Raw genomic sequence first — 57,487 nt, 5'->3', positions numbered from 1 at the left:
TGTTCGGCCGCCAGGCGTTTATCGGCCTTTCGAGCGAGCAGGCCGGCGCGGTCACGCTGGGTCGTCAGTACGACAGCGTGGTCGACAACCTGGGCGGACTGTCGCTGAACGGCACGCAGTACGGCGGCACGCTCGCCGCGCACCCGTACGACAACGACAACCTCAACAACTCGTTCCGCGTGAGCAATTCGCTCAAGTACCAGAGCGTGAACTACGGCGGCCTCAAGTTCAATGCGCTGTACGGCTTCTCGAACGCCGCGGGCGGCTTCGCGAACAACCGCGCATACAGCGTCGGCGCCACATACTCGTTCGGCGGCCTCAAGGCGGGTGCGGGCTATCTTCAGCTGAACAACTCGGGTTCGACGATCAATAGCAGCGGCGCGGTCAGCGACGACGCCACCTTCACCGCATCGCGTCAGCGCACGTATGGCGCCGGCCTGAACTACGCTTTCGGCGCAGCCAACGTGGGCTTCGTGTTCACGCAAACGCAGCTGAGCAACCTCACGGCCATCAACTCTTCGAACGCGGGTGCGACGACGTCGTTCGCCGGCAACAGCGCGCGCTTCAGCAACTTTGAACTCAATGGCCGCTATGCGTTCACGCCCGCAATCACGGTGTCTGGCGCTTATACGTACACGAACGCGAGCCTGGACGGTGTGAATCCGAAGTTCCATCAGTTCACGCTGCAAGGCGACTACGCGCTGTCGAAGCGCACCGACCTGTACGCCGAAGCCGCGTATCAGCGTGTCGTGGATGGCGAGGGCAAGATTCACGCGGACATCATGGGTGTTTCCGCTTCGGATTCGAACTCGCAAGCCGTGGCGACCGTGGGTATCCGCCATCGCTTCTAACGCGACGATCGCTCGCAACGTGAACGCCGCGCCAGCGGCGATCTGAGTACGGGCAGGCAGACGCCTCGGTGTCCGCCTGCCCGTGTGCTTTGACGATACCCTTTAAAACCTCAATCTATCGAGGCATCGAGCTGACTCGCAAGCTCGTTTAAATCGTTCACCACGAAATCCCAGGCCTGCTCCGCTTTCAGGTCTGTTTTCTGATCGGGACCGTGCTCGGTCCGCCGCACGACGAAGGCGGTCGAAAGGCCAAGCCGGCGCGCCGCGGCCAGGTCGCCGTTATGCGCCGCGACGAGGCATACTTCGGCGGGCGCGAGACCCAGAATGTCCGCCGTTTCCGTGTACACCTGCGGCGACGGCTTGTAAGCGCGCACCACTTCGGCGCCGAGAATGGCATCCCATGGCAGGCCGGCGCGCCTCGCAATGTCCACCATGAGCCGGATGTTGCCGTTCGACAAGGGAGCGATGATGAAGCGGCGTTTCAGACGATTCAGCGCCTCGACCGAATCGGGCCATGGATCGAGGCGATGCCAGGCCAGGTTGAGTTCGTCGATCTCGGCGTCCGTCGCTGCGGCAATACCGCTGCGCGCCAGCACCTTCATGAGATTCTCGCGATGCAGCACGTCGAGGCGCACGTAGGGCCGGCGGCCGCTGCGGATTTCCTCCATGGCAGGCGAATACTCGCGGCGCCAGGCGTCGGCGAACTCGAAAGCGTCGAGATGAGGCGCGTGGCGTTGCAGAAAAGCGGCGGCTTCCCTCGCGACGCCGCGTCGCCAGTCCACGACGGTGCCGAAGACGTCGAATACGAGGGCCTTGATTTCGGTACGGTTCGTCATAGGGGCCAGCATCGGTAGTGGATCGGAGCGCGCATCGTGAATCGCCTCGGTCAACCGGCAAAGGCGGTGCAATACACATTGAAGCACCCAAACCGGAATCGCAGCTGATCGCTGCCCCACTACCCCGCGCTTCAGGCCGCTTCGGCCTCCAGCTCGCGCCCTGGAATCGCAGCGAGCAGCGCACGCGTATACGGATGGCACGGTGCGCGCCAAATGTCCTGATGGTCGCCGCTCTCGACGATCTTGCCCTGTTGCATCACGTGCACACGGTCGGCGATGTAGCGCACGACCGAAAGATCGTGCGAAATGAAGAGCATGGAAAGCCCCAGCTCGCGCTTGAGTTCGACGAGCAGATTGAGAATTTGCGCCTGGATCGAGACATCCAGCGCCGACACCGGCTCGTCGCAGATCAGCAATGCGGGTTCGAGCACGAGCGCGCGCGCAATACCGATGCGCTGACGCTGGCCGCCCGAGAATTCATGCGGAAAGCGCGCGAGCGCCGCCGCGGGAAGGCCCACGCGTTCGAGCACCGAGCGCACACGCACGCGGCGCGCCGCCGCTTCGCCAACCCCATTCACAGCCAGCACGGTTTCGAGAATGTCGCCCACGGTGCGACGCGGATTCAGCGACGCATAGGGATCCTGAAAGACCATCTGCACCTTGCGCCGTAACGGCCGCAACGCGCGCTCGCGGAGCGGGACGAGTTCCGTGCCGTCAAGCGCGATCGATCCGCCCGCAACCGGCACGAGGCGCATGATCGCACGCGAAAGCGTGGACTTGCCGCAGCCCGACTCGCCCACGAGCCCGACCGACTCGCCCCGGCCAATCTCGAACGAGACACCGTCGACGGCGCGAAGTGCCGGCGCGCCATGGCGCTGCGGGTACGCCACGCGCAGGTCGCGCACGGCGAGCAGCGGCGCGGCGTCCGTCGTCTGAAGGCCCGATGCCGTACACTCGGGCACCTTGCGCGGCACCACCTCGAAGCCCGCCTCCTCGTCGTTGCGATCCACGCGACCGGCCGGTGCCGAGTGGCGGATTTCCGGCAAGGTCCACGAGCGGTAGTGCAGATCGTCGGCGAGATTGAGCGAAGCGCCGAGGAGCCCTCGCGTGTAGGCGTGGCGCGGGCGCGCGAAGAGATCCGCCGTCGGCGCTTCTTCTACCTTGCGCCCGGCCAGCATTACCGCCACGCGGTCCGCATGATCGGCCACGACGCCCAGGTCGTGCGTGATCAGCAGGAGCGACATCGACAGTTCCCGGCGCAGCGCGTCGAGCAGTTCGAGGATGCGCGCCTGGATCGTCACGTCGAGTGCGGTCGTGGGTTCGTCGGCGATCAGCAGACGCGGGCGGCACGCCACGGCCATCGCAATCATCACGCGCTGCCGCTGGCCGCCCGATAGCTCGTGCGGATAGTCGTCGAAGCGGCGCTGCGGCTCGGCAATGCGCACGAGATCGAGCAGCTCGACGGCACGCGCGCGAGCGGCCCGGCGCGACAGCGCCTCGTGCTGACGCAGCGTCTCCACGATCTGCGCGCCCACGCTGAGCACGGGGTTCAGCGAGGTCATCGGCTCCTGAAAGATCATCGAGATCTGTTTGCCGCGCAGATCGCGCACCGCCCCGCGCGGCAAGCCCAGCAGCTCGCGTCCTTCGAAGCGCACGCTACCCGTGACGCGTCCTGGCTCGGGAACGAGCTGCATGAGCGAAAGCGCCGTGGCGGACTTGCCGCTGCCCGACTCGCCCACCAACGCGAGTATCTCTCCCGCCGCGATGTCGAAGCTCACGCCGCGCACCGCATCGTGCGCCCCAAAACTCACGCGCAAATCGCGTACTTCCAGCAGTTGGCTCACGTGGCACCTTTACGGTCGTTGCCGCTGCCGCGGATTGAGGGCTTCGGTCAGGCCGTCGCCGAGCAGATTGAGGGCGAGCACCGCGAGGACGATGGCCGCGCCGGGAATCGCCGTGAGATACCACGCCGTGCGCAGCGAATCGCGACCGGCGCCGATCATCGCCCCCCAGCTCATCACATTGGGGTCGCCCATGCCGAGGAACGACAGCGACGATTCGATCAGGATCGCGCTTGCCACCATCACCGAAGCCGTGACGATCACGGGCGGCAGCGCGTTGGGCAGGATTTCGCCGAAGATGATGCGCGTGTTGCTGAATCCCTGGCTGCGCGCCGCAAGCACGAAGTCAGAGCGCCGCAGCGTGCGGAATTCCGCGCGCACGATCCGCGCGACCGTGGGCCACGAGGCAACGCCAATGGCGAGCGCGATCACCACCACGTTGGGCCGCCCGATCGCTACGAGCACGATCACCAGCAGAAAGGACGGCACGGTCTGGAACAGCTCGGTGAGACGGACCAGCGCGTCGTCGATCAGGCCTCCGAAATAGCCGCCGGTGGCGCCCACGAGCGTGCCGATCACGAGTCCGATGCCTGCCGAGGCCGCGCCGATCAGCAGCGAAACGCGCGCGCCATGCGCGATGCCGGCTGCGACGTCGCGCCCGAGCGAATCGGTGCCCAGCCAGAATTGCGGGTCGCTGCCCGGCCATTCGAACGGGCCGCCCACCATGTCGAGCGGATCGCCCGGGTAGAGCCGCGGCGCGAGCACGGCGAGCACGACGAATGCCCCGAGCAGCACAAGGCCAGCGCAGGCCGAAGGGTTGCGCAGCAACGCGCGCCAGAAAGCGTGCCCGGCGCGGCGCGCGGGCGCGCTGTCGCGCTCGGCGCCGCGGCGGCCAAGCAGCGCGAACGCCAACTGTCGCCGCCACGGCGAACCCTGGCGCGCGGCCGCACGTCGTGCGTCAACCGGCAGATCCGGCGATTCGAAACTCATTGCGGTTCCTCCGTTAGCCTATGCGCGGATCGAGCCATGCTTGCAGCAGATCGACCACGACGTTCGCGACGATGACGAGCAGCGACGACAGCAGCAGCACGCCCAGCAGCACGCTGAAGTCGCGCGCCAGCACCGCGTCGAGTGCAAGGCGGCCCAGCCCCGGCCAGCTGAATACCGTCTCCGTTACCGCCGCGCCGCCAAGCAGCGTGCCGAAATGCAGCCCGACGAGCGTGGTGAGCGGCATCAGCGCGTTACGCAGCACGTGCCGCAAGGTCACGCGCCACGGATGCAGACCTTTCGCGTGCGCCGTGCGCACGAAGTCCTGGCGCTGCACTTCGATCATCGCGGCACGCGTAATGCGCGCGTAGATCGCGACGAAGAAGGTGGCGAGCGTCGCCGCGGGCAGCAACACGTGCCTCGCGACATCGGCGACGTAGGCGAAGCCGTGCAGGTCCGCCCCGATCGTGATGTTGCCGCCGCTCGGCAGCCACCCTAGCCGGACCGCGAACAGAATGATGGCGAGCAGGCCGATCCAGAATCCAGGCGTCGAATAGAACAGCAGCGCGAACACCGACAGTACGCGGTCGGGCCACTTGCCGGCCCAGTGCGCCATCACGGCGCCGAGCGCCACGCCGACGACGAGCGCGAGCGACAGCGCCACGCCCATCAGCAGCAAAGTGTTGGGCAAGCGCGAAAGAATCAGCTGCATCACGGGCATGTCGTAACGCGGCGAGTAGCCAAGGCTGAAATGCGCGAGATGCTTCAGGTACGTCCCGAGCTGCACGAGCAAGGGCTGGTCGAGCCCGAACTTCGCGCGCAGCATCGTCATCGTTTCCGTCGTTGCGGAGCCGGCTTCGCCGGCGATCACGTCGGCGGCGTCGCCCGGCATCAGCTTGAGCAGGAAGAAGTTGAGGATCACGATGCCCAGCACCGTGGGCACCGCCTGCCAGGCGGTGCGGCGCAGGATCGTTTGCCAGCGGGCGCTTCGGCTCATCGTTGGGCTCCGTCGAGGGTGCGATGCGCGTTTGGCACGCGCTCAGGCACTCAGCCACACATCGGCGAAGTTGCCTTCCAGGCCCTGCGCGCTCACCGTGTGATCGTGCACGCGCCGGTTGGCGAGCGTGACCATGCGCGGCGCGACGAGATTGAGGATCGGCAGATCGCGGTAAACGGTTTGCTGGAACTGCTTGTAGAGGCTCACGCGGCGGCTTTCGTCGATTTCGACCGACGCCGATTCGAGCAGACGGTCCGCTTCCGCGCTGCTGTAATGCGGCGCATTCGAGAACGGCACGCCGGGGCGGATATTCTTCGACCAGTACAGGCGCTGCACGCCCACGGCCGGATCGAACAGCGTGTTGACGCCGATGCTCGTGAAATCGAACTGGCGGTCGGCGTAGACACGCTTGAGAAAAGACGGCAGATCCTGCGAGCGCACCGTGACGTCGATCCCCACGCGCGCGAGCGCCGATTTCACGTAGCCGGCCTGGCGCTGGTACATGTCGCCATACGGCAGGTAATCGTGTGTCAGCCTGAAGCGCACGCCATCCGCGCCGCGCGGCTTGCCCGCCGCATCGAGCAACGCCTCGGCCGCATGCGGGTCGAACGCGTAGGGCGTGATCTGCGCATCGTGATACGGCGAGGCGGGCGTGATGGGCGTGGGCGAGACGTCCGCATAACCGTAGGCCACGGTCTTCTGCACGACCTGCGCATTGATGGCGTGCGCGATGGCCTGGCGCACGCGTGGGTCCTTCAACACCGGATGATCGAGATTGAAATCGATCTCGGCCAAAGGCTCGAGGAAGCGGTAGCCACGCGTTTCCGTCACGAGCTGCGGTAATTGGGTGAGGCGCGGCAAGTCGGTGAGCGGCACGGGGTTCTCGCCGCCCAGATCGAGCGCGCCGGTTTCGAACGCCGCCGAGCGCGCGGCCGGATCGGGAATGACCTTGTAGACGAGCGCATCGATATACGGCTTGCCCGTGTCCCAGTAGTCGGGATTGCGCTCGTAGACAATGCTCGCGCCGCGCGTCCACGACTTGAAGCGGAACGGCCCGGTGCCAATCGGCGCGTTGTTGTGCGAGTTCGTGAGCGGGTCACCCGTGGCATACAGATGCTTCGGCACGATCGGCGACTCGCCCGCCGAGAGCGCCTTGAGCAGAAACGGCGCGGGCTTCGACAATTCGATGATGGCCGTGCTCGCGTCGGGCGTCTGCACTTGCGTCACGTTAGCAAAGGTACTGCGTCCGCGCGGATGTATCGCTTTGAGCAAATCGACCGAAAACGCCACGTCCGCGGAAGTGAACGGCTGGCCATCGTGCCAGCGCACGTTCTGACGCAGCCTGAAGGTGTAGCGCAGACCGTCGGGGCTCACGCTCCAGGCGGTGGCCAGTTGCGGTTGTGGCTTCAAGTCGAAGTCATAAGCAAGGAGTCCTTCCAGCACCTTCGAGCTTGCGGCGAGCGCCGGTCCCGTGGTCTGGAAGATCGATACCAGCACGGGCGGCTCGGGATTGATCAGCACGTTCAACGTGCCACCGCGCTTGCGCGCGATGGCGTCCTGGGCGCGCGCAAGCACGGGCAACCCCGCGGCGGCGGCGGCCGCGCCGCTTGCAATGAGAAACTCACGACGGGTCAAACGTGACATGCTGATGCGTTCCGATATCAGTGAAGCTACGAGAGGCTAAACGTTGCGATCTGCGCGAGCCGGGAAATTCGCGCCGTGGCGACAGTGCTGCAATCGTAGCAACGGCCTCTTCGCGCGCTAACCAAGCGATGCTGCTATCCATATGACCCGCCGCGCCGAAGCAGCAGCGCGACAACGCAATTGGAAAGCAGAAAAGCTTCTTTGTTATTCGCGAGCGGCACGTGTTTAATCAATGGATCGACCAATCGACTAGCACGGCGCCCCGCGCCGCAACGACCTCCAAGGTGTCTGTCTTGAGCGAAATTCCCGTGGCCGAGCCGCGCACTTCCTCCGTGGCGTCGACGCCCTTCGTGCCTGTAGCCTCCCCCGCCGCCTTCTCCGATAGTCCCGTGGCGCGTGCATTCGCGCAGCCGCTCATGCTGGGGCTGTTCCTGCCGATCCAGGCTGGCGGCTGGAGCGCATCGACGCTGCCGCGCGGTACGGACTGGTCGTTCGACTACAACGCCGCGCTCGTGCAGAAGTGCGAAGCGCTCGGATTCGATCTCGTTTTCGCCCTGTCGCAATGGCTGCCGAAAGGCGGCTATGGCGGCGTTTTCGACGGCCAAGCGCTCGACTCGTTCATGACGCTGGCGGCGCTGACCGCGCGCACCGAACGCATCATCCTGGCCGCCACGACCCATGTGCTCTACGGGCCGTGGCACCCGCTGCATTTCGCGAAGTTCACGGCTACACTCGACCACATCTCGCGCGGACGCTGGGGCGTCAACGTGGTGACGGGGCACCGCGCCGTCGAGCACGAAATGTTTGGCTGGAACCGCATCGAGCACGACCGGCGCTATGAGATGGCGGCCGAATTTCTCGACGCCGTGCAGCAGTTGTGGGCGCAACCGGACAACTTCAGTTTCGAGCCTGAAATTTCGAGCTGGCGCCTGCAAGGCGCGTACGTCACGCCCAAGCCGCGCTATGGGCGCCCGCTGCTCATCAACGCGACGGGCTCCGACGCGGGGATCGACTTCGCCGCGCGCTACTCCGACGTGGTGTTCATCACGAGCCCGGCGGGACCGCAGATCGATCGCGCGCTGGAAGCGCTGCCCGCGCACACCGCGCGCGTGAAGGCCGCGGCGCGCGCGTATGGGCGCGAGGTGCGCACGCTCATCAACCCGATGGTGATCTGCCGCGAGACGTCCGCCGAGGCACGCGCCTATCACGATGCCATCGTCGCACATGCCGACGAGGGAAGTTTTCACCGTTTCGACAGCGACGCACATGCCTGGCGCGGCGGTTTCGAAGATCGTGCGAAGGCCGCCTCACGCGCGGTGGGCGGCAACATCGCGATCGTGGGCTCGCCTGAAGAGGTGGCCGACAAGATCATCGAGCTTCACGCGGCAGGCGTCGACGGCGTGCAACTGAGCTTTTACGATTTTCAGCCCGACCTCGACTTTTTTGGCGAACGCGTGCTGCCTTTGCTGCGCGAGGCCGGCCTGCGCCGCTGAGTGGCATACTCGCGGCGCCCGAAGCGCGCCGCGCGAGCCCCACGTCAGACGCGCTGAAGCTCCTCGCCAATCGCCGCCACGCCCACGGCAGGCCGCTCGAGCCCGAGATGCGAGCGCAAGGTATTGCCTTCGTATTCGGTTCGAAAGAGCCCACGCCGTTGCAGGATCGGCACTACGCCGTCAACGAACGCCTCCAGCCCGTCCGGCAGCGCGTCCGGCATGAGGTTGAAGCCGTCGGCGGCCTCGCCTTTGAACCAGTGCTCGATATCGTTGGCGATCTGCTCAGGTGTGCCGACGATCACGCGATGACCGCCGCCGCCCGCGAGCGCGCGGATCAACTCGCGCACCGTGTGGCCGCCTCGCCGCGCCTCGGCGATCGTGGCATGGAAGAACGTGTGATTGCCATTGCCGCCGTTGGGTAGCGCGAGGTTATCCGGCAGGCGCGCGTCGAGGTCGAGCTGATCGGGTGAAAGGCCCAGTGTGCCGGCCAGACGCGTGAGGCTGTAGCGCCAGGGAATCTGCTCGACGAGTTCGTCGCGCCGCCGCAGCGCCTCGGCTTCGGTTGCGCCGATGATCGTCGTGAGGCCCGCGAGCACCTTCACACCCTGCGGGCGCCCGTATGCTGCGGCGCGCGCATTGAGGTCGCGCCGGTACGCCACCGATTCCTCGAACGACTGCGAAGCGGAGAATACGGCCTCGGCATGACGCGCCGCGAGATCGCGGCCATCCCCCGATCCGCCCGCCTGCACGAGCACAGGATGACCTTGTGGCGCACGCGGAAGATTCAGCGGCCCCTGCACCCTGAAAAAGCGGCCATCATGTTCGACAGGCCGCACCTTCGTCGCGTCGATGAAACGGCCGCCCGCCTTGTCGCCGATGAAGGCGTCGTCGTCCCAGCTGTCCCAGAGGGCCTTGACGAGTTCCGTGAACTCCGCAGCCCGCGCATAGCGCTGCGCGTGATCGGGCACCGTGTCGTAGCCGAAATTGCGCGCCGACGGCAAATCGGCCGTCGTCACGACGTTCCAGCCCGCCCGGCCACGGCTGACATGATCGAGCGTGGCGAAGCGACGCGCGATGTTGTACGGCTCGTTGTAGCTCGTGGAAGCCGTGCCAATCACGCCGATGAGCGTGGTCGCCGCCGCAATGCTGGCGAGCAGTACCGTGGGCTCGAGCGCCGTGATCGGACGGAAGTCGATCTGGTCGATGATCGCCGCGTTGTCGGCAAGAAAGACCGCATCGAATTTCGCGCGTTCAGCGAGTTGCGCGACCCGCACATAGTGCGCCACGTCCACGAATGCGCGGGGATCGGCATCGGCGAGACGCCACGCCGATGGCACGAAGCCCGAATGCAGGATATTGACGTTCAAATGCAGGCGGCGCGACGAAATTCGGCTCATTCTTTGGACACTCCCTCGATCGTGGGTTTCAAAAAACGCGGCCTTCGGTGAGGTGGGTCGTCACGCCGTTCAGGGCATAGTCGCCCACGACGCGCGCTTTGTGCAGCAGCGGGTTGTGACTAAAGATCGTGCGCAGGTTGCGCCAGTGCCGGTCGAAATTGTGCGCGCGCGAAGTGGCCGAAGCTCCCCCGGCTTCGAACAGGCGCTCGGCGGCTTCGAGCGCCAGCTTGCTCACCACGAGTTGCGTGCGCGCCGTCGCCAGTGCGCCTTCCAGCACGAGCTGATCGGCGTCCGGCGCACCCGCGCGGATCGCCTGCGCCGATCGATCGAGCGTGCGGGCGTTCTCGCGCACCAGCGCGTCGATCGCATGGCTGTGCGCGGAGAGCGTGCCAACGACCTGCTGAATGAAGGCATCCTCGCGTGCGGAGGGCGCCGTGCTGTGCAGTACGGGGCGCCCATGCTCCACCACGTAGCGCTTCGCATCCGCGACCACGTTGCGAACGATGCCGGCGGCCACCGCCACCAGGTGGAGTTGCCGCAGCGCGCCGCCATGACGGCCGGCGAGCGTGGCCAAGCCGCGTTCGGTGATTTCGTCCGCACGCACCAGCAGGTTCTCGAACACGAGACTGCCGCTCGCCGTCATGCGCTGCCCCATGCCGTCCCAGTCGTCGAGGACCGTGAGTCCTTCGCGCCGCACCGGCACGATCGCCACCACCGGTTGCCCCTCGTCGTTCAGCACGCTCAGGCGCGCGTAGTCGGAAAAGGCCGTGCCGGTCGAATAGTACTTGCGGCCGTCGAGCCGGTAATGCTCGCCGTCGCGCCGGAGCGCCGTGGTGTATTCGCCCGGACGCGACGTCCCCAGTTCGGTCGAGGCGCCGCCGAAAATCGCGCCGTCGATCACGCGCTGGATCTGCAGATCGTTGAACGGCGTGCGAGCCGACAGCAGCAGCGCTTCGGTCTGGTCGTAGTGAATCCGCAGCGCGTGGGCGAGATTGCTGTCGGCCGCGGCCAGCGTGGCGATCACGTCGAATTCGTCCACGAGCGAGCCACCCAGGCCGCCCCATTCGACCGGCAGCCGGAGGCGTCCCAGCCCCGAGCGCCGGAATGCGTCGAAGCCTTCGAAAGGCAATTCGCGACGTCCTTCGCGCGCAGCCGCCTCTTTGCCGATTTCATTCGCGAGCGCAGGCAAGTCGGCGAGCGCATCCTGCAACGACAGACTGGCCGCGCGAGCGCGCACCGGAAGTTGAGTGGGAAGAGCGGACATTGAGTTTTCCTTTTTGTCAGGCCCGCGAATTGTTTGATTCCCGGGCGGCCACGGGGCGTCTTGCCAAAAGGAAAAGTATAGGGAGCGCATTGCCCGCGACTAACCACGGAATTCGCATTTTGTTATTCGCATCTCTGCGTTGGCCGGCGGTTCGCGCAATCGGGCAGCACGGGGTTGCGGCCAAAGTAAATCACTTCCGCGCACGAACCTATTTCACGATTCGTTCTTTGACCTCGCCGCAAACGCTTGCCGATAATCGATTGTTCCATGCCGCCCGCGCACAGATCGTGCGCAATGCGCCTTGTTCGCCACCGAGGAATCTTGATGACGCTGCTCTGGTACACCCGTTGCCCTGCGCCGACGCCATTCGGCATTGCCGCCCAGCAAGGATTGCTGCAGGAAGAATTCGCTGCCGACGGCATCGAAGTGAAGGCATTGCAGGACGCCGACGACCCGGCCATTCGCCGCTCGCACTTCACGCATACGCAGCCGTGGTCGTTTCGCCAGGGCGGCAACATACCGGCGCTATGGGCGCGGGCGCAAGGCAGCGATACGCGGCTCATCGGTTTGAGCTGGGTCGATGAGTTCCAGGCGCTCATCACGCTCGATTCGCACCTCACGCCCACGCGCGCTTCGCTCGCGGGGCGCCGCTTCGGATTACCGATCAATGCCGCCGCTGGCGTCGTCGATTTCCATCGTGCCACGGCTTTGCGTGGCTTTCATACGCTGCTCGAAGCCATCGGCGTCTCGTCAGCCGAGGTCGAACTCGTGGATCTGCCGCATGCACCCCGTGGCCTCGCCCACGCAAAACCGGACGACTCGGCACCGCTCGGCGAATGGCTCGATGCGCAGCGCGCTCACGAGTTTTCCCGCGAGGCAGCGGCGCTGCTGCGCGGCGAGGCCGACGTAGTGTTCGTCAAGGGTGCGACGGGCCTCGATATCGCCAACTTGCTCGGCGCGCGCGTGCTGGTCGACATCAGCGCGCATCCCGACCGGCGGGCGCACGCCAACAACGGTACGCCGCGCCCGCTCACGGTCGATGCGCAACTGCTGCGCGAACGCCCCGATCTCGTCGAACGCGTGCTGGTTCGCACGCTCGACGCGGCCGCGTGGGCTGGCGCGCATCCCGGCGAAGTCACGCGCTATGTCGCCCGCGAAGTGCGCAGCGCCGAGCACTGGGTGACACGCGCGTATGGCGCGGGCCTGCACCGGCAACTCGCGATCGGACTCGATGCCGCAGCGCTCGACGCGCTCGCGCACTTCAAGCGCTTTCTCTTTGAGCAGGGCTTTATCGCGGACGATTTCGACTTCGCGCAATGGGTCGATCCGGCGCCGCTCGAGGCGGCGCTGGCCCGCCGCGCGGAGCGTGCCGGCGTGCTCGCAGGATAACCAAAGCGGCGCTGCCTGCCAGCGTCCATTTCCTCTTATCGCCTGTTGCCGAACCGATGATCGCTCACCTCCTGCGCACGGCGCCACGCCGTGTCGTTCTCATGCTCCTCGTCATGGCGAGCGTGGCCGCTCACGTTGCCGCGCACGCGCAAACGCGCGGCGGCACGCTCAATTTCGTGGTGACGCCGGAGCCTACTGCGCTCGTGGATGTCGCAACGACGGCAGTGAATGTCCTCAAGGTCAGCCCGAAAGTGATTGAAGGCTTGCTCGACTACGACTTCGATCTGAAGCCCAAGCCGCTGCTCGCCACCTCATGGGAGATCGAGGACGGCGGCCGCCGCTATGTGTTTCATCTGCGGCACGGCGTGAAATGGCACGACGGCGCGCCGTTTACCTCGGCCGACGTTGCATGGTCGATCGAAACGCTGCGCCGCGTGCATCCGCGAGCGCGCACCACCTTCGCGAACGTCACCGCGATCGCCACGCCGGACCCCTATACGGTCGTGCTGACGCTCAGCGAGCCGACGCCATGGCTGATACGTGCGTTCTCGGCTTCGGAAACGCCGATCCTGCCGAAGCACCTCTATGAAGGCAAGGACGTGCTCGCGAATCCGGCCAACAACGCGCCGATCGGCACCGGACCGTTTCGCTTCGTCAAGTGGGTGCGCGGCAGCTACATCGAATATGCGCGCAATGACGACTACTGGACCGCCGGCAAGCCGTATCTGGACCGCATCATCGTGAAGATCATCGCCGACCCCGCCGCGCGCGCGGTGGCGTTCGAGGACGGCTCGGTCGATCTCGGCGGCGATACGCCCGTGCCGCTCGCCGACCTCGACCGCCTCAAGGCCAATCCGAAGCTCGGCATCGAGACACGCGGCTACGAGTTTCAGGCGGGCGTGGCGCGCATCGAGTTCAATCTCGACAATCCGGTGCTCAAGTCCTTGAAGGTGCGTCAGGCGATTGCCTCGGCGATCGATCGCGAAGTGATCCGCAGGGTCATCTACTACGGCTACGCGACGCCCACCGCGAGCCCGCTGATGCCGTCGAACCCCTACTATGACGCGGCACCCGCGCCCTACCCGTTCGACATCGCGCGCGCCAACCGTCTGCTCGACGAGGCCGGTTATCCGCGCAAGGCGGACGGCACACGCTTTGCGCTCACGCTCGACCCGCTGCCCATCGGCGACCTGCCCGCCCGCACGGGCGAATACATCAAGTCGGCGCTCGCCCGCGTGGGGATAGCTGTGACGATCCGCAATCAGGATCTCGCAGCGTATTTGAAGCGCGTCTATACCGACCGGCAATTCGATTTCACCGTGAATGGCATGAGCAATCTGTTCGATCCGGTGGTGGGCGTAGCGCGTTTGTACACGACCGACAACTTTCGCCGCGGCGTGCCCTTCACCAACGGCTCGCACTACAGCAACCCGCAAGTCGACGGCCTGTTTGCGCAGGCTGCGCGGGAAAGCGATGAAACGAAGCGCAAGCAGCAGTTCGTGCAGATCCAGCGCATTCTGGAGCACGATCTGCCGGACCTGAATCTCGTGTCGCCGCAGTGGGTGACGCTCGCCTCGAAGCGTGTGCGCGACCACGCCATTTCACCCGACGGCACGGCCGCGAGTTTCGCCGATGTCTGGCTGTCGCGGTGAGCGCGCTCACGTCGCACTGTTTGAATGACTCAAGGAAAATCCATGGACTACCGGCAACTGGGCCATAGCGGCCTGAAAATCTCCACGCTGACGCTCGGCACGATGATGTTCGGCGGACCAACCGACGACGTCACGGCCGAACGCATCATCGAAGCCGCGCAGGAGCAAGGCGTGAATTCGATCGATACCGCCGACGTCTACCACCAGGGCGAGTCGGAGCGCGTGGTGGGCCGGCATATCGCGCGACAACGCGACCGCTGGGTGCTCGCCACGAAGTTCGGCAACCCCGTTGGCAACCCGCGCGAGATCAACGCGGCCGGCGCGTCGCGCAAGCACGTGATCCGCGCGGTCGAAGCGAGTCTCGGGCGGCTCGATACCGATTATCTGGACCTCGTGTATCTGCATCGCGAGGACCACCACACACCAGTCGAGGAAACCGTGCGTGCGCTGGGCGATCTGATCGCGGCAGGCAAGCTGAGACACTACGGGCTGTCGAATCATCGCGCCTGGCGCATTGCCGAGTTCAGCCGCGTGGCCGATCTGTTGGGCGTGCCGCGGCCCGTTGCGAGCCAGCCGCTCTACAACCTGGCCAATCGCCAGGTCGAGGCGGAGCAGTTGAGCGCCGCCTGGCACTATGGACTTGGCGTGATCTCATACAGCCCGCTCGCGCGTGGCGTGCTGACCGGCAAGTACGAGCCCGGTGCCCAGCCCGGAGCCGACACGCGCGCGGGACGGCAAGACCGCCGCCTGAGCGAGACCGAATGGCGCGCCGAAACGATCGAGCTTGCGCGGCGCGTAGAGGCGCATGCAAAGGAGCGCAGCCTCACCGCCGCGCAATTCGCGCTGGCCTGGGTGCTCAATAGCCGCTATATCACTTCGGCGATCGCTGGACCGCGCACCGAAGCGCAATGGCGCGACTATCTGCCCGCGCTACAGTATCGTCTCGATGAGGATGACGAAGCATTTGTCGATTCGCTCGTGGCAAGCGGCCATCCCTCGACGCCGGGGTTCAACGACCCCGGTCACCCGTTCTTCGGACGCCTCGTACGCCATGGCACCACGCAAGACCCGCGTGCGCCGGGCGGCGAACGCTAATTGCCCAGGGAGAGCACCGTGAACGCATTCACTCCGGACGCCGCGCTCGCGCGCGACGAGGACCAGGCCGCCGCGCTGATCGAGCGCGCGGCGCTGCTCGGCCGCGCGTTTGCCGCCCTGGCCGACGAGCATGACCGCAATGCCACTGCGCCGCTCGAGCAGTTCCGCGCATTGCGCGAAGCGGGCCTGCTGCGCGCGAATATTGCCCGCAGCGACGGTGGCTTCGGCGCGGGGCTCGCGGTGGCGCGTGCGATCGTCGCCGAAATCGCCTATGGCGATCCATCGGTCGCGCTCATTCTCTCGATGCACTACAGCCAGCACGCCATGATCGTGCACGACGCGCGCGAGCAAACGGGAAACTGGCCCGCAGCGCTCGCGCAGCGCCTCACGCGGGCGAGCGTGGAAGGCCGCGCGCTCGTCAACGCGGCCCAGGTCGAGCCCGCGCTCGGTTCGCCCTCGCACGGCGGCCTGCCAGACACGCTCGCGCGCCGCGAAGGCGCCTCGTGGCGCATCACGGGACACAAACTCTATGTGACGGGCGCACCCCTGCTCACGTGGATCAACGTGCTTGCACGCACCGACGAACCCGAGCCGCGTCTAGGCCATTTTCTCGTCCCCCGCGAGGCGGCGGGCGTGCGCATCGTAGAGACCTGGGACCCGCTCGGCATGCGGGCGAGCGCAAGCCACGACGTGGTGTTCACGGACGTGGCGATTGCCGTCGACGATGTCGTCGGCTTGAGACCGGCCCATCTCGGCGTGCAGCGCGATCCGCACGCCACGGCGTGGTACTTCAGTCTGGTCGGAACGGTCTACGACGGCGCGGCGCGTGCCGCGCGCGACTGGCTGCTTGCTTTCCTCACCGGGCGCAAGCCTGCCGCGCTAGGCGGGGCGGCGCTCGCCACCGTTCCCATCGTGCAGGAAAGCATGGGACGCATCGAGATGCTGCTGGCGAGCAACGACTGGCTGCTGCGCACCCATGCCGACGCGATCGACGCAGGTACGGCGCCCGCAGAGTTGTCCGCCGTCGTCAAACATAACGTGGTGGACAATGCGATTCAGGCCGTGGAAATGGCGCTCGAACTCGCGGGCAATCATGGGATCGCGCGGCACAATCCGCTCGAGCGCCATCACCGCAACGTGCAGTGCGCGCGCATTCACGCGCCGTCCAACAGCTTGTTGCGTACCATGGCGGCGCGCCGCGCGCTGGGCTTGTGAGCTGTGAGAAAGCCCCGGCGCGCGGGAGCGGCCGGGGCTGATGAAAAATCGTCACGCTAAACGATGCCTGGCGCTGCCGCTTCGAGCACGTTCACGCGCTTCGGAATCAGCTTGAGGTCGAAGAAGGTATTGGCGATCTGCTGCTGCTCGGCGAGGATGGCTTTCGTGATCGGCCCCGTGCCGAACTGCGCGCGCCCGATCGCCTCGCTGACCACGTCGTTCGGCAAGCCCCATACTTGCGCAAGCTGCGTGGCGAGCGCGGCGCGGTTGGCCTGCCCCCACTGATCGATCTGGCTCAATTCGTCGATTAGGATCTTGATGACATCCGGGTTCTGTTTTGCGTAGCTGAGCGACGAAAAATAGTAGGCGCGGTTGCCGACCACGCCGCTCGCATCGGCGAGAATGCGCGCATCGAGGGTCTTTTGCGCGGCGGCGAGAAACGGATCCCAGATTACCCACGCATCGATGGCGCCGCGCTCGAACGCCGCGCGCGCGTCCGCGGGCGCCAGGAACACGACTTTCACGTCGCCATACTGAATGTTGTGCGCCTGCAGCAGCTTGACGAGGAAATAATGGACGTTGCTGCCGCGATTGAGCGCGATGGTCTTGCCCTTGAGATCAGTCACGCTGCGAATGGCCGAGGCGTGCGGCACGAGCACCGCTTCCGCCTGCGGCCGCGGCACCGTGGCCGCGACATAAGCGAGCGGCGCACCGGCCGCCTGCGCGAAGATGGGCGGCGCCTCGCCCACGTCGCCGAAGTCGATCGAGCCTACGTTCAGGGCTTCGAGTTGCACCGGGCCTGCATCGAACTCTGTCCATGTGACCGCGACGCCGAGGGGCGCAAGCCGTTTCTCCAGCGTTCCGCGTCCTTTCAGCAGACTCAGATAACCTTTCTGATTGCCTACGCGCAACGTACGCGATGCGCTGGCCGCGCGCGCGGGAAGCGCGCCGAGCACTGGCAACGCGGCGAGCGCAGCGGCTCCGGCTGAGATTCGAATGAAGTTGCGGCGTGCGTTCATGCGTGGCTGCCTCGGCAATAGATAGAAAGAAGCCAATGTTATAAGCCGCGCGGCAGCGTGAAAACCATCGAATCCTGCGCTTCTAATTCCCGCTAAAGATAACCGCGGCGCCTCGTAATCCCTGCGCGTGGCCGATATGTAAATCTCGATTAAATATTGGCCGTCCGCAAAGGGCCCAACCATAATCGGCCTTTCCAAACCATCAAGTCACACATCATGCGACATCGATTAGTTATCCAAACGTTATTCTCCACTATCACGCTGTTTGCGCTGCCATCGCCGGCTACCCACGCCGCCGAAAATGCCGCGCACGTGTTGCGAGTCGGCTTTGTTCCCGGACCGTATGCCGACGAATTCCGGGAAGGCGTCGAGCCACAACTCAAGCGCAAGGGTTACACCATCCAGTACGTGAACTTCAGCACTGGGCTTGAAGCGAACCAGGCTGTGTGGCACGGCGAAATCGCCGCCGACGTGATGCAGCACAGCGTCTATCTGAAGGCATACAACGACCGGAACGGCACCGACCTTGTCAGCGTCGTGCAAGTGCCGACGCCCCCCATGGGCCTCTACTCGACCCGCCACCATTCGCTCTCCGAGGTGAAGGCCGGCGCAACGATCGCTGTGCCAAACGACCCCGTCAACCTCGAACGCGCGCTCAAGATTCTTCAAGAGATTGGCTGGATCCGCATTCGCGAGAATCCCAATCCCGTGGATGTTTCGGAGCGTGACGTGGTCGCCAATCCCGCCGGCATTCGCATCGTCCCGCTCGAAACCGCACAGGCGCCGCGTGCGCTCGAAGACGTCGATTTCGCAGCCATCCAGGGCAACTTCGCCATTTCCAGCGGGCACCGCCTGACCGACGCACTGGCACTCGAGCAAATGCGCTCACCTTACGTGAATCAAGTGGTCGTCAAATCGGCGAACCGTAATTCGCAGGAAACGGCCGATATCGTCGCGGCCTATCGTTCAGATGAATTCCGCGCGGCAATCCTGCGCAACCCGACCTACCGGGGCTATCGCCTGCCCGACTACTTCCCGCATTAACTCTTTCGATGTTTCCGATGCCTTAGCCTCGACCACGGCTTGACAAGCCCACAACCATGAAAAAAACACTTCTCGCGCTCACTACCATCGCACTGTCGCCCGTCGCCGCCTATGCCCAAAGCAGCGTGACGCTCTACGGTATCGTCACGGGCAACGTGACGTACACGAACAACGTTCAGACGGCGGCAACGCCTGCCGGTGGCAAGCCCACAGGCGGCGGGCAGGTCGCCCAGTTCGACAGCGGCAGCTCGGGCCCGAGTTCGAGCCGCTGGGGCCTGAAAGGCATCGAAGATCTGGGCGGCAGCGTGAAGACGCTGTTCGTGCTCGAAAGCGGCTTCAGCGTCAGCAATGGCACGCTCGGCCAGGGCGGCACCCTGTTCGGCCGTCAGGCCTGGATCGGGGTCACCGCGCCCAACTACGGTACCGCATCGCTCGGGCGTCAGTCGGACGCCGCGGTGGATTATGTGTCGCCGCTGCTCTATGCCTGGTACTTCGGCAACCTCGCGATCCATCCGGCCGACTATGACAATCTGAATTTCACGCACCGCATCAACAACGCGGTCAAGTACAGTTCGGACTCCTTTGGAGGATTCCGGTTCGGCGCGCTGTACAGCCTGGGCGGAGTAGCCGGCAACTTCACGCAGAATCAGTATTGGTCCGCGGGCTTCAGCTATACCGGGCCGAGCGTTGCCGTCGCGGCATCGATCATCAACGCGCGCAATCCGAACACTTCGCTCTATGGCACCAATGCGAATGCGAGTGCCACCGGCAACAATCTCGGCTCCGCCGGGTCCGCCACGACGCCGGCATCGAACCCGTCCATCTCGGGATTCGCGTCCGCCCGCACGCAACAGACGGTCGCCGTGGCCTCGACCTGGACGATCGGCTCCGCCATCCTGGGCCTCGCCTGGTCGAACACGCAATACCGCGATCTCGGCGCCACTGCCGCGCTGAACACGCAGAACTACCATGGCACGGCCTCGTTCAATACGGTGGGGGCGAGCGTGCGCTACCAGGTCACGCCCTTCCTGCGCGTCGGCACCTCGTTCGATTACACGAACGGCGGCAACCTGAACGGTACGGGCGGCGCGCGCTACGAGCAGTGGAATCTGGGCACCGGCTACTCGCTCTCGAAAGCCACCGAGCTGTATGTGACGGCTGCCTACCAGCATGCGAGCGGGGTAGATTCGTGGGGCCGCCAGGCAGTCGCGGACATCGGCTATCTCTCGCCCTCGACAACCTCGAACCAGGTTGCGGTGTCGGCCGGCATCAAGCACCTGTTCTAACCCGCATTACGGGCCGCCGCCCGGTCATTCTTCCGCGGCGGGCGATCGTCCAGCCAGTTGGACAAAGAGGCGTTCCTTTGGACGCGCACGCGCATCCGCCCTACGATGCGTGTCGCCACGCTCAATCCGGAACGCCCGCCATGTCCTCAACATCCGCTTATCTCCCGCACGATCTCGATAGCGCGCTGCTCGTCGGCCGTGTCTGGCGGCCCACGCCGGAGGGTGACGGGCCGTGCGTCGTCGTGGTGCGCGGCGGCATGGTCTTCGATATTTCGCAGGTGGCCCCCACCACGGCCGACCTGTTCGAATACGACGATCTGCTCGATGTCGTGCGGCATACGCCAGGCGAGCCGCTGGGCACGGCCGAGGCCCTGCTCGAACACAGCTTCGCGGGCGATCGCCCCGCGGATCGCCCCTGGCTGCTCGCGCCCTGTGATCTGCAGGCCATCAAGGCGTGTGGCGTGACGTTCGCCGTGAGTCTTCTGGAACGCGTGATCGAAGAACAGGCCGGTGGCGATCCCGCCAAAGCCCAGGACGTGCGCACCGAAATCACGAAGTTGATCGGCGCCGATCTTTCGAAAATCAAGCCGGGGTCCGAGGCCGCGATCAAGCTGAAGGAAGAACTTCAGCGCCGTGGTGCGTGGTCGCAATACATGGAAGTCGGTATTGGGCCGGACGCCGAGGTGTTCTCGAAGTCCCAGCCGATGTCCTCCGTGGGCTTCGGCGCCGATATCGGCCTGCATCCCGCCTCGGCGTGGAATAACCCCGAGCCCGAGGTCGTGCTCGCGGTCAACAGCCGCGGCGAGGTGGTCGGGGCGACGCTCGGCAACGACGTCAATCTGCGCGACATCGAAGGCCGCTCGGCCCTGCTGCTCGGCAAATGCAAGGACAACAACGGCTCGTGCGCGATCGGTCCGTTCATTCGTCTGTTCGATGAAGGCTTCACGCTCGACACGGTTCGTACCACCAGCGTCTCTCTGCGCGTGGAAGGCGTCGACGACAACTTCCTGCTCGAAGGCGTGAGCCACATGCAGGAAATCAGCCGCGATCCGCTCGACCTCGTTTCGCAGGCATGGGGCCGCCACCATCAGTATCCGGACGGTTTCATGCTGTTCCTCGGCACGATGTTCTCGCCGATCAAGGACCGCGACGCGCCCGGCGGCGGCTTCACGCATCACCTCGGCGACCGGGTCACGATCAGCGCGCCGCCGCTTGGCGCCATCGTCAACACTGTGCGCCTTTGCACCGAAATCGAACCGTGGACGTTCGGCGTGCGCGCCCTTTATACCAATCTCGCCGAGCGCGGTCTTTTTTAATCTGGAGTGAATTCGTAATGCAGACAGAAAACAACGCGTCTTTCGCGCGTATCGACGAAGCCGCCGCGCTCGCGCGTGAAGCACAGGCCCTTTACGGCGCGGCTTCGCGTGCCGTGCGCAGCGCCCTGCTGCGCGGCCTCGCCGACGCGCTCGAACGCGACGCCGCGCAGCTCGTCGCCATTGCGGACGAAGAAACGTCGCTTGGCGCCGCGCGCTTGAATGGCGAACTCGCGCGCACCGCGTTTCAGCTGCGCGGCTTCGCCGAGCGCGTGGACGCGGGCGTCGCCAATCGCCACGTCGACGACGCGGCCGTCCCCGGCGCGCCGCCCGCGGGCCGCCCGCACCTCACGCGCGTGCAACTGCCGCTCGGGCCGGTGGCGATGTTCTCGGCGAGTAATTTCCCGTTCGCGTTCTCGGTGCTCGGCGGCGATACGGCCTCGGCACTCGCTGCGGGTTGCACGGTAATCGTCAAGCCGCATTCGGGCCATCCCGAACTGTCGCGCCGCGTGCATGCGCTCGCCGCGCGGGTGCTGCGCGAACAGGGCCTGCCCGAAGGCGTGATTGCGTTCGTCGATCAGGCGTCGCGCGAAGCGGCTGTGCATCTGGTCGGTCACGCCGATGTCGCGGCGGTGGCGTTCACGGGTTCGTATCAGGGCGGCGTGGCCCTGTGGCGCGCGGCCAATGCGCGTCGCCGGCCGATTCCGTTTTATGGGGAACTCGGCTCGATCAATCCGCTCGTCGTGCTGCCGCAAGCCCTTGCGGAAGGCGTCGATACGCCCGCCGCCACCCTCGCCGCTTCGATCACGATGGGCTGCGGCCAGTTCTGCACGAGCCCCGGGTTGATCGTCGTGCGCGACGACGCCGACGGCGAGCGCTTCGCACAGGCGCTGGCGCAAGCGTTGTCCGCGCAAAAGCCGCATGCCATGCTCACGTCCGCCATGCGCCGCGGCTTCGAAAGCGCCGCTGCGCATATCGCGAGCCAGGCGGGCGTGCGCGTGCGTCTCGCTGCACCGGCAGACGACGAGCAATCCGCAGCGCCCGCGCCGCGTCTGTTCGAAACCGACGCGCAGACGTTCATCGCCAACGTAGCGCTGCACGAAGAGATGTTCGGTCCGGCCGCGCTGATCGTGAAGGTGCGTGACGAAGGGCAGACGCTCGAGGTGCTCGCCGCGGTCGAGGGTTCGCTCACGGTCACGCTGTGGGGCGCGCAAGCCGATACGCCGGAAAATCGTGCGCTCGCAGTCGCTGCGCAACGTATCGCAGGTCGCGTGCTGTTCGGCGGCGTGCCGACGGGCGTTGCCGTGTGCGATGCGCAGCAGCATGGCGGCCCGTGGCCCGCTTCGACGCAGCCGCAAACCACCTCGGTCGGTTATGCGGCCATCGAGCGCTTCCTGCGCCCCGTTGCGTTGCAGGATGCGCCGCAATGGGCGATTGCCGCGACGAGCGGAACGGCGTCGGCATAAGGCAAGTCGTAACACGCACGATTGAAGCGGTAGAAAAGCGGAGACCGGATATTGAATCCGGTCTCCGCTTTTCACTTTCAGCATTGAGTTACTCGCTATCTGCAACCTGCCTGGGAACGGCAAGCACGGCAAGCGCCGCTGCGAGGCCCGCGCCCGCAAATGCGTAGAAGTTCCACGGCAGCGGCGCGCCAGCTTGTGCCAGCGCACCACCGATCAACGGTCCGGCGATGGCGCCGAAACGCCCTATTCCCAGCGCCCAGCCAATGCCCGTCGCCCGGTTGCGGGGCGGGTAGTAGCGTGTGATATACGCGCCAAGCAGCATCGTGTTGCCGATCGTGCCCGCGCCGGCAATGCCCACGAGCACATAGGTTTGCAGCGTGCCATGGGCGAACGGCAGCGCGCACAGGCTGGCTGCGGCGAGCAGGTAGAGCACGCTGACCACGCACTTCGAACCCAGGCGGTCGGCCAGCGCGCCACCAAGCAGCGAGCCCAAAGCCGCGGTTGAATTGAGCGTCACCAGCAATGCAAGACTCGATCCGAGCGGGAAGCCGGCCTTGCGCATGAGTTGCGGCAGCCAGGTGCTCAGGCCGTAGAGCAAAAGCAAGCCCATGAACATCGCGATCCAGAACGCCAGGGTGGCGCGCACGGTGGACGCGTCGAAGAGCGCGCGAATCGGCGCGGCTTTTTCAGCATTCTTAGCGTGCACGGCCCGCGCCCCGGTTTCGTTCTCTAGCGCCGAATGTCGAATGCCGAGCGCTTGTGCAACGCCGCGTGCCTCTGCGATGCGGTTTCTCGCCAGCAGGAACTCCAGCGACTCCGGCAAATGGCGCGCCGTGAGCGCCACGAGAATGAGCGGCGCGGCGCCCACGCCGAACAGCAACCGCCAGCCGTGCGTCGGCAACCAGTTCATCGCGAGCAGCGCGACCAGAATGCCGCCCAGCGAATATCCCGTGTAAATCAAGGCATAGTTGAAAGAACGGCGCCCAGGCGGCGAGTATTCGACGGTGAGCGCCGCCGCGGTCGGCACGACGCCGCCAAGCCCGAGTCCGCCCACGATCCGCGCGACGACGAACCAGGCTGGCGTGGGCGCGAGCGCGGCGGCCGCCATCATCGCGGAGAAAAGCGCCGCACTGCCGAGCAGCATGCGGCGCCGGCCGATCATGTCGCTGAGCGTGCCCGCACCCATGGCGCCGATCATCATGCCCGCCAGCGAGCAGCTTGCGATCGCGCCCAGTTGCAGCGCCGACAAGGACCAGTCGGTGCCATGCGTGAGCATGGGCAGCACCGCCCCGTAAATCGCGACGTCATAGCCTTCGGCAAGGATCATCGCAAGGCAGATCGCGACGACTCGCACCGTCACGCGAGTGGGTATCGCAACGGAAGCGGGATCGAAGCGGTAGTCCGCTTCGCTTTGCGCGCGTTCCAGCGTGACCTCGGCGCTGCTTGATGACGACGTATTCATGGCGGCGTGTCCCCATTCTTTTTTGTGTGAATCCGGCGATCAAACCGCCATGCACAGGTACTTGATGACGAGATAGTCATCGATGCCGTAGTGCGACCCCTCCCGGCCCAGACCCGATTGCTTGACGCCGCCGAACGGCGCGACCTCGTTCGAGATCAATCCGGTATTGATGCCCACCATGCCGTATTCGAGTTGCTCGGCCACGCGCCAGATACGGCCGATATCGCGGCTGTAGAAGTAGGCGGCGAGGCCGAACTCCGTGTCGTTGGCGAGCTTCACCACTTCTTCGTCGCTCGAGAAACGGAACAGCGGCGCGAGCGGGCCGAACGTCTCTTCTCTTGCTACATCCATTTGCGCGGTGACGCCGGTCAGCACCGTGGGCTCGAAGAAGCCTTGGCCGAGCGTGTGGCGCTTTCCGCCCGTGGCGAGCGTCGCGCCTTTGCCCACTGCATCGGCGATATGCGCTTCGACCTTTCTGACCGCTGCCTCGTTGATGAGCGGTCCGAGCGCGACGCCGCCCTCCGTACCGTGCCCGACCTTCAGCCCCTTAACGGCTGTCGCGAGCTTCGCGGCGAACGCGTCGTACACGCGCTCATGCACGTAGATGCGATTCGTACAGACGCACGTTTGCCCGTTGTTGCGGTACTTCGAGGCGATGGCGCCTTCCACCGCGGCATCGAGATCCGCGTCGTCGAACACGATGAACGGCGCGTTGCCGCCGAGTTCGAGCGTCACCTTCTTCACTGTGGGCGCGCTTTGCGCCATCAGCAATCTCCCGACGCCCGTCGAACCGGTAAACGACAGCTTGCGAACCACGGGACTGCTGGTCATCGCGCCGCCAATCGCCTTGGGATCGCCAGTGACGACGTTGAGCACGCCTCTGGGCACGCCGGCCCGCTCCGCCAGCACCGCCAATGCGAGCGCGGAGAACGGCGTGGCTTCCGCAGGTTTCACGACGATCGGGCAGCCTGCCGCGAGCGCCGGGCCCACCTTGCGGGTAATCATGGCCGTGGGGAAATTCCACGGCGTGATGGCGGCGCAAACGCCGATCGGCTCCTTGATGACAACGAGCCGCTTGTCCGAAGCGGGCGTCGCTAGCGTGTCGCCCGCCACGCGTTTGCCTTCCTCGGCGAACCACTCGATGAACGACGCGCCGTAGGCGATCTCGCCTTTCGCTTCCGCGAGCGGCTTGCCCTGTTCCGCGGTCAGGATCAGCGCGAGATCGTCGGCGTGCTCGATCATCAGGTCGTACCAGCGGCGCATGACTGCCGCACGCTCCTTGGCCGTGCGCACGCGCCACGCCGGCCACGCGGCATTGGCCGCCTCGATGGCTCGCGTCGTTTCGGCTTCTCCCATCAAAGGCACGCTGCCGAGCGACGCGCCCGTCGCCGGGTCGAACACGTCGAAGCTCGCGCCCGAGTCGGCCTTGCACCATTGCCCATCGATATAGGCTTGATGGCGCAACAGCGCCGCGTCTTTCAACAGGGTCTTCAATTCCACGTGACTTTCCTTCGATGCATAAAAAGTTGATGGCCCACTCAGGCAGAGCACGCCAATAGTCAGTACAGCCAGGCTGCGTTATCCTGCCTGGCGCCACGACGCGTGCTCGTGCCCCTCCGCCAGCAGCTTGCGCGCAATCTCGGCCACTCTGTCCACGTGCGCGATCGCGGCCTCGCGTGCGCCGGTCGCGTTGCCGGCTTGAATGGCGCTCAGGATGCGGTGCATTTCATCGACAGCCTGGCGGCCGCGGTCATCGGAAGCGATTGTCAGGGCTCGCAAGCGGTTGATGCGCGCCGTCAACGACTGCACGATCTCCCAGGCCACGCGCTTTTGCCCGGCAATGAACATGCGCTCGTAGAAGGCCGTGGTGAGTGCTCGCACGGCATGATGGTCCTGCGCTTCGAAGGCCGCCTGAATCCGGTCGACGAAGCCGGCGAGATCAGCGACGGTGCCCTCGTCAGCATGCTGCGCGCACGCCATGGCGGCTTCGCCTTCAAGGAGGGCGCGTATTTCGTAGATCTCCGCCGCCGTCTCGAAGTCGAGCACGGCGACGATCGGCCCCTGGTTCGGAATCGAGTCGACGAGACCCTCCGTTTCCAGATGCCGCAAAACTTCCCGCACCACGGTGCGGCTCACGCCGAGAATTTCGCATAGCGAGCGCTCGACCAGCCGCTCGCCTGAATGAAAGTGCGCCTCCAGAATGGCCGTGCGCATTTTTTCGAGGGCGAGCTCCCGCAAGGTGGCCGTGGGACGCTCGACCCGCAGCGATGGCAGTGCGTCACTCATGACAGCCGCCATCACGCTTGCGCGAACAGGCGCACGTCGCGCGCGTCCCAGTCGACGAGCGCCTGCGTGCCGATCATGATCCCGCCGTCGTGGCGATGCGCCGCCGGCATGCGAATCGAGATCTCCTGCTGCCAGGGCGTGGCTACCGCGTAGTGCATGGCGTCGCCGAGATAGGTGACGTCGCGCACCGTTACGGGCAAGCCTGTCGTGCCGTTTGCGCCTTGCAGCGAGCTGAGGCGCATCTGCTCCGGGCGGATCATCAGCGTGCCGTCGTCGCCGGCGGCGAGTGACGGATTGAACGCGTCCGATGCGATTTCATGGCCATTCGGGAACACGCCGTTCATGCGGCCTTCGCTGGTCTTCGTCACCTTCACGGGCAGGAAATTCGAATTGCCGATGAAGCTCGCAACAAAGCGCGAAGCCGGGTTCGCGTAAAGCTCCTCGCCCGTGCCGACCTGCTCGATGCGGCCTTTGTTGAACACGGCGATGCGGTCGGAGAGGCGCAGCGCTTCCTCCTGGTCGTGCGTGACGTAGAGAATCGTCACGCCCGTCTCCTGGTGAATGCGGCGCAATTCGAGCTGGATTTCCTCGCGCAGCTTCTTGTCGAGCGCCGAGAGCGGTTCGTCCATCAGCAGCACGGGCGGATCGTAGGCCAGTGCGCGCGCAATCGCCACGCGTTGCTGTTGCCCGCCCGAGAGCTGTGCGGGCATGCGGTCGCGGCACTCGGAAAGATGCACGAGCTTGAGCATCTTTTCCACTTTCGCCTTGACTTCCGCTTCGGGGCGGCGGCGCACGCGCAGCGGAAACGCCACGTTCTCGCCCACCGTGAGATGCGGAAAGAGCGTATAGCGCTGAAACACCATGCCGATGTTGCGCTTGTTGGGCGCCACCGCCAGCAGCGGCTTGCCGTCGAGCAGCACGCGCCCTTCCGTGGGCTCCTGAAAGCCCGCGACGATATAGAGTGTCGTGCTCTTGCCCGACCCCGACGGTCCGAGGAAGGTCATGAATTCGCCCTTGCGCACATCGAGCGACACCTGGTCGATGGCGACGACGTCGTCGTAGGTCTTGCGCAGGCGCTGGATTTGCAGGAAAGCAGTCATGGCTTGTTTACCTCGATTAGCGGCCGCGGCGCACGAGAGCGCCCGCCAGCATCAATAACGTTGTCAACGCGACGAGCAGCGAAGACGCCGCTGCAACGACGGGCGTCAGGTCCTGGCGCAGCGTGGACCAGATCCGCACGGGCAGCGTCTGCAGCGTCGGGCTCGACATGAAGATGGACACGACCACCTCGTCCCACGATGCGAGGAACGAAAAGATCGCCGCGGCGTAGAGCCCGAGCCGGATGGCCGGCAGCGTGACCTTCAGCTTCACCATCAGCGGTGAGGCGCCGCAAATGAGCGCAGCGTCTTCCAGTGACGTGTCGAAACTCGCGAGCGAATTGCTGATCGAGATGATCGAGAACGGCAAGGCGATGATCAGGTGGCCGATCACGAAACCCGTCATCGTGCCGTTCATGCCGATGCGCAGGAAGAACGCATAGAGCGCGACGGCAAGCACCACGACCGGCAGCACCATCGGCGTGATGAAGAAGGCCTGCACCGCGCCGCGCCCGCGAAACTTGCCGCGTACGAGCGCAAGCGAAGCGAGAAAACCGATGGCGACGGAGAGCACCGTGACGATCACGGCGAGCTTCGCGCTCGTGAGCAGCGAGTCGATCCAGCCCGCATCGGTGAAGAGCTGCCGGTACCATTCGAGCGTCCAGCCCGGCGCTGGAAAGATGAGCCACTGCGAGTCGCCGAACGAGAGCGCGACGATAAAGACGATCGGCAGCAGGAGAAACAGCGCGACGGCCCCGCCCACGGCCAGCAACATCCAGCGCAACGCGCCCAGGCGATCGAAATCGAGCAACATGTCAGCGCCCTCCGAGACTTGCGCGCGCGTTGCGCGTAAAGCGCAGTTGCAGCGCATAGAGCGAGAGCGTCACGGCGAGCAGCACGAATGCGGCGGCGCCGGCGAGGCCCCAGTTCAAGAGTTCCTGCACGAGCTGCGCGATGAGTTCCGCGAGCATCATGTACGAGGGTCCGCCCAGCAGCGCGGGCGTGACGAAGTAGCCCAGCGCCATCACGAACACCATGAGCGCGCCCGAGGCGACGCCCGGCATGGCGAGCGGCACGAGAATGCGCCAGAACGCCTGCCAGCGGCTCGCACCGCACACGGCGGCGGCGCGCAGCGTCGAAGGGTCGATGCTGCGCAGCGTGGCGTGCAGCGGCATCACGAGAAACGGCAGCATGATGTAGGTCATGCCGATCGTGACTCCCGTCAAGTTGTTGACGAGCGAGAGCGGCTCATGGATCACGCCGATCGCCATCAGCATGCGGTTGATCGGCCCCGTTTCCTGCAACAGCACCATCCACGCGAAGGTCCGTGCGAGCAGGTTGGTCCACATCGACAGCAGCAGGATCGCGAAGAACACGGCGCTGACCTTGCGCGGCGCGATGGCGAGCAGCCACGCCATCGGAAAGCCGACGAGCAGCGTGACGAGCGTCACGACCGTCGCCACGAGGAACGTATTGCCGAACACGCGCAAATACGTGGTCGAGCCGAGCAACTGCTGGTAGTTGTGCAGACCCGGCGTCGGCTCCAGCACGCTGCGCAGCAGCAGCGAGAGCACCGGCAGCAGGAAGAAGATCACGAGCAGCAGCATGGCGGGCGCCAGCAGCCGCATGCTGCGCCAGTCGCGCCGTTTGCGCGTGGCCGCCGCGGCTGGTTGCGCGACGGTACTCAATACGTTAGGCATGGTGTTTCCTTTTGAACCGGTTCGCGACGACGGGACTCGCTTACTTCGATTGCCACGCGTACCAGCGCTTCGCAATCGCATCGCGGTTCTCGGCCCAGTACTTCATGTCGAGATTGATCTGCGATGCCTTGTATTGATCGGGCAGCGTCTTCGCCATGGCCGGCGACATCAGCGCGGCCGACTTCACGTTGATCGGCGCGTAACCGGTATCGGCCGCGAATTTGGCCTGGGCCTGCGGGCTCGTCGCTGCGGCGAGATACTTCATCGCCGCGTCGCGGTGCTTCGCGCCCTTCGGGATCACGAGCATGTCGGCGGCGGTGAGATTCTGGTTCCACGAAATGCCGACGGGCACGCCGGTTTGCGCGAGCGCGTGCAGGCGGCCGTTCCAGAACATGCCGATCGGCGCCTCGCCCGATGCGAGCAGCTGCTGCGACTGCGCGCCGCCGCTCCACCACACGATGTCGCTCTTGATCGTGTCGAGCTTCTTGAACGCGCGGTCGAGGTCGAGCGGATAGAGCTTGTTGGGCGGCACGCCGTCGGCGAGCAGCGCGATTTCGAGCACGCCCGGCGCCGACCACTTGTAGAACGTGCGCTTGCCCGGGAAGCGCTTGGTGTCGAACAGGTCAGCCCAGGCTTGCGGCTGCGCGCCCGTGTATTTCGCCTTGTTGTAGCCGAGCACGAACGAGTAATAGAAGCTGCCCACAGCGGCCTGCGACGCGAAGCGGGGGTCCAGTTCGTCCTTCTTCACCACCGAATAGTCGATCGGCTCGATCAGTCCGGCCTTCTGCGCGGCATAGGCGAAGTCGCCCTCCACGTCCACGACGTCCCAGCTCACGTTGCCGCTGTCGACCATCGCCTTGAGCTTGCCGTAGTCGGTCGGGCCGTCCATCAGCACGGTGATGCCGCTCGCCTGCGTGAACGGCTGCGCCCAATCCTTCTGTTGCGACGATTGCGTGGTGCCGCCCCAACTCGTGAAGACGATGGGGTCCGCGGCCAGTGCCGGTGCTGCGGCGAGTGTCGCTGCGCACGCAATGAACATCGGCGCGATAAACGAGGTGCTTCTGCTGCTCATGGCTATCTCCGGGGATACGGTTGGTTGTCGCTTCGTCAGGCCGGCTGCGGGAAGACCCGTCGGCTTCTTCATGGTTGTGTTCGGTGCCGTGCCGTCAATGCGCGAGGGCGAGCGGCTGCACGGTGCCGGCTTCGCTGTCGCCCACGTAAATGCCGAATGCGTCCTGCTTGCGTTCGCGCACATACCGTTCGAGCATCGAGCGCACGGCGTCGTCGCTCAATTCGTCCCAAGGAATCTGCGAGAGCGGCACGATGCGGATGCTGCTGTCGAGCCAGGGCGAGCCGTTGTGAATCACGCGGCCGCGGTAGTAGATATGCTCGCTCGGCCCTTTGCCGCTGCCGTCTTCGAACACGGCGAACAGAAAGTCGAGATGGGCGCGCAGGCCGAGCTTCGCGAGCACGCCGCGCAGGCTCGCCGCGTCGCTGGCCGGTTCGAGCTTGACGCCCGTCGGCAACGCCACGCCTTCGGGCGTGTCGATGAGCACGAGGCCGTCGCGATGCTCGAGAATCGCGCCCACTTTCGCGCGCACGCCGGCTGCAGCCAGCGCATCCTGCGAGAGACTGAAGTTCACGTACGCGCCGCGGCAGTAGCCAAGCGGCGTCGAACTCGTTTGCACGACGTCCACCACGCGGCCGATCAGGATGATGTGGTCGCCTGCGTCGACGACTTCATGCGTCGTGCAGTCGAAGCTCGCCGCCGCGCCGTCCATCACGGGCGCACCCGTTTTGCGCGCGCTCCAGGGCACTTGCGCGAACTTGTCGGCGGCCTTCGAGGCGAACACGCCCGAAACCTGCTGCTGGTCTTCGGCGAGCACGCTCACCGCGAAGCGGCCCGTTTGCGAGAACACCGCATAGCTCGACGCCGTCTTGGCGATGCACACCAGAATGAGCGGCGGGTCGAGCGACACCGAGGTGAACGAGTTGGCCGTGAAGCCGCGCGGCGATCCGTCGGGCTGGATCGTCGTGACGACGGTCACGCCCGTCACGAACGCGCCCAGCGCGCGGCGAAATTCGGCGATATCGAAAGCCGGTTGCGCGGGTTGGGCAGTCATCGGCTCAGCCATGGCGTTCTCCTGTGTTTGCTGCGGTATTGGCTGCCTGCGTCGCCGACGCAACGGCCAGGAACGCGAGCAGGCTTGCGTTGACGCGTTCCGGGTCGGTCACGTTCATCATGTGGCGCGCGTTCGCAATGACTTCCGCGCGGGCGCGCGGCGCGACGGACGCCATCGCGTGCGACATCTGCGCGCTCGAATTCGGATCGCACTCGCCGGTGAGAAAGAGCGCGGGTACCTCCAGATTCGCGAGACGGCCCACGTGCGCGGCGTCGGAAGATGCGAAAAGACGGTACGTGCGCGCGTAGCCCACGGGATCGACGGCGAGCAGCAGCGCACGCACCGCTTGCGCCGCCTGGGTCAGATGCCCCGGGATCGGGTGGCCGAACCAGCGCGAGAGCGTCGCGTCCACGCCGCTTGCGGCCGGCGCTTCGCCGAGACTCGCCGCGCGCGTCATCACCGCTTCGCGCTGCGCCGGCGTGCGGTCGTACACCGCGTTCAGTGCAACGACGCTCAGCGTGCGCGGCGCATTGAGCAGCGCGAATTCGAGCGCGACGAGCGCGCCCATCGAATGCCCCACCACGTGCGCGCGCTCGACCTGGATGGCGTCGAGCAGCGACTCGAGCTGCGCGGCGTATTCGTCGAGCGTGGGCTGTGCGCTCGGCAGCGCGCTCTCTCCGTGACCCAGCATGTCGTAGGCGACGACGCGAAACGATTCGGACAACGCATCGATCTGCGGCGCCCACACGCTCTGATTCATGCCGACGCCATGGATCAGCACCACGGTTTCGCACGCGGCGCTCGATTGCGGCGCGTACACGCTGTAGCACGTGCCCGCGGTTCGACCGCGCTGCGCGCGCGAGACGCCATGTTCGGAGGCGAAAGCAGGCTTCATGGAATTCAGGCTCCATCCGGCAACTCGGGCGATACGGAAAATCGTCGGAGTTCGCGTTCGATGAGATTATGGTATGCCATCTTATGGCCCACAACAAACTATTGCGTATTATGGAATACCATGAGATCGCTCGCGGGCGCACTGGCATGCTTTGGGCTGCGCCCGATCGACCTGAATTGAGCAGACAAAAGAAAAGGCCGCCAGCGTGTGCCGGCGGCCTTTTTAGGCTGGCGGGTCAGCTAGAGCGTCAGGCGTCGCTGAGACCTTCGTTCTGCTGGGCGAGCGCCGAGAGCGCCAGCTCGGAGACGCGCTTGATATGCGCGAACGACGCCGCGGAGGCCGCTTCGCCGTCGCGCCGCTCGATGGCGTCGAGCAGCAGGTTCATCTCTCGATTGGAGTCGCCGCCGCGCCCCGGCATCGCGATCGTCAACGCGCGCAAGCGGTTGATACGCGCGTTGAGCGTTTTGACGACCGTGAGCGACACCTGCTTGTTGGCGGCTTCGAACAGCGTTTCATAGAAGCGCTCGGTGTGCTCCACCACGCGCGGCAGGTCGCGCTTTTCGAACGCGTCCTCGATGATCGCGCGGATCGCGCGCAGCCGCTGCACGACTTCGGGCGTGGCGTTCTCGGCGCAGGCCCGGGCAGCATTGGCTTCGAGCAATCCGCGCAACTCGTAGATCTCGCCCACTTGCGTGGGATCGAGCCGCGCCACGATCGGCCCCTGCCGCGCGACGGTCTCGACGAGCCCCTCGGTCTCGAGATGCCTAAGCACCTCGCGCACCACCGTGCGGCTCACGCCAAGCTCGTCGCACAGCGTGCGTTCGACGAGCCGCGTGCCCGGCCGGAAATACCCCTGGACTATCGCGCCGCGCAGTTTGTCGAGCGTGAGTTCACGCAGGGTCTTGGCATTGCGATCGATTTTGAGGTCTTGCATAGGCGGCAACAGGAGAAGGACGAAAGCCCGCGCACAAGGATGCGGACATGGAATGCCATATTATGACGCAACTGACGCCCAGCTTTCCTTCTGCCTGCGCTTTGCCCCTTTTGCGCCCCGCCGCAACGGCCCGGTCAGTTCTCCAGCCCCTCGACGATCGAGATCTGCGCCACGCAATGGCCATCGCGCTTCGCCTTGGCCGCTTGATACTCCGGCGAGTGGTAGCAGTCGAGCGCCGTTTGCATGTCGGGGAACTGGATCACGACGTGCCGCGCGAACGACTCGCCTTCCAGCACCTGCGCCGCACCACCGCGCGCGAGGAATACGGCGCCGAACTTCTTGAACGCCAGCGGCGCGATGTCCGTGTAGTCCTTGTACTTCGCGGCGTCCAGCACGGTGACATGTGCAATCCAGTATGCAGTCATCTCTCCTCCTCGTTTTTCATCGTCGGATTCATCAAGAAAAAGCGGCAATCCCTTGGCAGACGGGGTTCACCGTGAGCTATCGGGTTAACACTCATGGCATGCCGTAACATGGTATACCAAAATGCTTCACACAATCAACGTACGAAGGAAGTTGCCATGAGCCTGATTCGCAAATCCATCCTCCATGTCGAGAACGTCTTCGTAGACGGCGACAAGGCCGCTGCGAAGCCGCTGAAAATGATCGGCGCGGTCGCGGTGATCAAGAACCCGTGGGCGGGCCGCGGGTACGTGGAAGACCTCTCGCCCGAGATTCGCGCAATCGCGCCGCAACTGAGCGAGCACCTCACGAAGCTCATCATCGACGAAGCCGGTTCGGGCGAAGCGGTCGAAGCGTTCGGCAAGAGCGCCATCGTGGGTCTTGCGGGCGAGCTGGAGCATGCGTCCGCGCTCATTCACACGCTGCACTTCGGCAATATCTATCGCTCGGCGGTGGGCGCGAAGTCGTATCTTGCGTTCAACAACACGCGCGGCCCAGCCAATGCGCCGCTGCTCATCCCGATGATGGACAAGAACGACGAAGGCCGCCGCTCGCACTATCTCACGCTGCAGTTGTCGATTGCCGATGCGCCGGCCGCCGACGAACTCGTGGTCGCCATCGGCGCTGCAACGGGTGGCCGTCCGCATCACCGCATTGGCGATCGCTACAAAGACCTCGCAGAGCTCGGAAATGACGTCAAGAACCCTGCAGCTGTCAAATAAGCGCGTCGCGCACTATCTGGAGCAAGGCGCGGGCGAACCGCTCGTGCTGATTCACGGCGTGGGCATGCAGGCGAGCGCGTGGTATCCGCAGATCGAAGACCTCTCGGCCGAATTCCGCGTGATCTCGGTCGACATGCCGGGCCACGGTCGAAGCGATGCGCTCGAAGCGGGTGCCGGCTTGCCGCAGTTCGTTGAGTGGGCAACCAGTTTCGTCGAGGCGCTGCACGTGGGTCCCGTCAATCTGGCGGGCCACTCGATGGGTTCGTTGATCGCGGCTGGCGTCGCGGTCACGCGTCCCGATCTGGTCAAGCGTGTGGCAGTCCTGAACGGTGTGTACCGGCGTACCGAAGCGGCGCGCGAAGCCGTGCTGCAGCGCGCCGCCGAGTTGCGCTCGGGCACCATCGACGTGGATACGCCGCTGCGACGCTGGTTCAACGCGGACGAAGCCCAGCAAGTGGCGGCGCAAAAGGTCGAGTCGTGGCTGAAGTCGGTGAACCTTGCGGGCTACGCGACGGCCTACACGGCGTTCGCGGGCGGCGACGACGTGTACGCCGACGGCTGGCAGACGATTCGCTGCCCTGCTCTCGTCCTGACCGGCGCCGACGATCCGAACTCGACGCCGCAGATGGCGAGACAGATGGCGCAAGCCGCGCACAACGGCACGGCCGTGGTGATCGAAAACGAACGCCACATGGTGAACCTCACCGCGCCCGACGAAGTCAATCGCGCGCTGCGTGCCTGGTTGCAGACGGAGCCGCAGGCGGAAAACCACGAAGTGGAAGTGTGAAATGAGCCAAGACACGAGCCAGGTAGTTAACCCGCAAGCCGCGAAGATCAACACGCGCGAGCTGCGCGACGCGTTCGGCGCGTTCATGACGGGCGTGACGATCGTGACGACCGCGACGGACGACGGCAAGCCGCTCGGCTTCACCGCCAATTCGTTTTCGTCCGTTTCGCTCGACCCCGCGCTGCTGCTGGTGAGCATTGCGAAGACGTCGAGCAATTACCAGACGTTTTCCACTGCGGGCCACTTCGCCATCAACATCCTCGCGGAAGGACAAAAGGATTTGTCCAACACGTTCGCGCGGCCGAGCGACGACCGCTTCGCCAACGTGAACTGGCAACTGAGCGCCAACCGCAACCCGCTCATTGGCGACGTCAGCGCCTGGTTCGACTGCACGACGCACGCCGTGATCGACGCGGGCGACCACGCGCTGATCGTCGGCCGGGTCGAGGCGTTTCATTCCGCGGGGTTCGCTGGCCTCGGCTACTATCGCGGCGGTTATTTCACGCCGGCCAGGGTATCGGCGGAAGTCATCGCGGGTCCGAAAGTCATCGTGAGCGCGATCATCGCGCGCGAGGACAAGGTGCTGCTCGTGAAAAACGCAGACGGCAAATGGGGCCTGCCTTCGAAAGAGATCGGCAAGGAAGGCGCCGACAAGGCGCTCGCCGAGATCTTCACGAAGTACCAGCCCGATGCATCGGCAAGCTTCATCTATTCGGTCTACAACAATACCGAAACCCATTACCAGTACATCTCGTTCCTGTGCAGCGCGCCGGATGAACTCGCCGCAGCGGGCGACGCCTCGGCACAATTCGTTAGTCTGGAAGACGTGCAAACGCAAGCGTTCCAGGACAGCGCACTTGCCAGCATGCTCCAGCGCTACCGCAAGGAAAGCGAACTGAAGAGCTACGGGATGTACTTCGGCGACCATAGCAACGGCACAGTCCGCCCGCTTCATTCCTGAAAGGTTCCATCATGCGATTCTCACTTTTCGTTCACATGGAGCGCGTCTCCGATCAGACCAGTCAGAAGCAGTTGTATGACGAAATGATCGAGCTGTGCCAGATCGCCGATCGCGGCGGCATGCATGCGATCTGGACCGGCGAGCACCACGCCATGGACTTCACGATCGCGCCCAATCCGTTCCTCAACATCGCGGACCTCGCCAACAAGACGAAGAACGTGAGGCTCGGCACGGGCACGGTCATTGCGCCCTTCTGGCACCCGATCAAGCTCGCCGGCGAAGCCGCGATGACCGACATCATCTCGAACGGCCGTCTGGATCTGGGCATTGCACGAGGCGCATACTCGTTCGAGTACGAACGCCTGATGCCGGGGCTCGACGCGTGGGGCGCGGGCCAACGCATGCGCGAACTCATTCCGGCCGTGAAAAAGCTGTGGGAAGGCGATTACGCGCACGAAGGCGAGTTCTGGAAATTCCCCTCGACGACGTCGTCGCCGTTGCCGCTGCAGCGCCCGCATCCGCCGATCTGGGTGGCCGCGCGCGATCCGAACAGCCACGAATTTGCCGTGTCCAACGGTTGCAACGTGCAGGTCACGCCGCTGCATTTCGGCGACGAAGAGGTCGAGAAGCTCGTCGGCCACTTCAACGCCGCGTGCGAGAAGTTCAGCAACGTGCCGCGCCCGCAGATCATGCTGCTGCGCCACACGTACGTGGCGAGCAGCGAGGACGACGCGCAGATCGCCGCCGACGAAGTGAACACGTTCTACAACTACTTCGGCGCGTGGTTCAAGAATGAGCGCCCTGTGAGCCGCGGCATGATCAAGCCCCTCACGAAGGAAGAGATCGCCGCTCACCCGTTCTATACGCCCGAGGCGATGCGCAAGAACAACGTCATCGGCACGCCCGAGGAAGTGATCGGGCGTCTGCGGGCCTACGAGAAACTCGGCTTCGACGAGTACTCGTTCTGGATCGATACGGGCATGAGCTTCGAGCGCAAGAAGGCGTCACTCGAGCGCATGATCAACGACGTCATGCCTGCATTCAGGTAAGGGGCGGATTCCATGGACTTTCATTTTCAGCTGTATATCGACGGCCAGTTCGAACCGGGCGCCGCGACGTTCGACAGCGTGAACCCGGCCACGGGCAACGTGTGGACGCAAATGCCCGAAGCGCGCACGGAGCAGGTCAACCGCGCCGTCGAAGCGGCCAACCGCGCGTTGACCGATTCCGCGTGGGCCGGCCTCACCGCCTCGGCGCGCGGCAAGCTGTTGCACAAGCTGGCCGGGCTCGTCGAAAAGGCTGCGCCGCGGCTCGCTGAAATTGAAACGAACGACACCGGCAAGATCATTCGCGAAACGTCGAGCCAGATCGCTTATGTGGCCGAATACTACCGCTACTACGCGGGAATCGCCGACAAGATCGAAGGCAGCCACATTCCCGTAGACAAGCCGGACATGCAGGTCTGGCTCGAACGGCAGCCCGTCGGCGTGGTCGCCGCCATCGTTCCATGGAACAGCCAGTTGTTTCTTTCCGCCGTGAAGGTCGGGCCGGCGCTCGCCGCCGGTTGCACGGTCGTTCTGAAGGCTTCCGAGGAAGCGCCCGGCCCGTTGCTCGAATTCGCGCGGCTCGTGCACGAGGCCGGATTTCCGCCGGGCGTCGTCAACGTGATCACCGGCTTCGGGCCGGAATGCGGCGCTGTGCTCAGCAGCCATCCCAGGGTGGACAAGGTGGCCTTCACGGGCGGCCCCGAAACCGCGCGGCATATCGTCAGGAACACCTCGAACAATCTTGCGAAGGTCTCGCTCGAACTGGGCGGCAAGTCGCCATTCATCGTGTTCGCCGATACCGATATCCAGAGCGCGGTGAATGCGCAAGTCGCGGCGATTTTTGCGGCAAGCGGCCAAAGCTGCGTGGCGGGCTCGCGTCTTTTGATCGAGGCATCCGTCAAGGACGAATTCCTCGCGTTGCTTGTCGAACGCGTCTCGCGCATTCGCGTGGGTTCGCCCAACGAGATGACGACGGAATACGGGCCGCTCTGCACCGAAAGGCAACTGCGCAACATCGAGAAGATCGTCGCGAGTTCCGTGAGCCAGGGGGCAAAGGTGCTCGCGGGCGGCAAGGCGCTGGGGCGCGACGGCTACTACTACGCGCCGACAATTCTGGACTGCTCGGGCGTGAGCAACGCGGACAGCATCACGACGGAGTTGTTCGGCCCCGTGCTTTCGGTGGATACGTTCGCTTCCGAACAGGAAGCCATCGAGAAGGCGAACAGCAGCGCCTACGGACTCGCGGCGGGCATCTTCACCACCAACCTCACGCGGGCACATCGCGTTTCGCGGCGCGTGCGCTCGGGGATCGTCTGGATCAACACCTATCGGGCGGTGTCGCCGCTCGTGCCGTTCGGCGGCTTCGGGCTTTCCGGGCACGGCCGCGAGGGCGGCATGGCTGCCGCGCTCGAATACACGACGACGAAGTCCGTGTGGCTGCGCACCTCGGACGAACCGATCAGCGATCCGTTCGTGATGCGCTGATCCGTTCCCCGCTGCACCGCTTCAAAGCCGTTCCAAAGCCGCTTCAGAGCCGTTCAAGGCCATGCCGCGCCACCTTCGTGGCGTGGCTCGGCCTGTGCAATAAAGATGGAGACACTATGAAAAACCCGGCGAACGACAACAGCGTTCTGACCATTGAAAGCAACTCGATCGAGTATGTCGCTCCCGAGCATCGGCATGGCAAGCCAGTCGATCTCTTCACGTTGTGGTTCTGCACGAATGTCGCGCCGCTCGCGGTGATATCCGGTGCGACTTCGGTCCTGGTCTTTCACCTCGACGTGATGAGCGCGATTCTCGCCATCGTCGCCGGGCAATTCTTTGGCGCCATTTTTCACGCCCTCACCTCTGCGCAAGGCCCGCTCGTCGGCGTGCCGCAGATGATTCAAAGCCGCGCGCAATTCGGCCGCTATGGCTCGCTGCTCGTGGTCAGCTTCACCACGCTGATCTATCTCGGCTTCTTCGTCTCGAACATCATCCTCGCGGGCAAGACGCTTCACACCGCCGCGCCCGCGGTGCCCGTGCCGGTAGGCACCGTGCTCGGCGCGATTCTCGCGACGCTCGTCGGCGTGATCGGCTATCACTTCATTCACCGCTTCAACAAGATTGGCGCGTGGTTCATGGGCGGCGCGCTCCTGATCGGCATGATCATGATGGCCCCCGGTCTTGACGCGCAAATCCTGCAGCAGGGTCATTTCGACGTGTCGAACTGGTTCGCGATGTTCGGGCTGTGCGCCGTCTGGCAAATCAGCTTCGCGCCCTACACGTCCGACTATTCGCGCTACCTGCCGACCTCGGCGGGCTTTGCGAAGACCTTTGCGTTCACGTATTTCGGCACCTCGCTCGGCACCATCTTCGCGTTTCTCTTTGGCGTGCTCGCGGTCAGCACCGGACATTCCACCGACGCCATGCAAGCCATCCGCACGCAAACGGGCATGTTCGGCTATGTGCTGATCTTCCTCTTCCTGGTCAACATCATTGGCCACAACGGCATGAATCTGTATGGCGGGGTGCTGTCGTTCATTACCGCCGCACAGACCTTCCGCCCCGACTGGGTGCCTGGCCGCACGGTGCGCGTCGTCTTTTCGAGCGCGCTGCTGGTCGCCTCCACCGTCACGGCGTTGTGGGCCTCGAGCAATTTCATCGCGATCTTCCTGACGGCGATCTTTGCCATGCGCATCGTGCTCGCGCCGTGGGTCGCGATCAATCTGGTCGACTTTTATCTGATCAACCACCGGCGCTATCGCGTCGCGGAAATCGTGAGCAGCCACGGCGGCGTCTATGGCTCCTTCAACTTCAAGGCCATCGCGATTTATCTCTTCGGCATTGCGGTGCAGGTGCCGTTCATGGCGGAGAGCTTTTTCCACGGCCCGCTGGCGTCGATCGTCGGCGGCGCCGATGTCTCGTGGATGGTTGGCCTCGTCGCGACAGCGCTGACCTACTACGTGTTCGCTTCGAAAGACGGTTCGCGTACTCCCCGGCGCTCGCCGGCTGGGGCGGCGGTTTCCGAGTGAAGTGCGCCGCAGACGCGTAAAACGAAAAGGAAGAGCCTCAGCTCTTCCTTTCTCCCTGCACATGACTCACACCGATATCAATCAGTTGTAAAGCACCGCCGCGATCTTCGGGTCGTTCATATTGGTCTTGTCGTACCAGTAAAAGCCCGTGTCGATTTTCTTGGGCAGTGTTTCGCCCTTCAACGCCTTCGCCGCGGAATCGACGACGCACTTGCCGATACCGACCGGGTTCTGCGTAATCGCACCCGCCATCAGGCCGGACATGATGGCCTCCTTCTGCTCCTTGCCCGAGTCGAAGCCAATCAGCACCAGCTTCTTGCCCGACTCCTTCACGCCGATCGCCGCGCCTTCCGCCGAGCCTTCATTGGCGCCGAAAATGCCCTTGAGGTTCGGGTTCGCCTGAATCATGGCCTTGGCGATTTCCGCCGACTTCAGGTGGTCGCCCGCGCCATACTGCACGGAAACGATCTTGATGCCCGTGTGCTTCGTCTTTATCTCGTTGACGAAGCCGTCGCGGCGGTCGATACCCGTGCGGCTCGTCTGGTCATGCACGATCACGCCGACTTCGCCGGAATTGCCGATCATCTCCGCCATCTTGTCGGCGGCGAGCGCGGCGGCGGCGAGGTTGTCCGTGGCGCAGGTCGTGAGCGGAATATCGCTGTCGACGCCCGAGTCGAACGCGATCACAGGGATCTTGCTGGACTGCGCGCGTTTGAGCAGCGGAACGGCGGCCTTGCTGTCGAGCGCGGCGATGCCGAGCGCCTGCGGTTTCTTGGCGAGCGCGGCCGAAAGCATGTCGATCTGCTTGTCGACCATGGCCTCGGTTTCAGGGCCTTCGAACGTGATCCTGACGTTGTTCGCCGTCGCCGATTGTTCCGCGCCGGATTTCACGGCCTGCCAGAACTGATGCTGAAAGCCCTTCGAAATGATCGGAATGTAGGGTTCCTCAGCATAGGCCAAGCTGGACGTGCCCACGAGCGCGCCCACTCCGATTACGGCACTGATCAGTTTTCTTTTCAACATGACATTTCTCCTCCTAAGGTGGGCCATAGACCTCCAGCCGTTGAGGGAGCCTTGTTTTACTCCCCGTTCTCTCCGTGCTTCTTCCGTCTCCTCTTCTAAGTCTTCTTGCGGCGCAGGATATCCGCGTAAACCGCGAGGATGATGATGAGACCCGTCACCACGATCTGCCATTCCTGTGCGACCGACATGATGCGCAAGCCATTGGTCAGCACACTCATGATGAACGCGCCGATGATGGTGCCGAGTATCGTGCCCGAGCCGCCGCTCAGCGACGTGCCGCCGATCACCACGGCCGCAATGGCTTCCAGCTCGTAGCCCTGGCCAAGTGCCGGTTGCGCCGAGTTCAGGCGCGAAGCGATCAAGAGTCCCGCAATGCCGCAAATCGCGCCGCCAAGGCCATAAATGGCGATCTTCCAGCGATCGACATTCACGCCTGAAAGGCGCACGGCCTCTTCGTTGCTGCCGAGCGCGAACGTATAGCGTCCGAGCGCCGTTCGGTTCAGCGTGATCGAGCTCACAATGGCTAGCACAAACAGAATCAACACGGCGTTCGGTACGGGCACGCTTGGCAGAAAATAGCCGATCAGCGAGTCCTGCGAAATCATGTAGAAGTTTTCGGTGTCGGTGAAATAGATCGGCTTGTCGGACGAGACGACGAGCGAGAGCCCCTTGAGCAGCAGCATCATGCCCAGCGTGGCGATGAACGGCGGGATCTTCATCTTCGCCGTGAGCGTGCCGGAAATGGTGCCGCACACCGCCCCCGTGCCGATTGCCGCCAGTACGCCGATCCACATCGGCAAATGCCAGTAGGTCAGGAAAACGCCGCAAATCACCGCGGTAAAGGTCATCAGCGTGCCAACCGACAAATCGATGCCGCCCGTGATGATGACGAACGTGCTGGCAATGGCGAGCACGCCGTTCACGGCGGTGGCCTGCAGAATGCCGAGGATGTTGTCCATCTGCATGAAGGCAGGCGAAGCGAAGCTGAAAAAGATCAGCAGCAGGATCAGGCTCGCGAACGCGAGCATTTTCTGCAGCGCAGTGGGCGAGAAAATGCGCGCCTTGATGCCGGACGACCGTTTCTGGTCGGTCAGCGCCGCAGTATCCGATTGCATAGTCATGGATTCGACCTCTTGAGGCTCATGCCGCTTGCAGGGTTTCGCGCTGGGTCGCGAGATGCATGATGCGCTCCTGGGTCGCCTCGCTGGCGGAGAGTTCGCCAGTGATACGGCCTTCGCACATCACTACGATCCGGTCGCTCATGCGCAGGATTTCCGGAAGTTCCGACGAGATCATCACGATCGCCTTGCCTTGTTCGGCGAGCGCCCGCAACAGCTTGTAGATCTCGCTTTTCGCGCCGACATCGATGCCGCGCGTGGGCTCGTCGAAGAAAAGCACGTCGCAGTCGCGCTCCAGCCACTTCGCAATGACGATCTTCTGCTGGTTGCCGCCCGACAGCAGACGCACCGGCTGCGTAGCGGAAGGCGTGCGGATGGCGAGCAGACTGATGAAATGCGCCGCCGTCTTGCGGATTTGCATGCGGCGCAGAAACACGTTCAGCGAGAGGAACTTGCCGAGATTGGACATCACGATGTTCGATTCGACGTCCATGCCGGTCGCGAGACCAAAGCGCTTGCGGTCCTCGGAGAGATACCCGATGCTGTGCGCGACCGCATCGCTCGGCGTTTTGATCGATACCTTCGCGCCTTTCACGAAGATGTCGCCGGATTCGACCGGGTCCGCGCCGAACACGGCGCGCGCGACCTCAGTGCGGCCGGCGCCCATGAGTCCCGCAAAGCCCAGTATTTCGCCTTTGCGCAACGTGAAGCTCACATCCCGCACGAGCGGGCCCGCGTTCAGATGCTTCACGTCGAGCGCGACTTCGCCCTGGTGCGCCGGCCCCTGGTACGGTGCAACATCGGCGAGTGTTCTGCCGACCATCATACCGATGATGGCCTGCACGCTCGTATCGGCGGCGGCGACGGTGGCGACGTACTCGCCATCGCGCAGCACGGTGACGCGATCGGCGATCTGCTTGAGCTCGTCCATCTTGTGCGAGATGTAGACAATGCCCACGCCCCGCTCTTTCAACTGGCGAATGATGCGGAAAAGCTCGGCGATTTCCGCGTCGTTGAGCGCGGAAGTCGGCTCGTCCATGATGAGCACGCGCGAATCGAACGACAGCGCCTTGGCGATTTCGACCATCTGCTGGCTTGCCACCGTGAGCGAGCCGACCACGGTGCGCGGATCGAGGTGCACGTGCATGCGGGCGAGAATCTCGCGCGCCTGCGCATTGAGCTTGTCTTCGTCGAGAAAGAGCCCGAGGCGCCCGCGCGGTTCGCGGCCGATGAACATGTTCTGCGCGACGGTCAAATGATTCATCAGCTGGAGTTCCTGATGAATGATGCCGACGCCCACGGCCTGGGCCTCGCCCGGACTCGCGAACGCTATGGGCTGGCCATCGTAGAGAATGTCGCCCGAGTCGCGCGTATACACGCCCGCGAGAATCTTCATCAGGGTCGACTTGCCCGCGCCGTTCTCGCCCATCAGCGCGTGCACTTCGCCCGCCATGAGATCGAATTGCACTTCGTGAAGCGCTCTCACGCCGGGAAAACTCTTGCTCAGCTTGTTGACGGAGATGAGCGGCGTCATGGCGCTGATCCGCGAAGAAAAGCCAGACACATTACGGGGCCTCTTGATTGCGTGCGCGGCGTGGCTTGCAGCGCTGCACAAAGGGGGTTGAAGGATGGGCATTGCTCGACGTACGACCAAAGCGCTCAAGGTGCAAAGAGATCTGGCCGTTCTTTCGCGGACCGGCGCAATTCCTCGATGACCTGATCGAGATGGTCGTGCATTGCTTTGGCCGCTGCGTCGGCACGGCCGGCGCGAATGGCTTCGAAAATCCGTTCGTGCTCCTCGAGCGTGTGCACGAGACGCTCGGGACTCGCCAGCAGTTGCCTCGCGCGGTCCAGCGCGTTGCGCGACACCGCGACGATCTCTTTCACGCGCGGCAGATTCACCGCGTCTAACAGGATTTCATGAAACGCCAGATCGAGCTCATGAAACTCGAGACGCTGGCCATTACCGGCAATCTTGCGCTGCTCAACGAGATTGGCTGCCAGTGCGTCGATCGTGGCACGGTCCTTCATGCGCGCGACTCCGCGCACCGTTTCGACTTCGAGCGCGCTGCGAATGAACAGATGCTGGCGAATATCGTCGAGCGCGATCGGTTTGACGCGCGTGCCGCGCTGCGGCAAAACTTCGACGAGACCCGCATGCGCGAGCTTCGCGAGCGCGGCGGAAACCGGAAAGCGCGACACGCCCATGCGTTCGCAGACCGCCATCTTGTCGATCATCATCCCGGGTTCCAGCGCGAGCGTCACAATCGCTTCTCTCAGTGCGTGCTCGACTGCATCGGTCAGGCTGCCGCGCTCGCCGCCTCTAATCTTTTGCAGTGCGACATAAGGATCGCCAACACTCGCCATTTCGGATGAAGAGTTCACGGCACGCTTGATTTTAAGAAGACATGCTAGCATGCTAGATAGCAGATTCAGCGTTGTCAACGCGTGCAAACGTCTGGTTTTCCCTACCGAAAGCCGTCCCTTCACCGGGGAGTTCGAATGACTACGATCAGCAAGCTATCCGTTCGCGACATCCGCTTTCCCACTTCGCGTTCGCTCGACGGTTCCGACGCCATGAATGCCGCGCCGGACTACTCCGCCACTTACGTCACGCTCGAAACCGATTCTCCAGACAGATTCACAGGGCACGGGCTCACGTTCACGATCGGACGCGGTAATGAAATCTGCGTGACGGCGGTCAACGCGCTAGCGCCGCTCATCGTCGGCAAGCGGCTCGAAGACATTACGGCGAACATGGGCGCATTCTGGCGCGCATTTACTTCGGATAGCCAACTACGTTGGATCGGCCCCGACAAGGGCGCGATTCATCTGGCAACGGCGGCAGTCGTCAATGCGGTGTGGGACCTGTGGGCCAAATCGGTTGGCAAGCCCGTATGGAAACTGCTCGCGGACATGAGTCCGGAGGAACTCGTGCGCTGCCTGGATTTTCGCTACGTGACCGATGCGATTACGCCTTACGAAGCGTTGGCCATTCTGCATCGCCACGCGAAGACCAAGGGCGCGCGCGAAGTGGAAATGCTCGCGCAGGGCTACCCCGCCTATACGACTTCGGCCGGCTGGCTGGGCTACGACGACGACAAGATCCGGCGCCTCGCACGGGAAGGCGTCGCGCTCGGCTGGACGCATTTCAAGCAGAAAGTGGGCGGCAATCTCGACGAAGACGTGCGGCGCGCGCGCATTCTGCGCGAGGAGATCGGCGAAAACCTGAAGCTGATGATGGACGCCAACCAGGTGTGGGACGTGGACGAAGCGGTGGCGAACATGCGGCGGCTCGCGGAATTCGATCCGTGGTGGATCGAGGAGCCGACGAGCCCCGACGATATTCTCGGCCATGCGGAGATTCGCCGGCGTTTGGGGTCGATTGGGGTTGCCACGGGTGAACACTGTCACAATCGCGTGATGTTCAAGCAGCTGTTGCAGGCGCAGGCGATCGATTTTTGTCAGGTGGATGCTTGTCGGTTAGGTGGACTTAACGAAGTCATCGTCGTTTTGCTGATGGCGGCGAAGTTTGGTGTGCCTGTTTGCCCGCATGCGGGCGGCGTTGGGCTGTGCGAGTATGTGCAGCATATTTCACTGTTCGATTACTTGTGTGTTTCGGCTTCGCTGGAGAAGCGCGTGCTCGAGTATGTCGATCATTTGCATGAGCATTTTGTTGATCCTGTTGTGATTCGGAATGGGCGTTATATGCCGCCTCAGAAGCCTGGGTATAGCATCGAAATGAAGCTGGACTCACTCGAGAAGCACACCTTCCCTGAGGGCGAGGCCTGGCGGCCCTAGCCTATGTCCATCATGTCCTCATCGATATCCATATAGTCCGCGTCTTCGTCGATATCCATTTCCGTGCGTGCAAATCCGAAGCGCTGCGCGCGTTGCTCGTCCCAATAGAAGACGACCTTGGAAAAGAGCTGATTGGGGTGCCGCTGGTTTGTGACCGGATTCTTCGTGAGTTTCCTTCCGATGCGCGCCCCCTGATTGATCACCGCATTGTTCATCGTGCGTCCGCTCGCGCTCACGTAGATTCCGTGTGTTTGACCGAGAATCCGGTGCAGGTCGCCAACGTAGCTGTTTCCGGAGGCAACGTACGGAATCTGGTCCTTCGCCTGATCCTTTCCCAATGCCAGCCTGCAAGCCGTGACCGAAACGATGGCCGGCAAGTTGCCGGCCAGTCCGCATTGCGAAAGGTACTGGGCTAACAGCGCAGCGTCCACCCCGCCCAGCGTTTGCCTCGAAACGGATCCGTGACCGCGTATATAGAGGCGCCACGGCTGCATCAGGTTAGCCGCCGCCTGGGACACCGCTTGCGGGCTATCCGTGTTTGCCGTAAAGACGTAAGTCGGCACCCCTTGGCTAACGCCCTTGGCCACGATCGATTGGGTTCCGTTCAGAATGGTGCCGTCGTTGTTACCAGACAGGACATTGATGATGATCTGGGCAGCATATTTGGACATTTCGGTCATCTCCAATCATGAATCGGGGACACGCCTCGCCTACTGCGTTTGTCCACTCTCAGGCAACAACCCAAGCGCCGCCCCCAGCGCCCTGCCACGCTCACCGGCCATCAACTCGGCGAGCAACTCGGGCAACGGTTTCCCGCCCCAATCAAGCGCCCGCTTGAGCATATAAGGCACAGGACTATGCGGCTCATAGCGCATGAGATAGTCCGCCACGATAGCGAGCAACCGATACGCCTCATCACGCGACTGCGGCGCATCCAGTCTCCTCGGCACAGCCGGCGCCGGCACCCCTACAGCCGCAGCAACCTGAATCATTGCAGGCTCGACCACCGCATTCTCCCGAATCGTTGCAACGTCAACCATTGGTACGTCCTCCCACTCGGGATGCGTCGTGAGCCAGTCGCGCAAGACGCTCTCCATGCGTTCCAGCGTTTCCAGCAGCACCCCGAACGACGGCGCCTCCGCGCCGAGCCGCTCGGTGCACCATGCATCGAGTCTCGCAATAGGCCCACGCGCCGCGCGCAGCGCCTGCAACTGATCGCGCAACGCGGCAGGCTCCGCCGCATGCGCAGCCTGAGCCAACGCCTGCGCCACGCGTGCAGCCTCCTCGCGCTTCGCGGCCGGCACGTCTTTGCGGTCCTTCACCGCCACCGCCTCGCGCTGCGCACCCTGCCAGCGCGCAAGCGTCAGCGCAGATCCATCCGGCCCCGCGCACAACGCGATCCGCCCACCGAGCAAGGTCGGAAACTGCTGGGCCACCCAGGCGAGCGGCGCGGCCCGAAAGCCCAAATCGCCATCGCGCGGCAACGGATGAATGTCGTCCCAATAGCGCACACACAATTCACTCAGCAAGACGAAGCAATCCGGCAAGGCAACACATCCGTATCGATGCAGCCAGCTCTCGCCCAGCCATGCAGCGAGCGTCAAATCCTTGCTACGGCGAGCGAGGAGGTCCTCGCAGCCCGCTTCCACGGCGGCCCAGTCCGCGACCTTGAGCGCGGTTTGCCAGATGCCCGCAGGCAATGCCGGATCGTCCTCGCGTCGCGCCGCCTTGATCGCGTCGAAGGCGGCGTCGTGCAGGAGCGAAACGCCGGCCGGCGCGCTCCCCGGTATCGGTTGAACGAGTGCTTCGATGTCGAATGCCGGGTTCATCCGCGCCCCGCTTGTGTGCTCGACGGATACGGTCCATAGGTGAACGCTGGGCTGCCGTATGCGCTGTAGCCCGGCGCCGCATACGGCAGGTCAGGCCACGCGAGCGCCGTTTTCGACGCGCCCGTCATGCCCACACGCATGAACATGCGCGCCGTTTGCGTGCCGCCGTTGCGGTCGCGCACCGGCACGCTCAGCACCATAGGCGCGTTGCCCGCGCCCGTGCCGGTATCGACGCCGTCGTCCGGCACCGCATGCAGGCGCACGAGGCGCAATAGCGACCACGTGTCGTTTGCCGCCCATGTGGCCGCTTCGCCGTCGACCGAGAGCGTCGGCTGCGACGCGTCCTGCATGGGCCGCCACGGGCCGTCTTTCGCCCAGCGCAGGCTCAGCGCGGCGGGCTGGCCCGGCGCCCAGCGCAGCGGCGTTCCCGCCGCGGCGGGCCAGGCGAGCGTCTGGCTGCCGCTCGCGAGCGACCACTGGATGACCTGGTCCGCACCGGCTTCGTCGGCGCGATCGATACGCCAATCCACCGCCACGTCCACACCCACGAGCGCCCCGTCAGCGCCGCGCGCCACCAGCGCGTCGAGCCAGGGCTTCGCGCGCGCGAGCTTCGCCAGAAACTGCTGCGCGCCCGCTTGCGGGCCGCCGCTCGCCGCCGCGGCGCTCATGCCGCGTTGCGCGTCCGCGAGCTTCGCGTCGAGCAGCGCCACGAAGGCCGCCGTCTGGCGCAGGTCGGCGGCCTGGGCGCTTGCATCCGCTGAGAACGGGAAGCGGCCGGCCAGGTAGCGCGCAAAATAGTTGCGCAACTGTTCGTAGGCCTCCCCGCCGGTGCCGATCTGCAGCCGGTAGCAGCGTTCGCGCGCCGACGAGACGAGCCGCATGCCCGCGCTCGCAACGATATCGCCCGAGCCCGGCACGTCCACCTGCGCGAGCGAAGCGCTGCAGGTGTCGAGGTCCATCTTGTCGAGCTGGTTGGAGATGATCGACGGCACCGCCACCAGTGCGCTCGCCGGGCTGCGCGCGCGGTATTGCGCGAGGTCCGCGAAGAGCGCCTTCCAGCGCGCCACGAGCCGAGCGTCCGCAGTGGAGAGCGGCGGATTCTGCGTGGTCAGCCAGTCGAGCGCGCTCGACGCTAACGTGGCCGTGTCCGCCACCGCACTCGACTGCGCGGCAAGGTAGGTTTGCAGCGCTTCGGGCGTAGCGGCGCCGAATGCGCGCATCGACCCGCCGGCGTTGCCGTTCCACGCCGAGAAGTCGCCGCGCAGCGGGCGGAACGGTTCGAGCGATTGCAACTGGACATCGGTCGAGCGCAGCACATCGAGCGCGGCATCGCTCACGCGCAGGGCGACGGCTTGCGCGAGATCGGCGCGGCCGAGCGAGTCGAACGCTTCCACGAGATCGGTCGCATTCTTGCGCAGCATGTCGAAGGACGCGCCCTGCGTCTGCGGCGCGTAGGCGACGTTGCGCGCGCCGCCGCCCGATGTTGCCGCTGTTGCAACGGGTGCCGACAGTGCGGCCACCATGCTGTGCACGGTCGCATTGCCCGCCGCGGCGAGCAGCGCGCCGCGCCACGCTTCGGGCGCCTGCGCAAGAAGCCCTGCGGAGTATTGCTTGTAGGCGGGCAGGATCGCCAGCGCGCGCTGCGCCGAGCCGGCATCCACGCCGCGAATTTCGGCCGTCGCGCTGCCTTCGCCCGCGACGAACGACTGGCCGAGCAGCGTGCGCAACGCGTCGCGCAGCGGCAGCAGGTCCGGCGCCAGTTGCAGCCCTGTGGTGGGATTGGAGGCCAGCACGCCAGGCAGGTTGCCGCTCGCGAGCCAGCGCGCCGCGAACGCGCTTTGTTCGCTCTGTTCGTGCTCCAGCACGCTCGCCACCGGCGTCGCGCCGATCAGGCGGAGCCCCTTTGCCGTGTCGAAGGTCGCCGTGAGCCCCGGCACGAGTTCCTGGCCATGTGTGCCCGCCCAGCCGTGGTCCGCGGTGTCGACCTGGGTTGCGAGCGTGTCGATGCGCGTGGCCAGTTCGGAGAGCGAGGCGGTGGTCGGCACGGCGCCGGGCGCCTTGAGATCGGCGAGCATGGCCTGGATTTGCGCGGCGTTCGTCGTGAGCGAGGAGTCCTGATAGATGTCGTCGAACCAGCGATCGAAGGTCTCCTCGAAGCACACGCTCGCCCGTGCGTGCGCGGCGCGCGCCTCGGTGCCGTCGAACGACAGTTCGCCGCCTTCCACTGCAGTCGCACGTATGGCGTCGTCCAGCCCCGCACGGTCGGCCACATGATCGGGGGAAAAGCTCACGCCCACCGCACCGCGCATGAGTTGAGCGAGCATCACGGTGTTGCCCGAATCGCGTTCCACTAGTTCGTTGTAGTTCGTGATCAGCCGCTCGGTCTGCGCCGCGTTCGTGACGAGCCGTGTGCCCTGCGTGTACTCGGGCAGGTCCTGGGGACGCCGCGCGGCGGCCACGAGGCTCGCGTTGTCGCCCGACTCGTTGGCGCCGTCGCAGTTCAGTTCTGCGAGACGGCTGACGAGCCGCGCGCGCAGCGGCGAGAACACGAGCCCGCTCAGCACGTGGTATTGCGCGTCGTCGAGCCGGCGGTGCAGGCCGAAATACGACAGCGGCATGAACGGCGTGGCGAGCTGCCAGCGCGGCACCTTGACGAAGGCGTTCGCCGCGCTGCCCAGCGCGTTCGCCGCCGCCGTTTCGCTGCTGCTCGTGCCCGTTTCGTGCCAGGCGACGCTGGCGAGCGCGAGCGCGTCGTAACTGCTCGCGAGCAAGCGTGCGTCGCTGCGCACGTGCCAGGTGGCGACGCCCAGGCCCACGCACCAGCACACGCCCAACGCGATCGCTGCGAACGTGGCGACACGGTAGCGACGCATGCGCAGCGCCAGCACGCGCGGAATGGCGAGCGCGAGCCCCTGCCCCGGCATCAGCAAGTCGTGCCACAGGCGCGACGCGAAGGCCGGCGCCGCCGCGGCGCGCGCCTCCCTGCGCGCCGCGTTCGTGATGGCGGGCTCCTCGCGCTCCTGCGCCTGCGGCATCGCACCCACGCACCAGATGCCGCGCAGGAGCGGCGCGGTGCCGTCGGCTGCGCCGCGCAAGGTGGGCTCGATGTGCTCGCGCAACGGCTCGCGCAGGGTGTCGATGCGCTGCGGCAACAGGAAGACGTCGCCGTCCAGCGCGCCGTCGAGCGTGCCCATTTCGGTGACCGTCGCCGCGAGCGCGCGGCTCATGTCGGCGAAGGCTTCGTCCACCCACGCGGCTTCGAAGGCGCGCCGCGGCGCATACGGCGAGGCCCAGCCCAGCGGCGATTCGATGCGGTCCCGGCAGCGCGTCGCAGCCCGTCACCACCACGTAGAGCGGCAGCATCTGGCCCAGTTGACGCTGCAGCGCGAGCACTGTGCGCGAGGCTTCGAGCGCCGCGTCGGTGTCCGCGCGCGCGGTCCCGTTTTCGTCGATGAGCGTATCGAGCGCGATCACCCACACGAGCGCGTCGAGCGGCCGGCCCGGCCGGTTGCGCAGCAGACCGCGCAGCAAGCGCCCGCCGGTCGAGCCGCGCCGGCGTTCGGCGGCCGCACGCGCACCGAGCGACTCGCCTGGCTCTGCGATCAGAATGCCTTCGGCGTCGTGCCAAAGCCTGCCGAACCACGCCGGCTCGCCAACGGGCGTGAGGCGCCAGCTGAGCGCCAGCGCGTCGAGCGCCGCCGGTGCGCCCGTGGCCAGCACGCGCGGCACCGAGTATGGATCGTGCACGCCCATCGCGTTGTGCGCCGTGCGCATCATCGCGGAGAAGTTGCGCAGCGGCCTGCGTTCGTCGCGCCCACGCAGCCAGCGCACGACGAGCACGGCCGCGAGCCCCACGATCAACAGCGCGATGAGGACGATCAGGACGACTACGAGTGTGGTCGTCATGGCCGTGCTCCGCGTGGCGTGGCGTCCGGGCTGTCTTCGCTGTCTTCGCTGCCTTCGTCGGCGTTCTGCGCGCTCACCGTGACGATGCGCCGTGCGGCGAGTGCGAGCGTGGCGGGCGGCGTCGTGGAGACCGTAGCCGCCGCGGGCATGTCCTGACTTTGCGGCATGGCAGCCTGAACGTCGCCTGGCGGAACCGCCGGACGCAGCCTGCGCACCGTCCGTGCGCGCGGCAGCACCATGCCCGTGGTACTCGTATGGCTCGCCTGCGCCGGACGCCCTTGCGCCAACGAGACCGTTTCGAACTGTTCGAGCGATGGCCGCACGGGCGCCGTCGCGTAGAGCCACAGCAACTGTGAGATACCGAGCAGCACCGCGAATCCGCCGCCCACGAATAGCGCGAGCCGTGCGCGGTCTGGAAACATCTGCGTGAGCGGACGGGTTTCGCGCGGCGCCAGCGCGGCGCGTTCGAGAGGCGCGCCAAGCCGGTCGGGCTCGGGGTCGCGCTGCATGGCGAACGCGAACAGCGCGTGGCGCAACTGGTCGTGACGCAAGGCGCCCGCCTCGCCGCGCAGGCGGCCACGAAAGCCTAGCGTGAGGCAGGCGAGATAGACGTTGGCGAGATCGCGCTGTGCCGGATCGCGCTGCGCAAGCAAGGTTTCGATGGCGGCCGGAATGCGCTCGCCCGCCGCACGCGTGCCGAAAATGCGCGCTTCGAGCGGATGCGTTTCCCATGCGCTCGCGCCATTCCACGCCGAAAACAGCAGCAATTCGTCGAGCAGCGCGACATAGGCGTACTGCGCGGCGGCGATGTCCGCTTCGGCCGCCGCGCCGGTCCAGGCCATCGCATCGCGCGCGAGCTTGCGTGTGGCGGACTGCAGTTGCGTGGCGAGCGCGTCGGCATCGCGCTGGGGATCGGCGGGCGTCTCTGCGCTCGCGGCATTCGCGGCGCTGGCTGCATTCGCCGCCTGCGCAACCGCGCGCAAGCGCGCGTTCTCCGCAAACGCGAACGCCACGACGAACGCGCGCATGAGCGGCAGGCGCTCGTCGGTCGGGTCGCTGGCATCAAGCATGATCGGCTCCCCCCTGGCGTGCGTCGTCGGCGGCGTCGCCCGTGGGCGTGAAGAGTTGCACCGCCCAGGGCGCGCGACCCGGTACGGTCGTACGGACTTCGATGCACAACGGCTGCGCGCGGTCGAACCACGCGTCCTCCACGGCCACCGCGAAGAGCGTCGTGTCGTCGCCCGTCGCGTAGGCCGCGCGCTCCTCGCGCGCGAGCCGCCGGCGCGCGAGGCCGCGCATGCGTTGGCGCGCGAGCGTGGGCACGTAGGGCCGCGACGCGACGACGGCATGATCGAGCCACACGCTCGCGTCGTGCTCGCCCGCGTCGGGTGGCATGCGCAAACCGATCACGAGTTCGCGCGCCACGTTGCCGCCACTTTCGAACGGCGGCGCAATCCAGAAACTGCCGCCTTCCTCGGTGAACGCGCGTACGCGATACCCCTGGCGGATTGTCGCGAGCGCTTCGTCCGCCCACGCGAGCAGCGGATCGAACGACGCGAGCAGCGCCATGTAATCGAACGTCGCGAAGGCGGGCACGCCGCGCGCGGGACGCAGCGCCGCGAGCGCGCCTGTCATGCCCGCAACGGCGCGATACAGTTCGGCGGGATGCGCGATGCCGGTGACGAGCGTCGCCTCCACTTCGGGCAGACGGCTCCAGAGCGCGCAAAGCTGGCGCTCGATCTGGGCCGAATCGTCGCGCTCTTCCGCGCGTTGCGCGGCCTGCAGACGTCCGGCCAGGAACACGCACTTTTCGCGCACGCGCAGCAGCAGCTGCATGACGCGTTGCCCGAGCACCGAGTCGGCGCGCACGAACGGACAAGGCGGCGCGTAGTCCGCAATCGCCACGCCGCCGCCCTGCTGCCTCACGCGCATGAGCGGCAGGCGGTCGAATTCGTGACGGCCGAGATCCGTCATGAGATGCAGCCGCGGCGTCCACGTCGTGATCGAAGCCGGCTCGCCACCCGAGACAAGATCGGGAACATCCGGACTCTCGCGCTGGGTGTAGCGCCCGGCCTGCGGATCGAGCTGCCCGCCGCGATACAGCGGTGGTACCGCGAGATAGATCGTGACTTCCTCGTCCGGCGCGCTGAACGCGTGGCTTACGTCGATCTCCAGCACGGGATCGTGCGGCGTGTGGCGAATGGTGAGGCCGTCGGCCAGAATCGCCTCGAGCGCGCTGATGCGCACGAGCCCCTGGGCGAGCCCCGCGGCGTCGTGCTCCAGAGAGAGCACGCCCCAGTAATGCGCGCGCGCGGCGCCGGCGAGCAAGGCGGCGTGCCCCGCCGCGTGCAGCGCCTGGGTCTGGAAATGTTGCGGCAGCAAGGGCATGCCGTCGAACCAGCAGACCGGATCGGGAAACGAAGTACGCATGATGTGTTTGCTTTCTATTGCTAAACGTTTCGTCGTTCAGTGTTGGCGCGCCACTACATGACACCGTTGCGTCACACCGTTTGGCTGCTCAATGTGCGGCCTGCACGCTCAGATCCTGGTCGCCGAGCAGCAGCAGCGCGTGAGCGGGCCCCGTATCGAGCCTCACGCGGTGCGCGCCCGGAGTCTGGTAGTCGGCGAACACCACCACGCCTGCGCCCCGCTTGCCGCCAAACGGAAACGGCGCCGCCGCGATCTGTTGACCCGGCACGACTTCGAACGACACGACCGTGATGTCTTCGGGATGATCGCGGCGCCATTGATCGCGCTGAGCGAACCACTTCGCCGAAGGCAGGCCGAGCAACGCGTCGAGCAGTTGCTGATTGCGCACGAGCACGGCGTCCACGGCAATGGGCGTGTCCTGATTCGCCTGAGTGGAGACGGCAATGGCCAGGGTATCTACCTGTACCTTGGGCAGCGACGAACACGCCGCGAGCACCTGCGCGAGCGCGAACGCCAGCGCGGCGGCGCGCCAGCCGCACGGCTTCGCGGCGCGCGACGCGCCGGCGAATAACGTGGTGATCACTGCGCAATCCCCATTGTGTGCGTCGCCTCTTGTCCGCGATGCCTCCTGCCCGCGCGCAGGATAGCTCATGCTAGTTCGTATTTCTAATCAAGGCGCATGTTCTGCAGCGCAAGCTGTTTCGCGCGTAGTCTACAAGCGCCCCACGCAAAATTGCAATAACGATTTTCTAATCGATCAATTCAAAAACAATGCGCAAATAAACTTGAAAGGAAATGAGTCTATGCGCCGTAAATATACTTTGAAATTCCGCGTTTACTGTCCTAAAGTCGTGACCGTCTATCTTCACGACGTGCGCGACGAAGGACAAGGTTAAGCCGCACGCAGCGCGAACGCTTGACGCCGTGAATGCTCTCGTCTGACGAATCCGGGGCATGCTTTAGCTGTGCTTTTTCTGAAGGACCGGGAATACACCTGGCAATCGTTTAATTACGTTTTGCGGGGCATTGTCGTCTTAAAGAAAACGCATCATGAAAAGGCTAGATTGACGACAAACGTGCATCTCTCCCGTTACACAATGCAATAGAAGAACGACCGCCACCGAGGTGACCATGGCCGACAGTACCCAGCACTGGTTCGAACGGAACCGACCGCCGCGTGTCCAGATCACGTACGACGTCGAAACGGGCAATGCCATCGAAAAGCGTGAACTGCCGCTCGTCGTGGGCATCCTTGCCGACTTGTCCGGCAAGCCTGTCGAGCCGTTGCCGAAAATGACGGAGCGCCGCTTCGTCGACATCGACCGCGACAATTTCAACGACGTGATGAAGTCGATCGGGCCGCGCGTGACGCTGCAGGTCGACAACACGCTCGCTTCCGACAGCAGCAAGATCAACGTCGAGCTGAAGTTCGAGCATATCGACGACTTCGATCCTGTGAGCATCGTCCAGCAGATCGGCCCGCTCAAACAGCTCTACGACGCGCGGCTGCGCCTGCGCGACCTCCTCACCAAGCTCGACGGCAACGATGAACTGGACAAGCTGCTCCAGGAAGTGGTCCATGACCCGAAGGGATTGAGCGAAATCCGCTCGGCCCACCCGCTGGACACGCCGACTGCGCAGCTGCCGCCGCCCGCGGGCGACGCCGCTGCACCCGCCAGCCCTTCCAGTGACACGCCGGCCAGCTAAGCCCAACGCGAGGAGACAATCATGTCCGATATACAGGCCGCCGCGACCGCGCAGGCGGGTACGGTCACGCTGCTCGACCGCATCGTGCACGAAGGACGCATGGCGCAATACGAGGAGCAGCAGCAGCACGCGCGCGAGCTGCTCGCCGAGTTCGCGCTGCAGGTGCTCGACAAGAACATGACCATCAGCCGCGACACGGTGGCGATGATCAACGATCACATCCGCAAGATCGACGAGCTGATCAGCGAGCAACTCAACGAGGTGCTGCATCACCCCGACATGCAGGCGCTGGAGTCGTCGTGGCGCGGACTGCATTTTCTGGTGAAGGGCTCCGAAACGGGCACGCGCCTGAAACTGCGCCTGTTGAACGCTTCGAAGAAAGACCTGCAGAACGATCTCGAGAAGGCCATCGACGTCGACACGAGCGCGCTCTTCAAGAAGATCTACGAAGAGGAATACGGCACGTTCGGCGGTTTTCCCTTCAGCGTGCTGGTGGGCGACTACTACTTCACGCGCCAGACGCCTGACGTGAGCCTGCTCGAAAAGCTCGCCTCCGTGGCCGCTGCCGCGCACGCGCCGTTCATTTCGGCGGCACACCCGCAGCTGTTCGACATGTCGAGCTTCACGGAGCTGGGCGTGCCGCGCGATCTCTCGAAGGTCTTCGAGACGATCGACATGGCCCGCTGGCGCGAATTCCGCAAGAGCGAAGACTCGCGCTATGTTGCGCTGACGCTCCCGCACATCCTGATGCGGCGTCCTTATCATCCGGACAGCAATCCGGTGGAGGGCATGAACTTCTTCGAAGATGTCGACGGCACCGACCACTCGAAGTACCTGTGGGGCAACTCCGCCTATGCCCTCGCGCAACGGATCACCAACGCGTTCGCGCAGTACAGCTGGTGCGCCGCGATTCGCGGCGTGGAAGGCGGCGGCGCGGTCGAGCGCCTGCCGGACCATATCTTTCAGACGGCTTCGGGCGACAAAGCCATGAAGTGCCCCACGGAAGTGGCGATCACCGACCGCCGCGAAAAGGAGCTCGATTCGCTCGGCTTCATTGCACTCGTGCACAAGAAGAACGAAGGGCTCGCGGTGTTCTTCGGCGGCCAGACTGCCTGCAAGCCGGCGCTCTACAACACGCCCGAGGCCACGGCGAACGCGCGCATTTCGGCCATGCTGCCGTATATCCTCGCGGCGTCGCGCTTTGCGCACTACATCAAGGCGATCATGCGCGACAAGGTCGGCAGTTTCATGACGCGCGATAACGTGCGCGCCTATCTCAACACGTGGATTGCCGACTACGTGCTCGTGAACGACAACGCGCCACAGGAAATCAAGGCCCAGTATCCGCTGCGCGAGGCGCGCGTGGACGTGACAGATGTGCCGGGCAAACCCGGC

Annotated in this window: 48 protein-coding genes and 1 pseudogene (2 of these 49 cut by a window edge); 20 read left to right on the top strand and 29 right to left on the bottom strand. The window is 64.9% G+C overall.

Annotation, left to right across the window (positions count from 1 at the left end; genetic code table 11):
• Nucleotides 1-851, top strand: partial view of a porin gene (locus tag AB4Y36_RS29595; RefSeq protein ID WP_368684868.1) — the 3' portion only. It extends 283 nt beyond the left edge of the window; 851 of the gene's 1,134 nt are visible here — the last part of the coding sequence; its start codon lies off the left edge, out of view; the stop codon is at nucleotides 849-851.
• 110 nt (nucleotides 852-961) lie between these two features.
• Here the strand turns inward: AB4Y36_RS29595 and AB4Y36_RS29590 are convergent, their stop codons facing one another.
• The 5 genes from AB4Y36_RS29590 to AB4Y36_RS29570 form a co-directional block, all read right to left on the bottom strand.
• Entirely contained in the window at nucleotides 962-1,687 is a 726-nt protein-coding gene (locus AB4Y36_RS29590) for a haloacid dehalogenase type II (RefSeq protein ID WP_368684867.1), read from the bottom strand.
• A 131-nt stretch (nucleotides 1,688-1,818) separates the two neighbouring features.
• Nucleotides 1,819-3,531, bottom strand: coding sequence for an ABC transporter ATP-binding protein (locus tag AB4Y36_RS29585; protein ID WP_368684866.1), 1,713 nt, complete (start codon nucleotides 3,529-3,531; stop codon nucleotides 1,819-1,821).
• Nucleotides 3,532-3,540: 9 nt separating this feature from the next.
• Complete coding sequence (locus AB4Y36_RS29580; RefSeq protein WP_342946158.1) at nucleotides 3,541-4,518, bottom strand: ABC transporter permease; 978 nt, start codon at nucleotides 4,516-4,518, stop codon at nucleotides 3,541-3,543.
• Between the two features lie 13 nt (nucleotides 4,519-4,531).
• Nucleotides 4,532-5,512, bottom strand: a complete 981-nt coding sequence (locus tag AB4Y36_RS29575) for an ABC transporter permease (RefSeq protein ID WP_069268021.1) — start codon at nucleotides 5,510-5,512, stop codon at nucleotides 4,532-4,534.
• A 42-nt stretch (nucleotides 5,513-5,554) separates the two neighbouring features.
• Complete coding sequence (locus AB4Y36_RS29570; RefSeq protein ID WP_368684865.1) at nucleotides 5,555-7,156, bottom strand: ABC transporter substrate-binding protein; 1,602 nt, start codon at nucleotides 7,154-7,156, stop codon at nucleotides 5,555-5,557.
• Nucleotides 7,157-7,458: 302 nt separating this feature from the next.
• Here AB4Y36_RS29570 and AB4Y36_RS29565 point away from each other — a divergent pair, with 302 nt between their 5' ends.
• Complete coding sequence (locus AB4Y36_RS29565; RefSeq protein WP_368684880.1) at nucleotides 7,459-8,649, top strand: LLM class flavin-dependent oxidoreductase; 1,191 nt, start codon at nucleotides 7,459-7,461, stop codon at nucleotides 8,647-8,649.
• Nucleotides 8,650-8,693: 44 nt separating this feature from the next.
• Here AB4Y36_RS29565 and AB4Y36_RS29560 read toward each other — a convergent pair whose 3' ends face one another.
• Both AB4Y36_RS29560 and AB4Y36_RS29555 read right to left on the bottom strand, forming a co-directional pair.
• A complete protein-coding gene (locus AB4Y36_RS29560; protein WP_368684864.1) occupies nucleotides 8,694-10,046 on the bottom strand; it encodes an LLM class flavin-dependent oxidoreductase in 1,353 nt (450 codons plus the stop codon).
• A 28-nt stretch (nucleotides 10,047-10,074) separates the two neighbouring features.
• Entirely contained in the window at nucleotides 10,075-11,310 is a 1,236-nt protein-coding gene (locus AB4Y36_RS29555; RefSeq protein WP_069268017.1) for an acyl-CoA dehydrogenase family protein, read from the bottom strand.
• 324 nt (nucleotides 11,311-11,634) lie between these two features.
• Here AB4Y36_RS29555 and AB4Y36_RS29550 point away from each other — a divergent pair, with 324 nt between their 5' ends.
• Genes AB4Y36_RS29550 through AB4Y36_RS29535 form a run of 4 tightly spaced genes read left to right on the top strand, consistent with a single transcriptional unit; the run spans nucleotide 11,635 to nucleotide 16,661 of the window.
• On the top strand, nucleotides 11,635-12,699 hold the full coding sequence (locus AB4Y36_RS29550) for an ABC transporter substrate-binding protein (RefSeq protein WP_368684863.1): 1,065 nt from the start codon (nucleotides 11,635-11,637) through the stop codon (nucleotides 12,697-12,699).
• Between the two features lie 56 nt (nucleotides 12,700-12,755).
• Complete coding sequence (locus AB4Y36_RS29545) at nucleotides 12,756-14,351, top strand: ABC transporter substrate-binding protein (protein ID WP_368684862.1); 1,596 nt, start codon at nucleotides 12,756-12,758, stop codon at nucleotides 14,349-14,351.
• Between the two features lie 42 nt (nucleotides 14,352-14,393).
• Entirely contained in the window at nucleotides 14,394-15,446 is a 1,053-nt protein-coding gene (locus AB4Y36_RS29540; protein WP_368684861.1) for an aldo/keto reductase, read from the top strand.
• A gap of 18 nt (nucleotides 15,447-15,464) precedes the next feature.
• Complete coding sequence (locus AB4Y36_RS29535) at nucleotides 15,465-16,661, top strand: acyl-CoA dehydrogenase family protein (RefSeq protein WP_368684860.1); 1,197 nt, start codon at nucleotides 15,465-15,467, stop codon at nucleotides 16,659-16,661.
• Between the two features lie 56 nt (nucleotides 16,662-16,717).
• Here the strand turns inward: AB4Y36_RS29535 and AB4Y36_RS29530 are convergent, their stop codons facing one another.
• Nucleotides 16,718-17,680: a sulfonate ABC transporter substrate-binding protein gene (locus AB4Y36_RS29530; RefSeq protein WP_368605808.1), complete on the bottom strand. Its 963-nt coding sequence runs from the start codon at nucleotides 17,678-17,680 to the stop codon at nucleotides 16,718-16,720.
• A 156-nt stretch (nucleotides 17,681-17,836) separates the two neighbouring features.
• On the opposite strand from AB4Y36_RS29530, the gene AB4Y36_RS29525 reads away from it, so the two are divergent.
• The 4 genes from AB4Y36_RS29525 to AB4Y36_RS29510 all read left to right on the top strand — a co-directional run bounded on the left by AB4Y36_RS29525 (nucleotide 17,837) and on the right by AB4Y36_RS29510 (nucleotide 22,789).
• Nucleotides 17,837-18,724: a MetQ/NlpA family ABC transporter substrate-binding protein gene (locus AB4Y36_RS29525; protein ID WP_368684859.1), complete on the top strand. Its 888-nt coding sequence runs from the start codon at nucleotides 17,837-17,839 to the stop codon at nucleotides 18,722-18,724.
• Between the two features lie 56 nt (nucleotides 18,725-18,780).
• Nucleotides 18,781-20,010, top strand: coding sequence for a porin (locus AB4Y36_RS29520; RefSeq protein ID WP_368684858.1), 1,230 nt, complete (start codon nucleotides 18,781-18,783; stop codon nucleotides 20,008-20,010).
• A 140-nt stretch (nucleotides 20,011-20,150) separates the two neighbouring features.
• Nucleotides 20,151-21,326, top strand: a complete 1,176-nt coding sequence (locus AB4Y36_RS29515; protein WP_368684857.1) for a fumarylacetoacetate hydrolase family protein — start codon at nucleotides 20,151-20,153, stop codon at nucleotides 21,324-21,326.
• Nucleotides 21,327-21,343: 17 nt separating this feature from the next.
• The gene (locus AB4Y36_RS29510) at nucleotides 21,344-22,789 is read left to right on the top strand and encodes an aldehyde dehydrogenase (NADP(+)) (RefSeq protein ID WP_368684856.1); all 1,446 of its coding nucleotides are present in this window, start codon (nucleotides 21,344-21,346) and stop codon (nucleotides 22,787-22,789) included.
• Nucleotides 22,790-22,877: 88 nt separating this feature from the next.
• Here the strand turns inward: AB4Y36_RS29510 and AB4Y36_RS29505 are convergent, their stop codons facing one another.
• From AB4Y36_RS29505 to AB4Y36_RS29455, 11 genes are all read right to left on the bottom strand, one after another.
• Nucleotides 22,878-24,251, bottom strand: coding sequence for an MFS transporter (locus tag AB4Y36_RS29505; protein ID WP_368684855.1), 1,374 nt, complete (start codon nucleotides 24,249-24,251; stop codon nucleotides 22,878-22,880).
• A gap of 39 nt (nucleotides 24,252-24,290) precedes the next feature.
• On the bottom strand, nucleotides 24,291-25,751 hold the full coding sequence (locus AB4Y36_RS29500; protein WP_368684854.1) for an NAD-dependent succinate-semialdehyde dehydrogenase: 1,461 nt from the start codon (nucleotides 25,749-25,751) through the stop codon (nucleotides 24,291-24,293).
• A 78-nt stretch (nucleotides 25,752-25,829) separates the two neighbouring features.
• The gene (locus AB4Y36_RS29495) at nucleotides 25,830-26,537 is read right to left on the bottom strand and encodes a GntR family transcriptional regulator (protein WP_368684853.1); all 708 of its coding nucleotides are present in this window, start codon (nucleotides 26,535-26,537) and stop codon (nucleotides 25,830-25,832) included.
• An 11-nt stretch (nucleotides 26,538-26,548) separates the two neighbouring features.
• Nucleotides 26,549-27,637 carry an ABC transporter ATP-binding protein gene (locus AB4Y36_RS29490; protein ID WP_069268007.1) on the bottom strand — a complete coding sequence of 363 codons (1,089 nt, stop codon included), beginning with the start codon at nucleotides 27,635-27,637 and terminating at the stop codon, nucleotides 26,549-26,551.
• A 16-nt stretch (nucleotides 27,638-27,653) separates the two neighbouring features.
• Nucleotides 27,654-28,448: an ABC transporter permease gene (locus AB4Y36_RS29485; RefSeq protein WP_368605815.1), complete on the bottom strand. Its 795-nt coding sequence runs from the start codon at nucleotides 28,446-28,448 to the stop codon at nucleotides 27,654-27,656.
• Between the two features lies 1 nt (nucleotide 28,449).
• Nucleotides 28,450-29,334, bottom strand: coding sequence for an ABC transporter permease (locus AB4Y36_RS29480; protein ID WP_069268005.1), 885 nt, complete (start codon nucleotides 29,332-29,334; stop codon nucleotides 28,450-28,452).
• A 40-nt stretch (nucleotides 29,335-29,374) separates the two neighbouring features.
• The gene (locus tag AB4Y36_RS29475; RefSeq protein WP_368684852.1) at nucleotides 29,375-30,406 is read right to left on the bottom strand and encodes an ABC transporter substrate-binding protein; all 1,032 of its coding nucleotides are present in this window, start codon (nucleotides 30,404-30,406) and stop codon (nucleotides 29,375-29,377) included.
• Between the two features lie 94 nt (nucleotides 30,407-30,500).
• Nucleotides 30,501-31,469 carry a flavin reductase family protein gene (locus AB4Y36_RS29470; RefSeq protein ID WP_342946176.1) on the bottom strand — a complete coding sequence of 323 codons (969 nt, stop codon included), beginning with the start codon at nucleotides 31,467-31,469 and terminating at the stop codon, nucleotides 30,501-30,503.
• Entirely contained in the window at nucleotides 31,462-32,352 is an 891-nt protein-coding gene (locus AB4Y36_RS29465) for an alpha/beta fold hydrolase (protein ID WP_342946177.1), read from the bottom strand. Before AB4Y36_RS29465 ends, AB4Y36_RS29470 begins: the two co-directional genes overlap by 8 nt.
• Nucleotides 32,353-32,599: 247 nt before the next feature.
• A complete protein-coding gene (locus tag AB4Y36_RS29460; RefSeq protein WP_069268001.1) occupies nucleotides 32,600-33,286 on the bottom strand; it encodes a GntR family transcriptional regulator in 687 nt (228 codons plus the stop codon).
• Between the two features lie 134 nt (nucleotides 33,287-33,420).
• Nucleotides 33,421-33,711 (bottom strand): DUF1330 domain-containing protein, encoded by a 291-nt coding sequence (locus AB4Y36_RS29455; protein ID WP_368684851.1) that lies wholly within the window; start codon nucleotides 33,709-33,711, stop codon nucleotides 33,421-33,423.
• Nucleotides 33,712-33,867: 156 nt separating this feature from the next.
• Between AB4Y36_RS29455 and AB4Y36_RS29450 the strand changes: the two genes are divergently transcribed.
• The 6 genes from AB4Y36_RS29450 (at nucleotide 33,868) to AB4Y36_RS29425 (ending at nucleotide 40,278) form a co-directional block, all read left to right on the top strand.
• On the top strand, nucleotides 33,868-34,470 hold the full coding sequence (locus AB4Y36_RS29450; protein WP_368605819.1) for an amino acid synthesis family protein: 603 nt from the start codon (nucleotides 33,868-33,870) through the stop codon (nucleotides 34,468-34,470).
• Nucleotides 34,439-35,257 (top strand): alpha/beta hydrolase, encoded by an 819-nt coding sequence (locus AB4Y36_RS29445; RefSeq protein WP_342946178.1) that lies wholly within the window; start codon nucleotides 34,439-34,441, stop codon nucleotides 35,255-35,257. Before AB4Y36_RS29450 ends, AB4Y36_RS29445 begins: the two co-directional genes overlap by 32 nt.
• A gap of 1 nt (nucleotide 35,258) precedes the next feature.
• Nucleotides 35,259-36,218, top strand: a complete 960-nt coding sequence (locus AB4Y36_RS29440) for a flavin reductase (RefSeq protein WP_069267997.1) — start codon at nucleotides 35,259-35,261, stop codon at nucleotides 36,216-36,218.
• 11 nt (nucleotides 36,219-36,229) lie between these two features.
• On the top strand, nucleotides 36,230-37,267 hold the full coding sequence (locus tag AB4Y36_RS29435) for an LLM class flavin-dependent oxidoreductase (RefSeq protein WP_069267996.1): 1,038 nt from the start codon (nucleotides 36,230-36,232) through the stop codon (nucleotides 37,265-37,267).
• Between the two features lie 12 nt (nucleotides 37,268-37,279).
• The gene (locus AB4Y36_RS29430; RefSeq protein WP_368684850.1) at nucleotides 37,280-38,749 is read left to right on the top strand and encodes an aldehyde dehydrogenase; all 1,470 of its coding nucleotides are present in this window, start codon (nucleotides 37,280-37,282) and stop codon (nucleotides 38,747-38,749) included.
• Nucleotides 38,750-38,865: 116 nt separating this feature from the next.
• A complete protein-coding gene (locus tag AB4Y36_RS29425; RefSeq protein WP_368684849.1) occupies nucleotides 38,866-40,278 on the top strand; it encodes a cytosine permease in 1,413 nt (470 codons plus the stop codon).
• 81 nt (nucleotides 40,279-40,359) lie between these two features.
• Here AB4Y36_RS29425 and AB4Y36_RS29420 read toward each other — a convergent pair whose 3' ends face one another.
• The 4 genes from AB4Y36_RS29420 to AB4Y36_RS29405 all read right to left on the bottom strand — a co-directional run bounded on the left by AB4Y36_RS29420 (nucleotide 40,360) and on the right by AB4Y36_RS29405 (nucleotide 44,837).
• The gene (locus AB4Y36_RS29420; RefSeq protein ID WP_069267993.1) at nucleotides 40,360-41,301 is read right to left on the bottom strand and encodes an ABC transporter substrate-binding protein; all 942 of its coding nucleotides are present in this window, start codon (nucleotides 41,299-41,301) and stop codon (nucleotides 40,360-40,362) included.
• A 95-nt stretch (nucleotides 41,302-41,396) separates the two neighbouring features.
• A complete protein-coding gene (locus tag AB4Y36_RS29415) occupies nucleotides 41,397-42,422 on the bottom strand; it encodes an ABC transporter permease (RefSeq protein ID WP_069267992.1) in 1,026 nt (341 codons plus the stop codon).
• A gap of 19 nt (nucleotides 42,423-42,441) precedes the next feature.
• Entirely contained in the window at nucleotides 42,442-43,953 is a 1,512-nt protein-coding gene (locus AB4Y36_RS29410) for a sugar ABC transporter ATP-binding protein (protein WP_342946183.1), read from the bottom strand.
• Nucleotides 43,954-44,078: 125 nt separating this feature from the next.
• Nucleotides 44,079-44,837 (bottom strand): GntR family transcriptional regulator, encoded by a 759-nt coding sequence (locus AB4Y36_RS29405; RefSeq protein WP_368684848.1) that lies wholly within the window; start codon nucleotides 44,835-44,837, stop codon nucleotides 44,079-44,081.
• Nucleotides 44,838-44,921: 84 nt separating this feature from the next.
• Between AB4Y36_RS29405 and AB4Y36_RS29400 the strand changes: the two genes are divergently transcribed.
• Nucleotides 44,922-46,220, top strand: coding sequence for an L-fuconate dehydratase (locus AB4Y36_RS29400; RefSeq protein WP_368684847.1), 1,299 nt, complete (start codon nucleotides 44,922-44,924; stop codon nucleotides 46,218-46,220).
• Here AB4Y36_RS29400 and AB4Y36_RS29395 read toward each other — a convergent pair.
• The 6 genes and pseudogenes from AB4Y36_RS29395 to AB4Y36_RS29370 form a co-directional block, all read right to left on the bottom strand.
• The gene (locus tag AB4Y36_RS29395; protein ID WP_083245554.1) at nucleotides 46,217-46,891 is read right to left on the bottom strand and encodes a C80 family cysteine peptidase; all 675 of its coding nucleotides are present in this window, start codon (nucleotides 46,889-46,891) and stop codon (nucleotides 46,217-46,219) included. The genes AB4Y36_RS29400 and AB4Y36_RS29395 overlap by 4 nt on opposite strands.
• 39 nt (nucleotides 46,892-46,930) lie before the next feature.
• A complete protein-coding gene (gene tssA / locus AB4Y36_RS29390) occupies nucleotides 46,931-48,049 on the bottom strand; it encodes a type VI secretion system protein TssA (RefSeq protein ID WP_368684846.1) in 1,119 nt (372 codons plus the stop codon).
• Nucleotides 48,046-51,802: pseudogene (locus AB4Y36_RS29385) on the bottom strand (type VI secretion system protein). The gene tssA and the pseudogene AB4Y36_RS29385 overlap by 4 nt, the downstream one beginning before the upstream one ends.
• Nucleotides 51,803-51,951: 149 nt before the next feature.
• On the bottom strand, nucleotides 51,952-53,025 hold the full coding sequence (locus AB4Y36_RS29380; RefSeq protein ID WP_368684845.1) for a DotU family type IV/VI secretion system protein: 1,074 nt from the start codon (nucleotides 53,023-53,025) through the stop codon (nucleotides 51,952-51,954).
• Nucleotides 53,018-54,385 carry a type VI secretion system baseplate subunit TssK gene (tssK, locus tag AB4Y36_RS29375; RefSeq protein WP_368605828.1) on the bottom strand — a complete coding sequence of 456 codons (1,368 nt, stop codon included), beginning with the start codon at nucleotides 54,383-54,385 and terminating at the stop codon, nucleotides 53,018-53,020. The genes AB4Y36_RS29380 and tssK overlap by 8 nt, the downstream gene beginning before the upstream one ends.
• Before the next feature lie 88 nt (nucleotides 54,386-54,473).
• Entirely contained in the window at nucleotides 54,474-54,968 is a 495-nt protein-coding gene (locus AB4Y36_RS29370; RefSeq protein ID WP_083245548.1) for a hypothetical protein, read from the bottom strand.
• 67 nt (nucleotides 54,969-55,035) lie between these two features.
• On the opposite strand from AB4Y36_RS29370, the gene AB4Y36_RS29365 reads away from it, so the two are divergent.
• The 3 genes from AB4Y36_RS29365 to tssC form a co-directional block, all read left to right on the top strand.
• Nucleotides 55,036-55,281, top strand: coding sequence for a hypothetical protein (locus tag AB4Y36_RS29365; RefSeq protein ID WP_141710855.1), 246 nt, complete (start codon nucleotides 55,036-55,038; stop codon nucleotides 55,279-55,281).
• A 235-nt stretch (nucleotides 55,282-55,516) separates the two neighbouring features.
• Nucleotides 55,517-56,092, top strand: coding sequence for a type VI secretion system contractile sheath small subunit (tssB, locus tag AB4Y36_RS29360; RefSeq protein ID WP_368684844.1), 576 nt, complete (start codon nucleotides 55,517-55,519; stop codon nucleotides 56,090-56,092).
• 21 nt (nucleotides 56,093-56,113) lie between these two features.
• On the top strand, nucleotides 56,114-57,487 hold the 5' portion of the coding sequence (gene tssC, locus AB4Y36_RS29355; protein WP_069267983.1) for a type VI secretion system contractile sheath large subunit. Its footprint extends 102 nt past the window's final position; the window shows 1,374 of its 1,476 coding nt (coding positions 1-1,374); it begins with the start codon at nucleotides 56,114-56,116; its stop codon lies off the right edge, out of view.

Origin of the sequence: Paraburkholderia sp. BR10936 (genome assembly GCF_040965735.1) — a bacterium.
Taxonomy (GTDB): domain Bacteria; phylum Pseudomonadota; class Gammaproteobacteria; order Burkholderiales; family Burkholderiaceae; genus Paraburkholderia; species Paraburkholderia nodosa_A.
Note: the sequence above shows the minus strand (reverse complement) of the source record. Positions and strands in the feature narration are given on the sequence as shown.

Coding starts and splice junctions, on each gene's coding strand:
- AB4Y36_RS29590 (WP_368684867.1), bottom strand. CDS start 1,687: ATGACGAACCGTACCGAAATCAAGGCCCTCGTATTCGACGTCTTCGGC.
- AB4Y36_RS29580 (WP_342946158.1), bottom strand. CDS start 4,518: ATGAGTTTCGAATCGCCGGATCTGCCGGTTGACGCACGACGTGCGGCC.
- AB4Y36_RS29575 (WP_069268021.1), bottom strand. CDS start 5,512: ATGAGCCGAAGCGCCCGCTGGCAAACGATCCTGCGCCGCACCGCCTGG.
- AB4Y36_RS29570 (WP_368684865.1), bottom strand. CDS start 7,156: ATGTCACGTTTGACCCGTCGTGAGTTTCTCATTGCAAGCGGCGCGGCC.
- AB4Y36_RS29560 (WP_368684864.1), bottom strand. CDS start 10,046: ATGAGCCGAATTTCGTCGCGCCGCCTGCATTTGAACGTCAATATCCTG.
- AB4Y36_RS29555 (WP_069268017.1), bottom strand. CDS start 11,310: ATGTCCGCTCTTCCCACTCAACTTCCGGTGCGCGCTCGCGCGGCCAGT.
- AB4Y36_RS29550 (WP_368684863.1), top strand. CDS start 11,635: ATGACGCTGCTCTGGTACACCCGTTGCCCTGCGCCGACGCCATTCGGC.
- AB4Y36_RS29545 (WP_368684862.1), top strand. CDS start 12,756: ATGATCGCTCACCTCCTGCGCACGGCGCCACGCCGTGTCGTTCTCATG.
- AB4Y36_RS29540 (WP_368684861.1), top strand. CDS start 14,394: ATGGACTACCGGCAACTGGGCCATAGCGGCCTGAAAATCTCCACGCTG.
- AB4Y36_RS29530 (WP_368605808.1), bottom strand. CDS start 17,680: ATGAACGCACGCCGCAACTTCATTCGAATCTCAGCCGGAGCCGCTGCG.
- AB4Y36_RS29520 (WP_368684858.1), top strand. CDS start 18,781: ATGAAAAAAACACTTCTCGCGCTCACTACCATCGCACTGTCGCCCGTC.
- AB4Y36_RS29515 (WP_368684857.1), top strand. CDS start 20,151: ATGTCCTCAACATCCGCTTATCTCCCGCACGATCTCGATAGCGCGCTG.
- AB4Y36_RS29510 (WP_368684856.1), top strand. CDS start 21,344: ATGCAGACAGAAAACAACGCGTCTTTCGCGCGTATCGACGAAGCCGCC.
- AB4Y36_RS29505 (WP_368684855.1), bottom strand. CDS start 24,251: ATGAATACGTCGTCATCAAGCAGCGCCGAGGTCACGCTGGAACGCGCG.
- AB4Y36_RS29495 (WP_368684853.1), bottom strand. CDS start 26,537: ATGAGTGACGCACTGCCATCGCTGCGGGTCGAGCGTCCCACGGCCACC.
- AB4Y36_RS29490 (WP_069268007.1), bottom strand. CDS start 27,637: ATGACTGCTTTCCTGCAAATCCAGCGCCTGCGCAAGACCTACGACGAC.
- AB4Y36_RS29485 (WP_368605815.1), bottom strand. CDS start 28,448: ATGTTGCTCGATTTCGATCGCCTGGGCGCGTTGCGCTGGATGTTGCTG.
- AB4Y36_RS29480 (WP_069268005.1), bottom strand. CDS start 29,334: ATGCCTAACGTATTGAGTACCGTCGCGCAACCAGCCGCGGCGGCCACG.
- AB4Y36_RS29475 (WP_368684852.1), bottom strand. CDS start 30,406: ATGAGCAGCAGAAGCACCTCGTTTATCGCGCCGATGTTCATTGCGTGC.
- AB4Y36_RS29470 (WP_342946176.1), bottom strand. CDS start 31,469: ATGGCTGAGCCGATGACTGCCCAACCCGCGCAACCGGCTTTCGATATC.
- AB4Y36_RS29465 (WP_342946177.1), bottom strand. CDS start 32,352: ATGAAGCCTGCTTTCGCCTCCGAACATGGCGTCTCGCGCGCGCAGCGC.
- AB4Y36_RS29460 (WP_069268001.1), bottom strand. CDS start 33,286: ATGCAAGACCTCAAAATCGATCGCAATGCCAAGACCCTGCGTGAACTC.
- AB4Y36_RS29455 (WP_368684851.1), bottom strand. CDS start 33,711: ATGACTGCATACTGGATTGCACATGTCACCGTGCTGGACGCCGCGAAG.
- AB4Y36_RS29450 (WP_368605819.1), top strand. CDS start 33,868: ATGAGCCTGATTCGCAAATCCATCCTCCATGTCGAGAACGTCTTCGTA.
- AB4Y36_RS29445 (WP_342946178.1), top strand. CDS start 34,439: ATGACGTCAAGAACCCTGCAGCTGTCAAATAAGCGCGTCGCGCACTAT.
- AB4Y36_RS29440 (WP_069267997.1), top strand. CDS start 35,259: ATGAGCCAAGACACGAGCCAGGTAGTTAACCCGCAAGCCGCGAAGATC.
- AB4Y36_RS29435 (WP_069267996.1), top strand. CDS start 36,230: ATGCGATTCTCACTTTTCGTTCACATGGAGCGCGTCTCCGATCAGACC.
- AB4Y36_RS29430 (WP_368684850.1), top strand. CDS start 37,280: ATGGACTTTCATTTTCAGCTGTATATCGACGGCCAGTTCGAACCGGGC.
- AB4Y36_RS29425 (WP_368684849.1), top strand. CDS start 38,866: ATGAAAAACCCGGCGAACGACAACAGCGTTCTGACCATTGAAAGCAAC.
- AB4Y36_RS29420 (WP_069267993.1), bottom strand. CDS start 41,301: ATGTTGAAAAGAAAACTGATCAGTGCCGTAATCGGAGTGGGCGCGCTC.
- AB4Y36_RS29415 (WP_069267992.1), bottom strand. CDS start 42,422: ATGACTATGCAATCGGATACTGCGGCGCTGACCGACCAGAAACGGTCG.
- AB4Y36_RS29410 (WP_342946183.1), bottom strand. CDS start 43,953: ATGACGCCGCTCATCTCCGTCAACAAGCTGAGCAAGAGTTTTCCCGGC.
- AB4Y36_RS29405 (WP_368684848.1), bottom strand. CDS start 44,837: ATGCTAGCATGTCTTCTTAAAATCAAGCGTGCCGTGAACTCTTCATCC.
- AB4Y36_RS29400 (WP_368684847.1), top strand. CDS start 44,922: ATGACTACGATCAGCAAGCTATCCGTTCGCGACATCCGCTTTCCCACT.
- AB4Y36_RS29395 (WP_083245554.1), bottom strand. CDS start 46,891: ATGTCCAAATATGCTGCCCAGATCATCATCAATGTCCTGTCTGGTAAC.
- tssA (WP_368684846.1), bottom strand. CDS start 48,049: ATGAACCCGGCATTCGACATCGAAGCACTCGTTCAACCGATACCGGGG.
- AB4Y36_RS29380 (WP_368684845.1), bottom strand. CDS start 53,025: ATGCTTGATGCCAGCGACCCGACCGACGAGCGCCTGCCGCTCATGCGC.
- tssK (WP_368605828.1), bottom strand. CDS start 54,385: ATGCGTACTTCGTTTCCCGATCCGGTCTGCTGGTTCGACGGCATGCCC.
- AB4Y36_RS29365 (WP_141710855.1), top strand. CDS start 55,036: ATGCTAGTTCGTATTTCTAATCAAGGCGCATGTTCTGCAGCGCAAGCT.
- tssB (WP_368684844.1), top strand. CDS start 55,517: ATGGCCGACAGTACCCAGCACTGGTTCGAACGGAACCGACCGCCGCGT.